24 protein-coding genes (2 of these 24 cut by a window edge) are annotated in these 57,671 nt (G+C 68.8%); 18 read left to right on the forward strand and 6 right to left on the reverse strand.

Annotation, left to right across the window (positions count from 1 at the left end; translation table 11 throughout):
- The 4 genes from ACFW3F_RS12095 to ACFW3F_RS12110 all read right to left on the reverse strand — a co-directional run.
- Nucleotides 1-1,254 carry the 5' portion of an NCS1 family nucleobase:cation symporter-1 gene (locus tag ACFW3F_RS12095; RefSeq protein WP_388057563.1) on the reverse strand. It extends 387 nt beyond the left edge of the window, so the window shows 1,254 of its 1,641 coding nt (coding positions 1-1,254); it begins with the start codon at nucleotides 1,252-1,254; its stop codon lies off the left edge, out of view.
- A gap of 161 nt (nucleotides 1,255-1,415) precedes the next feature.
- A complete protein-coding gene (locus tag ACFW3F_RS12100; protein WP_388057565.1) occupies nucleotides 1,416-3,329 on the reverse strand; it encodes an alpha/beta hydrolase family protein in 1,914 nt (637 codons plus the stop codon).
- On the reverse strand, nucleotides 3,326-5,125 hold the full coding sequence (locus tag ACFW3F_RS12105; protein ID WP_388057567.1) for an N-acetylglutaminylglutamine amidotransferase: 1,800 nt from the start codon (nucleotides 5,123-5,125) through the stop codon (nucleotides 3,326-3,328). The genes ACFW3F_RS12100 and ACFW3F_RS12105 overlap by 4 nt, the downstream gene beginning before the upstream one ends.
- Nucleotides 5,126-5,260: 135 nt before the next feature.
- The gene (locus ACFW3F_RS12110; protein ID WP_388057569.1) at nucleotides 5,261-5,737 is read right to left on the reverse strand and encodes a hotdog fold domain-containing protein; all 477 of its coding nucleotides are present in this window, start codon (nucleotides 5,735-5,737) and stop codon (nucleotides 5,261-5,263) included.
- A gap of 506 nt (nucleotides 5,738-6,243) precedes the next feature.
- Between ACFW3F_RS12110 and rpsJ the strand changes: the two genes are divergently transcribed.
- From rpsJ to ACFW3F_RS12175, 13 genes are all read left to right on the forward strand, one after another.
- Nucleotides 6,244-6,549: a 30S ribosomal protein S10 gene (gene rpsJ / locus ACFW3F_RS12115; RefSeq protein WP_003938093.1), complete on the forward strand. Its 306-nt coding sequence runs from the start codon at nucleotides 6,244-6,246 to the stop codon at nucleotides 6,547-6,549.
- Between the two features lie 19 nt (nucleotides 6,550-6,568).
- Nucleotides 6,569-7,222: a 50S ribosomal protein L3 gene (rplC, locus tag ACFW3F_RS12120; protein WP_388057570.1), complete on the forward strand. Its 654-nt coding sequence runs from the start codon at nucleotides 6,569-6,571 to the stop codon at nucleotides 7,220-7,222.
- A 14-nt stretch (nucleotides 7,223-7,236) separates the two neighbouring features.
- Nucleotides 7,237-7,926: a 50S ribosomal protein L4 gene (gene rplD / locus ACFW3F_RS12125; RefSeq protein ID WP_388057600.1), complete on the forward strand. Its 690-nt coding sequence runs from the start codon at nucleotides 7,237-7,239 to the stop codon at nucleotides 7,924-7,926.
- Between the two features lies 1 nt (nucleotide 7,927).
- Nucleotides 7,928-8,233 (forward strand): 50S ribosomal protein L23, encoded by a 306-nt coding sequence (rplW, locus tag ACFW3F_RS12130; RefSeq protein ID WP_086534383.1) that lies wholly within the window; start codon nucleotides 7,928-7,930, stop codon nucleotides 8,231-8,233.
- A gap of 30 nt (nucleotides 8,234-8,263) precedes the next feature.
- On the forward strand, nucleotides 8,264-9,100 hold the full coding sequence (gene rplB / locus ACFW3F_RS12135; protein ID WP_388057572.1) for a 50S ribosomal protein L2: 837 nt from the start codon (nucleotides 8,264-8,266) through the stop codon (nucleotides 9,098-9,100).
- A 17-nt stretch (nucleotides 9,101-9,117) separates the two neighbouring features.
- The gene (gene rpsS, locus ACFW3F_RS12140; protein ID WP_388057574.1) at nucleotides 9,118-9,399 is read left to right on the forward strand and encodes a 30S ribosomal protein S19; all 282 of its coding nucleotides are present in this window, start codon (nucleotides 9,118-9,120) and stop codon (nucleotides 9,397-9,399) included.
- Complete coding sequence (rplV, locus tag ACFW3F_RS12145; protein WP_004020550.1) at nucleotides 9,399-9,809, forward strand: 50S ribosomal protein L22; 411 nt, start codon at nucleotides 9,399-9,401, stop codon at nucleotides 9,807-9,809. Before rpsS ends, rplV begins: the two co-directional genes overlap by 1 nt.
- Before the next feature lie 3 nt (nucleotides 9,810-9,812).
- Nucleotides 9,813-10,619 (forward strand): 30S ribosomal protein S3, encoded by an 807-nt coding sequence (gene rpsC / locus ACFW3F_RS12150; RefSeq protein WP_004020549.1) that lies wholly within the window; start codon nucleotides 9,813-9,815, stop codon nucleotides 10,617-10,619.
- Nucleotides 10,620-10,622: 3 nt separating this feature from the next.
- Nucleotides 10,623-11,039: a 50S ribosomal protein L16 gene (gene rplP / locus ACFW3F_RS12155; protein ID WP_330432750.1), complete on the forward strand. Its 417-nt coding sequence runs from the start codon at nucleotides 10,623-10,625 to the stop codon at nucleotides 11,037-11,039.
- Complete coding sequence (gene rpmC, locus ACFW3F_RS12160) at nucleotides 11,039-11,272, forward strand: 50S ribosomal protein L29 (protein ID WP_004020547.1); 234 nt, start codon at nucleotides 11,039-11,041, stop codon at nucleotides 11,270-11,272. Before rplP ends, rpmC begins: the two co-directional genes overlap by 1 nt.
- Complete coding sequence (gene rpsQ / locus ACFW3F_RS12165; protein ID WP_388057576.1) at nucleotides 11,269-11,559, forward strand: 30S ribosomal protein S17; 291 nt, start codon at nucleotides 11,269-11,271, stop codon at nucleotides 11,557-11,559. Before rpmC ends, rpsQ begins: the two co-directional genes overlap by 4 nt.
- Before the next feature lie 123 nt (nucleotides 11,560-11,682).
- Complete coding sequence (locus tag ACFW3F_RS12170; protein WP_388057578.1) at nucleotides 11,683-12,915, forward strand: sensor histidine kinase; 1,233 nt, start codon at nucleotides 11,683-11,685, stop codon at nucleotides 12,913-12,915.
- A complete protein-coding gene (locus ACFW3F_RS12175) occupies nucleotides 12,912-14,015 on the forward strand; it encodes a hypothetical protein (protein WP_388057580.1) in 1,104 nt (367 codons plus the stop codon). Before ACFW3F_RS12170 ends, ACFW3F_RS12175 begins: the two co-directional genes overlap by 4 nt.
- Before the next feature lie 21 nt (nucleotides 14,016-14,036).
- Here ACFW3F_RS12175 and ACFW3F_RS12180 read toward each other — a convergent pair whose 3' ends face one another.
- Entirely contained in the window at nucleotides 14,037-14,417 is a 381-nt protein-coding gene (locus ACFW3F_RS12180) for a GNAT family N-acetyltransferase (RefSeq protein ID WP_388057582.1), read from the reverse strand.
- The gene (locus ACFW3F_RS12185) at nucleotides 14,414-14,911 is read right to left on the reverse strand and encodes a phosphoribosyltransferase (protein ID WP_388057584.1); all 498 of its coding nucleotides are present in this window, start codon (nucleotides 14,909-14,911) and stop codon (nucleotides 14,414-14,416) included. Before ACFW3F_RS12185 ends, ACFW3F_RS12180 begins: the two co-directional genes overlap by 4 nt.
- 359 nt (nucleotides 14,912-15,270) lie before the next feature.
- On the opposite strand from ACFW3F_RS12185, the gene ACFW3F_RS12190 reads away from it, so the two are divergent.
- From ACFW3F_RS12190 to ACFW3F_RS12210, 5 genes are all read left to right on the forward strand, one after another.
- A complete protein-coding gene (locus ACFW3F_RS12190; protein ID WP_388057586.1) occupies nucleotides 15,271-16,857 on the forward strand; it encodes an ATP-binding cassette domain-containing protein in 1,587 nt (528 codons plus the stop codon).
- Nucleotide 16,858: 1 nt separating this feature from the next.
- A complete protein-coding gene (locus ACFW3F_RS12195) occupies nucleotides 16,859-17,689 on the forward strand; it encodes an ABC transporter permease (protein ID WP_388057588.1) in 831 nt (276 codons plus the stop codon).
- Nucleotides 17,689-18,561, forward strand: a complete 873-nt coding sequence (locus ACFW3F_RS12200; protein WP_388057590.1) for an ABC transporter permease — start codon at nucleotides 17,689-17,691, stop codon at nucleotides 18,559-18,561. The genes ACFW3F_RS12195 and ACFW3F_RS12200 overlap by 1 nt, the downstream gene beginning before the upstream one ends.
- Before the next feature lie 372 nt (nucleotides 18,562-18,933).
- Nucleotides 18,934-27,129 carry an amino acid adenylation domain-containing protein gene (locus tag ACFW3F_RS12205; RefSeq protein ID WP_388057592.1) on the forward strand — a complete coding sequence of 2,732 codons (8,196 nt, stop codon included), beginning with the start codon at nucleotides 18,934-18,936 and terminating at the stop codon, nucleotides 27,127-27,129.
- Nucleotides 27,126-57,671 carry the 5' portion of a non-ribosomal peptide synthase/polyketide synthase gene (locus ACFW3F_RS12210; protein ID WP_388057594.1) on the forward strand. 9,783 nt of this gene lie beyond the right edge of the window, so only the first 30,546 of its 40,329 coding nucleotides appear in the window; the start codon lies at nucleotides 27,126-27,128; its stop codon lies off the right edge, out of view. The genes ACFW3F_RS12205 and ACFW3F_RS12210 overlap by 4 nt, the downstream gene beginning before the upstream one ends.

Genomic DNA, 57,671 nt, shown 5'->3' on the forward strand with positions numbered 1-57,671 from the left:
GATGCCGAACAGCGGACCGATGACGGCGCCGAGAGTATCCATCGTGTAATGGATAGCCGTGGGATTGTTGAACAGATTCCAGGGCGTGATCAGCACCGAGCCGACCGCCGCGATCATGCCGCCGGTCCGCCAGCTGATCCGGGTGGGCGCCACGTTCGAGAAGTCGAAGGCCGGTGACACGAAGTTCGCCACGATGTTGATACCGATCGTGGCGATGGCGAAGGTGAGCACGCCGAGCACGGCTGCGGTGGTGTTGTCGATGCGATCGACGATGTGGACCGGATCGGTGATGATGTTGCCCTCGTCGTCGGTGCCGATCACGGTGACCGCGGCGGACACGGTGCACACGACCAGTAGCGAGAAGAAGAGGAAATTGACCGGCAGCCCCCAGAAGTTGCCCTTCTTCACCTCGCCGAAAGTGCGGCCGTAGCGCGAGAAGTCGCCGAAGTTCAGCATCGGTCCGGAGAAGTAGGAGACCACCAGGGCGAACGCACTGATCATCGCTGTGATCGACGACCAACCGGTGAGGCCATCGCCGACCGACAGGTCCAGACTCACGTTGTCCCACCCGGCCTCGACGACCAGGTACGCGGCCAGCGCGATCATGACGACATACACTGCGGGACCGCAGAAGTCGATGAACCTACGGATCGTCTCCATGCCGTTCCAGAACACCAGGGCCTGGAGGACCCACATGAGGATGAAGCCCGCCCAGCCCAGTGCGGACAGGCCCAGGAACCCGTGTTGCTCGACATCACCCCAGGCTTCGAGGCCCGGCCAGAACTTCAGGGCCAGGAGGCCGAAAGCGACTGAGGCAAGATAGGTCTGGATGCCGTACCAGACGACCGCGATCACGCCACGGATGATCGCCGGGATGTTCGCGCCTTTCACGCCGAACGAGACCCGGGTGGTCACGGGGTAGGGGACGCCGGCCATCTGGGAGGGTCTGGCGACCAGGTTGCACAGGAGGTTGACGGCGATGATGCCCACCAGGAGCGCTACGAGCACCTGCCACGCCGCGATGCCCAGAGCGAAGAGGCTGCCCGCGAACACATAGCCGCCGACACTGTGGACGTCGGACATCCAGAAGGCGAAGATGTTGTACCACGTCCACTTCTGTTCCTTGAGTGGCGCGAGATCGGTATTGGTGAGCCGGTCGTCATACGTGGGCTTGACGACGCTCTCGCCGGCGGCGCCGGAATGGGACGGGGCCGCCGGCGACGGCCCCGGGTTCCCGTTGGGCGGTGTGGACATGGGTGCTCCTGGTCTTCCGATCAGCGATGGGGTCGGATGTCGTGCTGGCGGCGCTGATGGGAAGAATGTAGGAACGCTTTGTTACCCCGCGATGAACGGGCAGATATATTTCGCCGGAGATCTCCGGGGCTGATCACGTAACCGGTCGGTCATGCGTCGGTTCACCGCGACGCTGCGGGCCGCGACGGGTGACGTGCGATCCAGTCGGCCACCGCCTGGGTGAGCCGATGTTGGTTGTGCCGCTTGACGATCTCGTGACCCTCGTCGTCGAACATCAGCATCTCGGCCACGGCCCCGCGGGCCTGGAGCTCGGCGACGATCTGCTGCGACTCGCTCACCGGGACGTTGGTGTCGTGTGCCCCGTGGACGACGAGCAGCGGCGCGCGGACCGCGTCGATGCGGTGGATCGGGGAGAGGTCGGCGAGGAGCTCGCGGTCGGACTCGGGATGCCCGTACTTGGTGTGGGCCGCGACCGCGATCCACGGCTCGGTGTTGCGGAAGAACGACTCGAGATCGCTCATACCGCAGATGGCGATTCCGGCGGCAAACAGTTCGGGGTGGAACGTCAGGCACGCCAACGTGAGATATCCGCCGTACGAACGGCCGGAGCAGTACACCGCATCGGGGTCGGCGATCCCCTGACGGCACAGGAACTCCGCGCAGTCCGCGGCGTCGTCGATCCCGGCGTACCGCCCGTACCGGTCGTCGGCGTGCACGAACAACCGGCCGTAACCCGACGACCCGCGCACGTTCGCGGCGAAGACCGTGATCCCGGCGTCGACGAGAGGGCCGAACAGGAACTGGTAGTCCGGTCGCGACTGTCCCTCGGGGCCACCGTGGAAGTACAGCAGTGTGGGACCCGGTGCGGCCGAACCCGACTCGTCGCGGGCGCGGAACAGGAAGCCGGACAACGGCATGCCGTCACGTGCCGAGAACTCCACGAGTTCGGGCCGGAGCAGGCAGGATGGCCCCTCGCCCGCGACGACGTCGTCGCGGACGGGATACACCGCACGGTTGGGGACATCGATGAGATGGACCAGGGGTGAGTGCTGGGGACTCGACACCGTCACGGCCACCACCGATCCCGCCGCACTGATCGAGAGGTCGGAGGCCACCTCGCCGGGAAGGTCGATGGGTGGGTGCAGGGTCTGATCGGGCAGGGTCATGATCTGCAGCTCGCTGCGGCCCCGCACATTCCACAGGAGTGCGATGGTCGACTGGTCGTGACTGACCGCGAACTCGTCGAGTCCGATGTCGACCCGCTGGGCCATCACCCGGAACCGCACCCCGAATCTGCTGACCTCGACGGCGAGGAGCCGGGGGAACTTGGCGTCGAAGTCGCTGCGCACCAGGGCCTGGACACTGTCGAGGTCGCGCGTCGGTTCGTTCGGGACCGGGACGAAGACCAGCGAGGTGTGGTCGAAGCCCTGGTCGAGGAGGTAGCCCTGATCGGTGACCGCGCCCGGGTCCTGCGGCAAGAGCGGGGTCATCGAGATCTCGTCGTCGTCCGACTCGGGTTGGCGGCGCAGCAGCAACATGTCGTGGTAGCCACGCGGGCCGACCCGGACGAGCGTGGCGCCCTTCCACGAGTCGATCAGCACGCCGCCGACGCGTTGATCCAGGGTGAGTGTCGTTGCGGTGCCTGGGTGTACCCGCAGGGAGTGGGAGGTGCCGTCCTGATCTATGGCAGTGATCAGGACCCAGTCGGTGTCCCAGCCGACGAGTCCCACCGTGCCGAACGACCGGCCGTCGGGGCGAGTCGCCGCGATGCGGTGGGCGGTGTCGTCATCGGGATCGGTGGTGACGACCCACACCTGGTGGTGCTCACCGCCGCTCGGGGCGATCTCCACCGCCAGCCAGCGACCGTCGGTGGAATGCACCACCTTTCGGACCGGACCCGTCGATCTGAGCTGAACCCACCGCAGCTCGCCCACGCCGTCCCGGGAGAGTGCGCGCTGCGCGGCCCGCGGGTACCCGGTCCCGTCGTCGACGATGTAGGCGAACGCGCTCCCGTCGGGGGAGAGCGACGCGCCGTAGGTCTTCCAACCGCGGTCGTCGAATCTCAGCGCACTCACCGTCGTGCGTTCGCTTCCATGGTCTGCAACCACATCTCGAGGAGCGCAACCTGCCACAGCTCGTTGCCGTCGAGTCTCGTGCGGACTCCGTTGGGGTCGGCGAACAATCTGTCGAGCGCCTCGGGACGGTACAGCCCGCGGTCGCGGGCGGCCTTGGACCGCAGAGTGTCCGAGACCAGGTCGAGAACGCCGCCGGTCAGATGGCGGATACCCGGCACCGGAAAATAACCCTTTGTGCGGTCGATGACGGCTGAAGGCAGAAGCGCACGGCTGGCCTCCTTCAGCACGCCCTTACCTCCGTGTGCGAGCTTGAGATCGGGGGGACACGTGGCAGCGAGCTCGACGAACTCGTGATCGAGGAACGGTACGCGCGCTTCGAGACCCCACGCCATCGTCATGGTGTCGACGCGCTTGACCGGGTCGTCGACGAGCATGACGGTGGTGTCGAGGCGCAGCGCCGCGTCGACGGCGGTCGCGGCGCCCGGTGCGGACTGATGCGCCGACGCGAATTCGAAGCTGGGGTCGTAACCGGCCTCGGTGAGGTAATCGTCGGCGAGGATGCCGCGGATGTCGACGTCGTCGCGGTCGAAGAACACGTCGGCGTAGGCGCGCGTCGTCTTCTCCCGGGTCACGTCGAGCAGCGGGGGATACCAGCTGTATCCGCCGAGGATCTCGTCGGCGCCCTGGCCGGACTGGACCACCTTGATGGACTTGCTGACCTCCTGCGAGAGGAGATAGAACGCGACGCAGTCGTGGCTGACCATCGGTTCGCCCATCGCCGCGACCGTGTCCGGGATGGCGGGCAACAACCGATCGGTCCCGATGTGGATCTTGTGATGGTCGGTACCGAAGGTGTCGGCGATGAGGTCGGAGTAGGCGTATTCGTCCCCGGATTCTCCTGCTGCGGAGTCGAATCCGATGCTGAATGTGGCGAGATCGGTCTGACCCTGCTCGGCGAGCAACGCGACGACGAGTGAGGAGTCGACGCCGCCGGACAGCAGTACGCCGACCGGTACATCGGCGACCATGCGCCGACGCACCGACGTCCGCAACGAGTCGAGCAGCTCGTGCTGCCACCGCTTCTCGTCCCAGTCCCGGCGGTCGGGATGCGGTTCGAAGGCCGGCTCCCAATACTTGCGTTCGGTGCGCCGGCCGTCGGGCTGGATCGTGACGACGGTCGCCGGTGGGACCTTGCGGATGCCGTTGTAGATGGTGTGCGGTGCCGGGACGACGGCGTGGAAGCTGAAGTAGTGGTGCAGCGCAACGCGATCGATGGAGGTGTCGACGTCACCCGCGCGCAGCAGCGCCTGCACCGACGACGCGAAGCGCAGCCGCCCCGGGGTGTCGGCAAGGTAGAGCGGTTTGATGCCGAGCCGGTCGCGACCGAGGGTGACGACACCGGTGTCGGTGTCGACGATCGCGAACGCGAACATGCCCATGAAGTGGTCGACGCAGTCGGGACCCCAGGCGTGGAACGCCTTGAGGATGACCTCGCTGTCGGCGTGGGAGAAGAACGTGTACCCCTTGCCCTCGAGTTCCGCGCGCAGTTCGTGGTGGTTGTAGATGCAGCCGTTGAACACCAGGGCCAGTCCGAGCGCCGGGTCGATCATCGGCTGACTGCCCTTTTCCGTCAGGTCGATGATCTTCAGGCGCCGATGGCCCAGCGCGACAGAACCTTTCGAGAAGACGCCGGAACCGTCCGGGCCGCGGCGGGTCATCTCGCAGGTCATGGCGTCGACGGACGCGACATCTGGAGCCGTGCCGTCGAACCGGATTTCGCCGCAGATTCCGCACATGGTTCGCTGGTCCTCCTCGTTGTGATGTCACACCGCGCTGCCGTACTCCGGTGCCGCTGGTGCCCTGCGCGCCGGGTGGAGGCTTGCTCCCACCCTAGGAGCAGCGGGACGGGACGGCACCCCGGCCCTCCACGTCTACTTCGGGGTCACCCACGTGGTGATGTCGCAGTGCACGACCTCGACGCCCTCGGTGTCGAGAATGCTCACCGACACGGTCACGTCAGTACCGGTGGTGATCGCGTCGAAGTCGACGGGTTCGGCGAGCCGCGCCTCGGCGGTCAGTCGCGTCGTCGCCTTGGTCAGGTAGCTCGTCTGCATCGCCTTCGGGATCCAGCGATGGGAGGTCGGCGTGGTGGCCTCCATCAGCATGCCCATCGCGGCCTCGGCGAGATTGCACGCGGCGATGGCGTGGAAGGTGCCGATGTGGTTGTGGACGCCGAACCAGTTCGGAGCGGTGACCTTGCAATAGCCGGGTTCCATTTCCTGCACGAGAGGCAGCACGGTGCCGAAGTAGGGGACCTTCGCGACCATGCCGAGGGAGAAGAGCACGTTGCCGAGCGGGTTGGCGGGCAGTTTCTTGCGCAGGGCGAAGGTGGGATTCGTGGAACTCATGGCGGTATCTTACTCATGAGTCAGGTCCGAGCCAGGTGGGACATCACCCGCGCTCTCGAGCTCCGCTGCGCCCGATCATTCGCGGGGAGCGGTGACGGATCCGATGGGTCATGGTCGGGGCGTCGCCGGGTGGTCCGCCGCCGGCGCCGACGGCTGATTTGATCGTGCTCCCGACCTGATGCATACTGTTCGGGTTGCCTTGACCGGCGGACGCAGGTTGTGCCATGTGCCAGACCAGCGGTCGCGATCAGGTGAATATCTCCCAGGCCCGGTCTACGGGGACTGGGCGTGTAACGCGTGCGCCGGTTTCGGTTCACGGTCACGACACGCCCGACCGCGGGTGCCGGAGCAAACCGGTTCGTACCAGGTACGAGCCAACGTACAACGACAGATGAACAGCGTCGATTGCCGTATCTCACACGGTGGTCATGTGCTCAGCCGGCAGAGATCGGTCCAGATCACGCGGTGTTTGTCTGTCGAGAACAACTGACGGAAGAGGACACAGCGTGGCGGGACAAAAGATCCGCATCAGGCTCAAGGCCTACGACCACGAGGCGATCGACGCTTCGGCGCGCAAGATCGTGGAGACCGTGACCCGCACCGGGGCACGTGTCGTCGGCCCGGTGCCATTGCCCACTGAGAAGAACGTGTACTGCGTCATCCGTTCGCCGCACAAGTACAAGGACAGCCGCGAACACTTCGAGATGCGTACCCACAAGCGACTCATCGACATCCTCGACCCGACACCGAAGACGGTCGACGCGCTCATGCGCATCGATCTCCCGGCAAGCGTCGACGTCAACATCCAGTAGGACGGGGGCGAGATAAATCATGAGCAATCAGAGTTCGACCAAGGGCATCCTGGGCACCAAGCTCGGCATGACCCAGGTCTTCGACGAGAACAACCGCGTCGTCCCGGTCACTGTCATCCAGGCCGGCCCGAACGTGATCACCCAGCTCCGCACCGCGGACCGTGACGGCTACACCGCCGTCCAGCTGGCCTACGGCGCCATTGATCCCCGCAAGGTGATCAAGCCGGTCGCCGGCCAGTACAGCAAGGCCGGGGTCACCCCGCGTCGCCACCTGGCCGAGATCCGCGTCAATGACATCAGCGAGTTCGAGATCGGTCAGGAACTGACCGCCGAGATCTTCGCCGACGGCGCGCTGGTCGACGTCACCGGCACCTCCAAGGGCAAGGGCTTCGCCGGCGTCATGAAGCGTCACGGCTTCGCCGGTCTGGGCGCCAGCCACGGCGTCCACCGCGTGCACCGTGCACCGGGCTCGATCGGTGGCTGCGCCACCCCGGGTCGCGTGTTCAAGGGCATGCGCATGGCAGGCCGCATGGGTAACGACAAGGTCACCACGCAGAACCTCACCGTCCACAAGGTGGACGCCGAGGCCGGTCTCCTGCTGATCAAGGGAGCGATCCCGGGTCGCAAGGGCGGCGTCGTGATGGTTCGCGACGCAGTGAAGGGTGGTGCCTAGAAATGAGTGACACAGTGAGCACCGAGACCGCCGCGAAGTTGACGCTGGATGTCAAGACCGCCGACGGCAAGACCAACGGAACCGTTGACCTGCCCGCAGCGCTCTTCGACGCCCCGGCCAACATCGCGCTGATGCATCAGGTCGTCGTGGCCCAGCAGGCCGCGGCACGCCAGGGGACGCACTCCACCAAGACCCGCGCCGAGGTGCGCGGCGGTGGCGCCAAGCCGTACCGCCAGAAGGGCACCGGCCGTGCACGTCAGGGCTCGACGCGTGCACCGCAGTTCGCCGGCGGTGGCATCGTCCACGGCCCGAAGCCGCGCGACTACAGCCAGCGCACCCCCAAGAAGATGAAGGCCGCCGCCCTGCGCGGTGCGCTGAGCGACCGCGCTCGCAACGAGCGCATCCACGTGATCACCGAACTGGTCGCCGGGCAGAAGCCCTCGACCAAGTCGGCACGTCAGTTCCTGGAGGCACTCTCCGATCGCCGCAAGTTCCTGGTCGTTCTCGGCCGCGAGGACCTGACGGCGTGGCTGAGTGTGGCCAACCTCGACAACGTGCTGCCGATCGCGCCGGATCAGCTCAACACCTACGACGTCCTGGATTCGGACGAGGTGGTGTTCAGCGTCGAGACGCTCAATGCCTTCATCGAGCAGAACACGGCGGATGCCAAGGCTGCCGTCGAGAAGACAGCAGAGGAGGCCTGACATGGCGACCGTTGCCGACCCGCGCGACATCATCCTGGCGCCCGTGATCTCGGAGAAGTCCTACGGGCTCATGGAAGACAACGTGTACACCTTCCTGGTGCACCCGGAGTCCAACAAGACCGAGATCAAGATCGCGATCGAGAAGATCTTCGGTGTCAGTGTTGCCAGCGTCAACACCGCGAACCGACAGGGCAAGCGCAAGCGGACCCGCTCCGGCTACGGCCAGCGCAAGTCCACCAAGCGCGCCATCGTGTCGCTGACCGCAGACAGCAAGCCCATCGAGATCTTCGGGGGCTCGGTCAGCTGACCGGGGCGCCCAGAGAAGGACTAGAGACTCATGGCTATTCGTAAGTACAAGCCGACGACCCCGGGTCGTCGTGGGGCCAGCGGCTCCGACTTCGCCGAGGTCACCCGTAACCATCCGGAGAAGTCGCTGGTGCGTCCGCTGCACGGGCGTGGTGGCCGAAACGCTCACGGCCGCATCACCACCCGTCACAAGGGTGGCGGCCACAAGCGTGCCTACCGTCTGATCGACTTCCGTCGCCACGACAAGGACGGCATCAACGCCAAGGTCGCCCACATCGAGTACGACCCGAACCGCACTGCGCGGATCGCGTTGCTGCACTACGTGGACGGCGAGAAGCGCTACATCATCGCGCCGAAGAACCTGAAGCAGGGCGACATCGTCGAGAGCGGCTCGACCGCCGACATCAAGCCCGGCAACAACCTGCCCCTGCGCAACATCCCGACCGGTACCCAGATCCACGCCGTGGAGCTGCGTCCGGGCGGTGGAGCGAAGATGGCCCGCAGCGCGGGTGCTTCGATCCAGTTGCTCGGCAAGGAAGGAACCTACGCCACGCTGCGTATGCCTTCCGGCGAGATCCGTCGCGTCGACGTGCGCTGCCGCGCAACCGTCGGCGAGGTGGGCAACGCCGAGCAGAGCAACATCAACTGGGGCAAGGCCGGCCGTATGCGCTGGAAGGGCAAGCGCCCGACCGTCCGCGGTGTCGTGATGAACCCGGTCGACCACCCGCACGGTGGTGGTGAGGGCAAGACCTCCGGTGGTCGCCACCCGGTCTCGCCGTGGGGCAAGCCCGAGGGCCGCACCCGCAAGAACAAGGCCAGCGACAAGCTGATCGTCCGTCGCCGTCGTACCGGCAAGAACAAGCGATAACAGGAGGAGGTAAGAGAATGCCACGCAGCCTCAAGAAGGGCCCGTTCGTCGACGACCACCTCCTGAAGAAGGTGGACGTTCAGAACGAGAAGGGCACCAAGCAGGTCATCAAGACCTGGTCCCGTCGTTCGACCATTCTTCCCGATTTCATCGGCCACACCTTTGCTGTCCATGACGGACGCAAGCACGTGCCGGTGTTCATCTCGGACTCGATGGTCGGGCACAAGCTGGGCGAGTTCGCCCCCACCCGTACCTTCAAGGGTCACATCAAGGATGACCGGAAAGCGAAGCGCCGGTAATGACTACGCAGACCGATAATCCGACAGCAAAGGCGACCGCCAAGTTCGTGCGCGTCACGCCGATGAAGGCTCGTCGTGTCCTGGACCTGGTCCGCGGCAAGAACGTGGACGAGGCCCTCGACATCCTGCGGTTCGCACCGCAGTCGGCGTCCGAGCCCGTGTACAAGGTCCTGGCAAGTGCCGTCGCCAACGCGGAGAACAACCTGGATCTGGATCGCCGGACCCTGGTCGTCGCCACCGCGTTCGCCGACGAGGGTCCGACCCTCAAGCGCTTCCAGCCGCGCGCACAGGGCCGTGCATTCCGTATCCGCAAGCGCACCAGCCACATCACCGTGGTCGTGGAGAGCTTGCCGGAGAAGGCAGCCGGCGGCCGTGGCCGTTCGCGTCAGCCGAAGAAGAAGGGAGCCTAGACAGTGGGCCAGAAAATCAACCCGCACGGCTTCCGTCTGGGCATCACCACCGACTGGAAGTCGCGGTGGTACGCCGACAAGCAGTACGCGGACTACGTCAAAGAGGATGTTGCCATCCGCAAGCTCCTCTCCACGGGGCTCGAGCGGGCCGGCATCGCGAAGGTGGAGATCGAGCGCACCCGTGACCGGGTCCGCGTCGACATCCACACTGCGCGTCCGGGCATCGTCATCGGCCGCCGTGGCGCCGAGGCCGATCGCATCCGCGGCGACCTGGAGAAGCTGACCGGTAAGCAGGTCCAGCTCAACATCCTCGAGGTCAAGAACGCAGAGTCCGAGGCCCAGCTGGTGGCCCAGGGCGTCGCTGAGCAGCTGAGCAACCGCGTGGCGTTCCGCCGCGCGATGCGCAAGGCGATCCAGTCGGCGATGCGTCAGCCGAACGTGAAGGGCATCCGGGTCCAGTGCTCGGGTCGTCTGGGCGGCGCAGAGATGAGCCGCAGTGAGTTCTACCGCGAGGGTCGCGTGCCGCTGCACACGCTGCGTGCCGACATCGACTACGGACTCTACGAAGCCAAGACCACCTTCGGCCGGATCGGCGTGAAGGTGTGGATCTACAAGGGCGACATCGTCGGTGGACGTCGTGAGCTGGCCGCGGCCGCTCCGGCAGCCGAGGATCGCCGTCCGCGCCGGCCCAGCCGGCCCCGGCGTAGCGGTGCTTCTGGCACCACTGCGACGAGCACCGACGCCGCTCGCGCGGCCGAGGCCGCTCCTGCCGAGGCCACTGCTGGTGCGGCTGAGAAGCAGGAGGGCTAGGCCATGTTGATCCCGCGTCGGGTCAAGCACCGCAAGCAGCACCACCCCAGCCTCAAGGGGCAGGCCAAGGGCGGCACCAAGGTGACGTTCGGTGACTACGGCATCCAGGCTCTGGAGAGCGCGTACATCACCAACCGTCAGATCGAGTCCGCTCGTATCGCCATCAACCGGCACATCAAGCGTGGCGGCAAGGTCTGGATCAACATCTTCCCGGACCGCCCGCTCACCAAGAAGCCGGCCGAGACCCGCATGGGTTCGGGTAAGGGTTCGCCCGAGTGGTGGGTCGCCCCGGTCAAGCCGGGTCGCGTGCTGTTCGAGATGACCTACCCGAATGAGGAGACCGCTCGCGAGGCCCTGCGCCGCGCACAGCACAAGCTCCCCATCAAGACCAGGATCGTGACCAGAGAGGAGCAGTTCTGATGGCACTCGGAGTTGCTGCGAACGAGCTCCGCGAGCTCAACGACGCTGATCTGGTCGATCGCCTGAAAGAGTCGAAGGAAGAACTGTTCAACCTTCGGTTCCAGATGGCCACCGGCCAGCTCGACAACAACCGTCGCCTGCGGACCGTGCGTCGCGAGATCGCGCGCATCTACACCGTGATGCGCGAGCGGGAGCTGGGCCTGGCGTCCGGACCGGATGGTGATGACGCATGAGTGAGGACCAGAAGGTGACCGAAACCCAGACCGAGGTGCGCGCACGCCGCAAGGAGCGCATCGGCTACGTGGTCAGCGACAAGATGCAGAAGACCATCGTGGTCGAGCTGGAAGATCGTAAGAGCCACAAGCTCTACGGCAAGATCATCCGGACCACGAGCAAGGTCAAGGCCCACGACGAGAACGGCGATGCCGGCGTCGGTGACCGCGTGCGGATCATGGAGACCCGCCCGCTGTCGGCGACCAAGCACTGGCGTCTCGTCGAGGTGCTGGAGAAGGCCAAGTAAGCCCTCTCCCAACGAGATCTACCGCCACCGGCCCGTTCCCTGAAGGGAGCGGGCCGGTTTCGTCGTATTTAGTCCCAACAGGGGATTGACCGGTCGAGTCGAACGGTGTGAGGGTGAGACGCGATGCCCACCACCGATCTCGCGAGCGGCGAGTCCCGCCCACGACCCGCGTGGGTTCGACGCGCATTCGAATCGGACTCGGTGGAGCCGGACCTGGACCGCGTCCGCCGGGTGGGCGCCAGGTTCCTCGGTCTGGGTTTCATCGGCTACCCGGTGGTCTCCGTTGCGTCGATCCTCGCGTCGGCCCCGCTGACCGACGCCTGGTGGCCGCCGCTGAGCATCCTGTTGTCGGTCGGACCCGGAATCGTGTTGATCGCGGCGACCTTTCGGTCCGGCACGGCCTGGCTCACGCCGCTGGCCCTGATGACCTGGATCGGGTACGTCCTGGGAGTCGGGTTGTGGTTCGTGGCCTGGAACGGAACGACGCTGACGAATCCGGACGACACGGCCCAGTGGATGGTCGCCTTCAGTGGCATGCCGAGCATGGTGCTGATGCTCGTCCGCCCCCGTCTGGCGGTGATGGGGCTGGTGGTGTCCTCGACCGTCGCGCATCTCTCGCAGCAGCTCGGTCGGTTCGGCGAGGTGACGTCCGATGCACCCGTCGAGATCGTATGGTCCCTGATGTTCACCGGCGTCTTCCTCGCGGTCGTGCTGGTGGCCACCCGCACCGGGCGTGAGCTCGACGAGACACGTGAGGAGACCTACCGCACCGCGGCCAGTGTCGCCGCCGCCTCCGCCCGCGAGGTGGAGAAGGAGCGCTTCGACGCCATCGTGCACGACCGGGTCATCGCATCGCTTCTGGCCGTCCGGGCCGGGCGACCCGATGATCGGCTGGCGGCGCAGGCCGCCTCGGCTCTCGAGGAACTCGCGCGGGTCCCGGGACCGGACGATCCGGACACCGTGACGCACATCGAGGTGATCCGACGCATCCGATCGGCCGCCGCCGACGTCTCGGAACGCTTCGATGTCGAGGTGGCGGGTACCGAGTCGGCGTCGTATCCCGTCGAGATGCTCGACGCGGTCGTCGAGGCGATGTCGGAGGCCCTGCGCAACGTCGTGCGACACGCCGGCGACGAGGCCGAGTGCGCTGTGATCGTGCAGTTCGCCGCCGACTCGCTGAGCATGGCGGTCGTCGACAACGGCATCGGGTTCGATCCCGAGGCGGTGGCGGCCGGCCGCCTCGGGATCGCCGTCAGCATCCGTGGCCGCCTCGCACGATTGCCGGGGGGCCACGCGCGGGTACAGAGTCGCGTGGGCCGGGGGACAACCGTGCAGATCCTCTGGGAGCGGCCGTGAGGCGCGAATGTCCCCGGGCCGTCGACGACAGCGAACGCGGCGAGGTCGTCAACGCGTTCGGTATCGGTTCCCGGCCGCTGTGGCTCATGATGGGCGTTTTCGCGTGCGGCTACTTCGCCGTCACGCTGTATGCCGACTCGACTGTCACCGGGTGGTGGCAGTGGATCGGGCTGTTCGCCGGGTTCGTGTTGTTCGTCATCGCCGGGATCACGATCCTCGACTCCCCGGGAGATCCGCTGCCCTCGTCGACGACCCTCGTCGTCGGCGGACTGGCGGTCGCAGCGGTTGCTGCGACGCTGTTCTCGCTGCCGTTCCCGCCCTCGCATGTGATGCAGACCGGGCCGCCGGTGGGGGCATCGGTGATCATCCTGGCCTTCGTCGCGGTGCGTGGCCGTCCGCTGGCGGCCTGGCTCGCCAGCGGCTGCATCTCGGTCATCGCGACGGTGTGGGGCGCGGTCTCCACCGCGGGAGCACTCTGGGGACTGTCCATCACCCTGCCCGGGTACGCGATCATGATCATGGGCTCGCTGTTCTCCGTCATGCTGCGCCCGATGGCCCGCCAGATCTACGAACTCCGGGAGGCCAACGAACGTCAGGCGGCGCTCGATGCGGCCGCGGCGGCATCGGCCGAGGTGCGGGACCGGCGTCTCGCTGCGCTCGACGAACGAGCGCGCCCCGTCCTCACCCGCATCGCGCGTCGTGAGACCTTCGTCGCGGACGAGGTCGTCGTGGCCCGACTGCTCGAGGCGCAATTGCGCGATGGCATCCGCGCCTCGGGACTCGACCTCCCGGTGGTCCGGGATGCGGCGTGGCGCGCGCGGCAGCGAGGCGTTCACGTGGTTCTCCTCGACGACGGCGGGCTCGCCGCGTTGGATGACGCGCTCGCGGTCACGGCGCGTGAACGCTTGGCCACCGCCGTCGCGGAGCTGCTGGACGAGGCCGACGACGGTCGGGTGACGGTTCGCATCCAGCCACCGGGGCGCGACGTGCTCGCCTCGGTCGGGCTGGACGCCGGCCACCGTACGGACCTGGTCGAATTCGACCACCGGATGGTCCCCCGCACCGATTCAGGACGGGAGACGCCGGCGTCGGGTCGATAGCCGGGGAGTGGAAGGGACGCGTCAGGAGGCGCCTGAGCGCAACCACTCGAGGACAGCCGGGGTGACCGGTGCGGTGGCATCCGCGTACTCGGGATGCTTCTTGAGGAACGCGGCCACCAGGGGGCACACGCCCACGATCGTGAGGTCGCGTGCCCGGGCGTCGTCGAGGGCCTCGGCGACCAGGATCGTCGCGAGACCGCGTCCGCCGAAGGCGGGGTCGACCTCGGTGTGGAAGAACACCCGCGCGGTAGTCGGCGCGTCCTGGGTGCCGGAGACCCGGTCGCGGTATTCGGCGAAGCCGGCCAACGTCTCACCGCCGGGCGCATCGACGAGGATGTCGTACCGGCGTTCGGCGGGGTTGTCGCGGACGGTGGTCTTCGCGCCGGTCTTGTCCGAAGTCATCGCTGTACCGCCTCGATCGGGCCCTGCACGGACCAGGGGAAGTTGATCCATTTCTCGGTGGTTCGCCAGGTGTAGTCAGGAGCTGTGATGGTGTGCGGTTTCTTGTACAGCACCGCGTTGCGGACCTCGGCGACCCGGCCCTGCTCCTGGCAGAAGTCGTTGACCAATTTGAGGGTCTTGCCGGTGTCGGCCACGTCGTCGACGACGAGAACCCGCTGGTCGGTCAGGCCGCTCGACTCCAGGAGCGACGGCAGCATCACCGGCTCGGAGAGCGTCTCGCCGACCCCGGTGTAGAACTCGACGTTCAGCGAGATCATCAGCTTGCAGTCCAGGGCGTAGGCGAGCGCGCCGGCCGGGATCAGGCCGCCGCGGGCGATGCCGAGAATGATGTCCGGGACGAATGCGTCGTCGGCGACCTGCTGGGCGAGCTCGCGGCAGGCCACGCCGTTGAGCTCCCAGGTGAGGACCTCGCGCTCGGGAGATGTGGTGGTCATGGGAACACTCTTCCAGAGCGTGCGCGGCCGCGGGTGCCCGAAGTCGGTGTCGACTCGGACGCGCGGGTTCGTCGGTCGACCGACACACCGGGGACACGGATACGACAAACGGGGGCAGCGACCGGAAAGGCCATGTCATGCCCGGATTCCGGACTCGACGTAATGATTCGACCCCTGCTGCACGACATATTCGTGGAAGACAGACCGGGTCAAATTCGTCGGGAACTCCGATTCGTGCGTAAGTTTGGTGTCGTGGATGCCTAGCGTCAGATACTTGCCGCCGTCCCATCGGTGGCCGACGACCTGCGACGCTCCGGCTGTCCATGCTGCCGCCCTGTTGTCGACGCGTAGAGGAAGACATGTCCGAGGCCAGTGGTCAGCGACCGTCCGTCGCGTCCTACGCGCCGCGTCATCATCGGCAGGACCCGCCGCTTCCGCCGCTGCCAGAAGACCCGTTCGTTCTGCCCGACCCGGTCGAGGAACAGCTGCGACGCTGGCGCGCCGAACGTTCGAATGTCTCGACCGCGACAGACGAGGACGCCGGCTCGGGCGAGCCCCCGCTCAATGGTCATGGATCCGTCCCGCCTTTCGACGCAGCGCCCACCGATAGCGCGCCCACCGATAGCGCGCCGGCTGACGCCGCGTCCACCGAAACCGCGCCGGCTGACACCGCGTCCACCGAAACCGCGCCGGCTGACGCCGCGCCCGCGGTGGGTCCACGCCCCGTCGAGTCGCTCCAGGAGCCGGTGCCGACCGAGCGGGCACCCGCAACCCCGTCTGCGCCATCGGTCCCGACGACGCCACCGCCGGTCGGCGACTTCGCCGGCGCGCCGGGACCCTCACCCGTCCACCGCAACGAGCGCTTCGTCGGCCCGGGATCGAACGGTGCCGCGGCTCCCGTGGTACCCGAGTGGCAGACGACACCGGTCGACGGTTCGGAGTCGCAGACCGCCGCGATACCGATCCCGGATCGAGCGCAGCTGGCCGATACCCCGGCGACCCTCGCGATCGAGGCGAGGAACCTGCACAAGAAGTTCAAGGACATGGTCGCCGTCGAGGACGTGAGTTTCACGGTCCCGGCCGGCAGCATCGTCGCGTTGCTCGGACCCAACGGCGCGGGCAAGACAACGACGGTGAACATGCTCTGTACCCTGCTCAAACCCGACGGCGGCAGTGCCACCGTCAATGGGCACGACGTCGCGCACGACGCGGCCGCGGTGCGGAAGTCGATCATGCTCACCGGTCAGTTCGCCGCGCTCGACGAGGCGCTGACCGGCCGCGAGAACCTGGTCCTGTTCGGCAGGCTGCTCGGCCTCGACAAGGCCGCCGCGCGTGCGCGTGCCGAGGAGCTGCTCGACGCTTTCTCGCTGACAGATGTCGGCGGCAAACGCGTTCGCGAGTACTCGGGCGGAATGCGACGCCGCATCGACATCGCCTGCGGGCTGGTCACCGCACCGAAGATCGTGTTCCTCGACGAGCCCACGACGGGTCTGGATCCGCGCAGCAGGCTGGAAGTGTGGTCGCTGGTCGAGAAGCTCCGCGATTCCGGCGTCACCATCCTGCTGACCACCCAGTACCTCGAAGAGGCCGACGTCCTGTCCGACAACATCGTCGTCATCGACAAGGGCCGGGTCATCGCCGAGGGAACCTCCGACGAGCTGAAGGCGTCGACCGGTCCGGCGTACTGCGAGGTCGCACCGGCCGACCCCGCCGACCTGGTCCGCCTGCGCAGCACGCTCGCGGACCTCATCGGCGGGCACGTACAGAACGATGACGACCACTTCGTCGCGGTACCGGCGCCCGATGGTCCCGAGACCCTCGTCGAAGTCATCCGACGAACGGCAGCGGCCGACATCCCACTGTCCGACGTCGCGATGCGGCGGCCATCGCTGGACGAGGTGTTCCTGGCGCTGACCGACCCGCGGCGGGACCGGAGTTCCACCTGACATGACGACTTCTGACGTACTGCGATCGGGGGCGACGTCGTCGGGGTCGGCATCGACCGCGCTGATCGAGCCGCGTGAACGACCTGTCCAGCAGTGGTGGGCGTTGACCGGCCGCGGGGTCTCGAAGGTGTTCCGCGGCGGCGAGGTCATCTTCGCGTTCATCTCCCCGGCGTTTCTCGCCGTCTGCTTCTATCTCCCGCTGCGAAGCATCGTCGAGGTGGCGCCCGGCATCAATTACGGACAGTTCCTGATGCCGATCATCGTGTTGCAGTCGGTGAACTTCGCCGCCTCCTCGGCGGCGATGCGCGCGGCCTTCGACGGAGTGCAGGGCATCAACACCCGCTTCCGTGTGATGCCGATGTCGCCGCTGATCCCGATGCTGGCACGGACCGCGACCAACGGTGTGCTGCTGGTGATCTCGCTGACCTGCGCCGCGGTCGCATGCCTGATCATCGAATGGCGTCCGGGCGGGGGCCTGTGGGGCACCGTCGGGCTGTTCGGTCTGGCGTTCCTGGTCGGAGTCCTGTTCTCGTGGACGGCCGACGGCCTCGGGCTCGTCGCCGGCAGTCCCGAGGCCACCAGCCAGGCGCTGGCCCTGCCGACGCTGATCCTCGGCATGATGTCCACCGGATTCGTGCCGCTGACCCAGTTCCCGGAGTGGATCCAACCGTTCGTCCGGAATCAGCCCATCTCCCAATTCGCCGACTCCATGCGCGCTCTCGACGCCGGGACCGCCACCTGGGAGCAGCTGCAGCCGTCGCTGTGGTGGTGCGCGGGTCTGGCCGCAACCGCACTGGTGCTGCTGGCCATCAGTACGCGGAGGACACGCTGATGGGCGGTGTGGACGTGAACGTGGGTGCCTCCACCGGAGAACAGACGGCACACCGGCACTTCCTGGCGACCGTGGCCACCGACGTGCCGACGGAATCGTCGTTCCGGGCCTGGTGGCGTCAGAGTCGCCCGCTCGCGGTCCGGCAGATCGTGGTGTTCGTCCGCGACGTCCCGACGCTGATACAGGCCCTGCTCTTCCCAGCACTCAGCATGCTCATGTTCAAGGTCGTGCTCGGTGACGCAATCGGCTCGGCGACCGGTCAGAACAGTGCGTACGGCACTGTGCCCCTGGTGATCCTCGTCGGCGCGATGTTCGGTTCGATCGCCTCCGCGACCCGTCTCAACCGGGAGCGGGCCACCGGTTTGCTCGCCCGGTTGTATGTCCTGCCGATACACCGGGCGGCGGATCTGACCTCGCGGGTGATGTCCGAGGTGGCGCGCATCCTCGTGACCACGCTCATCCTCCTGTCCGCCGGCCACCTGATCGGTTTCCGCTTCACCCAGGGCCTGGCCTCGGCGATCGGGCTGGTGCTGGTGGCTCTCGCCTACGGCGTTGCGTTCGCCACCCTCACGCTTGCGCTCGCGGTCAGCGCCCGCCCGGGTGCGCCGATCGTGCCGTATCTCGGTCTGGCGTCGAGCCTGTTGATGTTCTTCAACTCCGGTTTCTCTCCGATCAGCGCTTATCCGAGTTGGCTGCAACCGATCGTTGCGAATCAGCCGATGACACCGGCCATCGAGACGATGCGCGCGCTGGCCGCGGGCGGTCCGTTGGCCGAGAACCTCACGAAAGTCATCGTTTGGACCGTCGTGATTCTGGTCATTTCCATATATCCGGCTCTTCGCGGTTATCAGAAAGCCGCGAGGGATCGATGACCACGAACCGATCTCATACCGTCGGGGTAACGAATGACACCCGATACGGCCGCGATGGCGCCGGCGGCGAGCGTACCGCCCGGCCGTGGCGGCACATCGGCAATGGTCAGCGGTCCGCACGCGGTACGCGACGGCCATCCGGTGCCGTCACCTCGCCGCGCGCGTGCACGCTGACCGGCGTAACAAGGAAGGTGGGTAGGTCGATGGCATTTACAGAGGCTGGCCCTGCATCCCGGTTTCCGAAGACCCCCTCGCGTGAAATAAGATGGAGATTCTGTGTCGGCGTCCGATGTGGAGGGTCTGAACGATTACCAACGGCACTGTCGTGAGGTCTAATCGACTGCAGGACTAGCGAGGGAGTGTTCAGAGGACGTGGCAATCGCCGATTACCGTGCTGATACGTCGGGTGACGTGGACGAGACCATTCAGGTCCTGCCGCTCACCGCGGCGCAACGCGGCATGTGGTTCGCCGAGTCGCTGTCGTCCGAGTACTCGGTCAACATCGCTCAGTACGTGGACATCCGCCATACGCCGGGCGGATTGGACGTCGATCTCCTCGCCCGGTGCTGCGTCGAAGTCGGCAAGCTCGTCGAATCACCGTTCGTCCGTCTGACCGAGATCGACGGAATCCCGATGCAATACGTCGACGTCGACTTCGATCAGACCGTCGACATCCTCGACTTCCGTTCCGAGTCCGACCCGGTCGCGGCCGCGATGGAGTGGATGCAGGCGGAGTACCGGCAGTCGGTCGATCTTCTCAACGACCAGTTCATCGTCATCGCGATCCTGTTGATCGGGGACGATCGTACGTTCTGGTACAACCGTGCCCACCACATCATCATCGACGGCTATGCAGCCCTGTCGATCATGCGTCGCACCGTCGACCGGTACAACGCCCTTCGGCGCGGTGAGGAACGGCGGGACAAGGCGCCGGCCACGATGGCCGACATCGTCGCCTACGAGGAGACCTACCAGGGCAGCACCCGGCGTGAGACCGACCGCGCGCACTGGCTCGAACGTGTCGCAGACCTACCGGAGCGGGTGACACTGTCGAAGGTCGGCACGACCGGTTCGCTGTCGTTCGACAACGTCGTCTCCAGCGCCGCCCTCGATCCGGAACGGCAACGCCGATACGAGGCCCTGGCCGGCGACCTGAACAGCTCCCTCGCGGTGCTGATGACCTCCGCGTTCGGTGCGTTCCTCGCGCGGATGAGCAATCACGACGACATCGTTCTCAGCCTCCCGGTCACCGGCCGGGCCACCGCCAGGATCAAGATCTCCGGTGGCATGGTGTCGAACATCCTGCCGATCCGGCTCCGCGAGGTGGCGTCGAAGTCGGTCCGCGAGCTGATCTCGACCGCGCAGCTCGAACTGACCGGCGCACTGCGTCACCAGCGCTACCGCTCCGACGACATCCGCCGCGACGCCGGCCTCGACCAGAGCTCGGTCTCGTTCGGGCCCACCATCAACATGGTGTTCTTCGACGAACAGGTCGCCATCGACGGCACCGACATGGAGTACCGGATCCTGACGTCGGGCATCCTCGAGGACCTGCTGATCAACCTGTATCAGTCGAGTCCCGGCGCTCCGCTCGTCGTCGACCTGCACGGTAATCCGCAGCTCTACTCGCCCGGGGAACTCGACGCACTGCATGAGCGGTTCCTGACCTTCCTGGACCGGTTCCTGTCGGTCCAGGCGCTCGACACCCCTGTCGCCGATGTCGACCTGCTCGTCGATCGCGATCGGCGGCTGCTCGATTCCCTTCCGCAGCCGGTACCGCGGGCGACCACGCCGACCCTCGTCGAGATGTTCGACGACGTCGCGACCGCCCATCGTCACCGGGGAGCGGTGTCCGACGCCGACGGCGTGACCCTGAGTTATGCCGAACTCGCCAGCCGTTCGGACGCGGTGGCGCGCTCGCTGCGCGCACGCGGCATCGGGACCGGCGATCTGGTGGGGGTCGCGACGGCGCGCGACACGAGCCTTGCGGTCGTGATGCTCGCCGTGCTGAAGGCAGGCGCGGGGTACCTCCCGCTGGACACCGGCAATCCGGAGGAACGCCTGCGCCACATCGTCGACGACGCGGCTCCGGCATGCCTGGTCGTCTCCGATGGCGACCGGCCCGGCTGGGCGGGGGAGTGCGAGGTCGTCGAGACCGGGCAGCTCGTCGCCGAGGCCCAGGCCCCCGAGGTGGCCGCGCTCCCGGCGCCGCGCGGACCGGGAACACCCGAGGCCACGGCTTACGTCATCTACACTTCCGGGTCGACCGGGGCGCCCAAGGGCGTCGAGATCGTGCACCGCAACGTCGCCACACTGCTCGCCGCGGCCTCGGCCGACTTCGACTTCACGCCCGAGGACGTGTGGTCGGTCTTCCACTCCTACGCCTTCGACTTCTCCGTGTGGGAGATCTTCGGTCCGCTGCTCACCGGTGGGCGCGCCGTGATCGTGGACCGGATGGTCGCTCGCGCGCCCGCCGAATTCCTGCAGTTGCTCGCCGACGAGGAGATCACGGTGGCCTCCCTGACGCCGTCGGCGTTCAGCATCGTGGCCGATGTCCGGCGGCGGACCGGGACGCCATTGGCGTTGCGGTACATCGTCTTCGGGGGCGAGGAGTTGCGCTTCGACGAGGTACACAACTGGTACGAGTCCTTCGGGGACCAGATCGAACTCGTCAACATGTACGGCATCACCGAGACGACGGTCCACGTCACCTACCGTCCGCTCGACCCCGATCTGGTCCGCGGCGAGAGCGCAAGCCTCATCGGTCGTCCTCTGAACTCGTTGGGCCTTCGCGTCCTCGACAACCGCCTGCGCCCGGTGCCCGAGGGTGCCGTGGGCGAGATCTACGTCGTCGGTGGACAACTCGCGCGCGGGTATCGCAACCGCCGCGGTCTCACGGCCACCCGGTTCGTCGCCGACCTGCATGGGACCGGCGAGCGGATGTATCGCTCCGGCGATCTCGGGCGACGCATCGGTTCCGACATCCAGTATCTGGGGCGCGCCGACACGCAGGTGCAGTTGCGCGGATTCCGGGTGGAACTCGGCGAGGTCGAATCGGCTTTGCGTGCGGTGGACGGGGTCGCTGCGGCCGCTGCGGTGGTCACCGATGCGGCTTCGGTCGGCGGGGCGAAGCTGATCGGTTACGCGGTCACCGAATCCGATTGCGGGCTCGATGAATCCGCGATCCGAGAGCAGGTTCGCGCCCACGTGCCCGGCTACATGGTGCCCGACGTCGTCATGCTGATCGACGAGCTGCCCCTCACCGCGAACGGCAAGCTGAACCGGCAGGCGCTGCCCGCGCCCGTCTTCGCCCGTGACGAGCGGGTCGCCTACGTCGCGCCGTCGACCCCCCGCGAGCGCGAAGTGGTCGCGATCGTCGAAGAGCTGCTCGACATCGAGCCGATCGGTCTGCAGGACAACATCTTCGCGCTCGGCGCGGATTCGCTGACCGCGGCCCGGCTGGCCTCACGACTGCGTACCGTCGCCGGCCTGGACATCAAACTGGCCAATGTCTTCGAGAGTCAGAGCCTCGGCGACATCATCCGGGTCGCGACGCCGGTGACCGACGACGCCGCGACGCGTCGACCGGAGCTCGCGCCGCAGCCGCGTCCGGACCGGATTCCGCTGGCGTTCAGTCAACGTCGTCTCTGGTTCATCAACCGCCTGGACCCGACGTCGGCGGCGTACAACATCCCCGGTGCGGTCCGTCTCGGCGCCGATGTCGATCCTTCCGCGCTGGCCGCGGCCATCGACGACGTCATCGCGCGACACGAGCCGTTGCGGACGACGTTCCCGGACGAGGACGGGGAAACCTTCCAGTTCATCCATTCGGCCGAGGCGGCCGCCGCGGCCCGGCTGTTCGACGTGGTCGACGTGGCTCCGGTGGACACCGAGCGCAGGCTCGCCGACTTCGCCGTCACCGGCTTCGACCTGAACTACGAATACCCGGTCCGCGCGCGCCTTTTCCGCGCTGCGGCGGCCGACGGAACGCTCGACCACGTCCTGATCGTGGTCATGCACCACATCGTCGGCGACGGCGCGTCGCTGGGCCCGCTGATCACCGACGTACTGACGGCATACGCCGCTCGGCTCGCGCACTCGCAGCCCACCTGGCGTCCGCTGCCGGTGCAGTACGCCGACTACGCACTGTGGCAGCGCGAAGTCCTCGGGGAGCCGTCCGACGAGACCTCGCTGATGTCGGCGCAGCTCGACTTCTGGCGCACCGAACTCGCGGGGATGCCTGAGCTCATCTCGTTGCCCACAGATCGGGCCCGACCCGTCCGGCCCTCCGGCACAGGCGGTTACGTCGACACCGTCCTCGACGCCGACACGGTGGCGCGGTTGCACGCGGTCGCCGCCCAGCACGGAGTGACCGTGTTCGCGATCTTCCACGCTGCGCTGGCCGTGATGCTGTCGCGACTCAGCGGCGGCGACGACGTGGCGATCGGCACCGCGATCGCAGGCCGGGACGAGCCGGAGCTCGCAGACCTGATCGGTATGTTCGTCAACACACTCGTGCTCCGCACACGCGTGCATCCCGACACCGATCTCACCAGTCTGCTCAACGAGGCCAATCACACTCGCGCGCAGGCGCTCAGCAATGCCGACGTGCCGTTCGAGCAGGTCGTCGACGCGGTGGGTGCACGCCGTTCCACGGCGCATTCGCCGCTGTTCCAGGTCGAACTGGTCATGCAGCACGATCAGGTCGAGCGGCTCTTCGAGGACGAGGCGGGCATCAGTCTCATCGACGCGCGCGCCCCGTTCGCCAAGTACGACCTGTCGCTCAGCGTCGTCGAGTACTCCGACGCCGGCGACCACGCCGGTCAGATCTCGGTCGCCTTCGGATACGCGCGCGACCTGTTCGACGAATCCACCATCGAACGATTCGCGCGTCACCTCCACCACGTACTGGGTGCGATGGCGGATTCGCTCGAGACCGAGGACGCGGGGCGGTCGCTGCGCGTCGACGACCTGTTCGCCTTCCCCGAGGCGGAGGTGGAGACGGTCCGGGGCTGGTCGCGGGGTGCCCCGCGCGAGCTGAGCGAACCCGACCTGGCGGGCGCACTGCTGGCCGGGTATCGACGAGATCCCGATGCGGTCGCGCTGGTGTTCGCCGACCGCACCGTCACCTATGCCGAATTCGCCGCGCGCGCAACCGCGCTGGCACGCAAGCTCATCGACGACGGTGTCGGCCCGGACGTCGCGGTTGCCGTGTGTATCCCGCGATCGGTGGAACTGCTCGTCGCGGTACACGCGATCGTGCTCGCGGGTGGTCAGTACGTACCGCTCGACACCGAGGCGCCGGTCGATCGCGCCGACTACATGCTCGAGACCGCCGGTACCACGCGAGTGCTCGTCGGGCCGGGGCCGCGCCCGGCCGTGGTCGACGACCTCGCCGATCGTGTGACGGTCACCGAGGTCGACGCCGCCGCAGAGCCGGACCCGGGGACCGAACCGTTCGTACCGGCCGAGCGTCGTGGGTCGCTGAGTCCGGAGAACGCCGCGTACACGATCTTCACCTCCGGCTCCACCGGACGGCCCAAGGGCGTCGTGGTGTCGCATCGCGCGATCGTCAACCGACTCGACTGGATGCAGGAGTACTACACCCTCACCCAGCGGGACGTGGTCTTGCAGAAGACTCCGGTGACGTTCGACGTGTCGGTGTGGGAACTGTTCTGGCCCTTCATCTCCGGTTCCCGGCTGGTGGTCGCGGCGCCCGGCGGTCACGGGGATCCGTCCTACCTCGTCGACATCATCCAGAGCGAGGACGTGACGACTCTGCACTTCGTGCCGTCGATGCTGTCCACTTTCCTCGACGTGGTCGGTGCGGACCGGCTCGCCGAGCTGAGTTCGCTGCGTCAGGTCTTCACCTCGGGCGAGGCCCTGACCGCCTCGACCGCGAGTGGTCTGCGCACCACGTTGCCCGCAGTCGGGTTGCACAACCTGTACGGACCGACCGAGGCGGCCGTCGACGTCACCGAACACAATGTCCGCGGTTCGGAGACCGTCGTACCGATCGGGCGACCGGTGCCGAACACCACGATCCACGTCCTCGACCACCGGCTACGACCGCTCCCGGTCGGGGTTCCCGGCGAGATCTACCTCGGCGGCGTCCAGTTGGCGCGCGGATACGTGTCGCAGGGCCGTCTCAGTGCCGAACGCTTCGTGGCCGACCCGTACGGTCCGCCCGGATCGCGTCTGTACCGCACCGGCGATCTCGGCAAGTGGAGCGCGGCGGGCGAGATCGAGTACTTGGGCCGCAACGACTTCCAGGTGAAGTTGCGCGGTCAGCGGCTCGAGCTCGGTGAGATCGAATCGGCGCTGATGTCGGTGCCCGGCATCGTCCACACAGCGGTGACGGTCGCCGATCTCGCCACCGGACAGAGCCTCGTGGCCTACTATTCGCCCGACTCGATCACCCCGGCCGACGCCCAGTCCCATCTGGCCGGGACGGTGCCGGAGTTCATGGTGCCGACGATCTGGATGCCACTGGCGACCATGCCGCTGAACTCGGCGGGCAAGGTCGATCGAAAGGCGTTGCCCGCGCCGGTGATCGAGACCGCCGCGTTCGTCCCGGCGAGTACCGAGACCGAGCGGGTCATCGCCCGGGTGTTCGCCGATGTGCTCGGCGTGGATCGGATCAGCGTGGCCGAGTCGTTCTTCGATCTCGGCGGCAACTCGCTGAGCGCGACCAAGGTCGCGGCCCGGCTGTCGGCGGACCTCGAGGTCGACATCCCCGTCGCCGCGGTGTTCGACGCGCCGTCGGTGCGGGCCATGGCGACGTTCGCCAGCGACCACGGAACTCCGTCGCGCCGTCCGCGTCTGGCGGCACGCACGCACGGCGACCGCGCGCCGCTGTCCGCCGTGCAGCGCGGGATGTGGCTGATCAACCGGGCCGACCCGGCGTCGCCTGCCTACAACGTCGCGATGGCGCTGCGGCTGTCGGGACAACTGGACACCGACGCCATCGGTGGTGCCATCGAGGACCTGGTCGATCGCCACGAGTCGATGCGCACACGTTATCCGCTGGTCGAGGGCGAGCCGATCCAACTCGTGCTCGGCCGGGACGCCGCGCTGGAGCTCCTCGAGCGCAGCGTCGTCGACGTCGACGGTGATCCGGTCCCGGTGATCGCCGAGTTCACCGGACGCGGCTTCGACGTCACCGTCGCGCCGCCGCTGCGGATGATGTTGCTGCGGCTCACCGAGACCGAGCACATCCTGGTGTTCGTCGTGCATCACATCACGGCCGACGGCGCGTCGATGCTCCCGCTGGCCACCGACGTGATGACCGCCTACTCCGCGCGGGTGGCCGGCCGGCGGCCGGACTGGCAGCCACTCGCGGTCCAGTACCTGGACTACACGCTGTGGCAGCAGGAGGCCCTCGCCGTTGCCGGACCCGACGGGACGACCGAGGCGGACCGGCAGCTCGCGTACTGGGTGGACCGTCTGCGTACCGCGCCCGCCCGGCTCGAATTGCCGACCGACCGTCCGAGGCCTCGGACACCGTCGTTCATCGGCGACGAGGTGCGGTTCGACATCGACGGCTGCCTGGTGCGCAAACTCGACGCGGTGGCCCGCCAGCACAACGCGACGCTGTTCATGGTGATGCAGACCGCACTGGTGGTCTTGCTGAGCCGATTGACCACTCAGCGCGACATCGTGATCGGCACGCCGTTCGCCGGGCGGGGTCAGCCCGAGCTCGACGGCGTGGTCGGCATGTTCGTCAACACGCTGGCCCTGCGCTCGCGGCTGCAGGACGAGGAGAAGTTCGCCGAGCTGCTCCAGCGCGTCCGCGACGAGGATCTGGCCGACATGGCGAACGCCGAAATCGCGTTCGATACGATCGTGTCATCTGTTATCTCCTCGCCGCCCACCAGTTACAACCCGATCTATCAGGTGATGTTCGCCTATCAGAACTTCACCATCCCCTCGCTCGACATGGACTCGATGACGATCGCACCGGTATCCGAGCAGTTGACCCCAGCCAAGGTGGATCTCCAGCTCACGTTGTTCCCGGACGACTTCGATGCACGGGCAGCAAAGGACGCTGATTCAATGACGGGCCAGTTGATCTACGCCGCCGACATCTTCACCAGGGGCACTGTCGAGACGTACGCACAGCGCTATCTGCGCGTTCTCGAGGAGGTGTCGGAGAACCCGCAGGTGCTGGTGGGCGACATCGACATCGCCACCGCAGCCGAGCTGGCGGTGGCCGTCGAGGACGCCGGTGCCGAACTCGCCGTCGCCCTTCCCGATCTCGTCGCTCGTGCCGTGGCCGTACAGCCCGATGCCGTCGCCGCCGCACACGCCGGCGCGGAGGTAACGTTCGCGGTGCTGTCGTCGATCAGTGATGCGATGGCTGCCGCACTACCCGACCCGGACTCGGCCCTCACCACCGCGCTGATGAGCCTGCTGCCGGGCCTTGCGGTGTCGGGGCCCGACGCGCTCGGTGATGTGCTGGGCGAGCTCCGCACCAACGCCCTCCGAACTCTGGACGGGGCCGTGTCCGGAGGCGGGCCCCGCGGGAACGAAGCAGTGCAGTCGACCAAAGGAATGACTCAGACGTGACCGATGTCGATTCAACGGCCTCCAACATCTCTCTCACCTGGGGCTCGCGGCCTTCGACACTGCACCTGATCGCCTTCTCGGCCGGCGTGGCACCTTCCGAGACCGCCTATGAGGCGGCGTCCGGGCCGGTCACCTTCGGTGAGCTGTACGCGCGCGTGTCGGCGACGGCCAACGTCTTCATCGCCCAGGGCCTCGACACCGAGGCGGCCGTCGGCGCCGGCGTCACCCAGACCGAGGCCGCGCCCGGGCGTGCACCCGCGGAGATCGCCGATGCGACCCGTCGCGCGCTCGCGCTGATCCGATCGCGTGCGCTGGAACTCATCGGCAGCACCGATCTCGGTTCTCTGCCCGGGTTGTTCCGGTCCGCCGTAGCGCGGTACGGCGATCGGCCCGCGGTCAGTGACGCGAGTGGGACCCCGGTGTCCTACCGCGAGCTCGACGAGCGGTCCGATGCGCTGGCCGGGGGACTCCGTGCGGCCGGAGCCGGCCCCGGCAGCCTGGTCGGTGTGGCGCTCCCGCGCCGGACCGAACTGATCGTCGCCCTGCTCGCCGTGCTCAAGACCGGCGCGGCCTACCTGCCTCTCGACCGGACCCAACCGGTCGCCCGCGCACAGTCGATCATCGACGATGCCGCGCCGCTGCTGGTCCTCGCCGACACCGATCTCGCCGCGACGTGGGACGCGATCGACACGCGTTTCGTCACGCCCGACGACGTGGTCCGAGATGCCGACCCTTCGAGACGCCCCTCCGCAGGCTCCGGGGCTCCTCAGGGAGCGGAGAGAGAGCGACCGTCTGCGGGCTCCGGGGCTCCTCAGGGAGCGGAGGGAGAGCGACCGTCTGCGGGCTCCGGGGCTCCTCAGGGAGCGGAGGGAGAGCGACCGTCTGCAGGCTCCGGGGCTCCTCAGGGAGCAGGGCGGCCGGTCACTCTCGACGACCGGTTGCCGGCCTACCTGATCTACACCTCCGGTTCGACGGGCAGACCCAAGGGCGTCGTCGTCTCGCATCGTGAGGTCGTCGCCTTGATGAAGGCCGCGGCGGAAAAGTTCTCGTTCGGCCCGGATGACGTCTGGACGCTATTCCACTCGTACGCCTTCGACTTCTCGGTCTGGGAGATCTGGGGCCCCCTGGTCACCGGTGGACGCGTCGTCGTGGTCGACCAGGACACGACACGAGACCCGGACGGTTTCGTCGAACTCCTCGAGACCGAGCGCGTCACGGTGCTGAGCCAGACGCCGTCGGCCTTCTATCAACTGATTACCGCGCAGCGACACAAGCAAGCATCATTCACGTTGCGCTACATCGTGTTCGGTGGCGAGGCGCTGAGTTTCGAGCAGGTCCGTCGCTGGTTCGACGACAACCCGGCCGACCCGGCGCAGCTGGTGAACATGTACGGCATCACCGAGACCACGGTGCACGTCAGCTACCGCGCGCTCGACCGCGACGCGGTGTCGGCGGGTGACGCCTCGTTCATCGGGGCACCGCTGTCGTCGCTGGACATCCACATCCTCGACTCGCGTCTGCGTCCGGTTCCCGAGGGCGTCATCGGTGAAATGTACGTCACCGGAACGCAACTCGCTCAGGGCTATCTCCGGCGCGCCGGGCTCACTGCGACGCGATTCGTCGCGAATCCGTTCGCTCTCAACGGCTCCGGTGATCGGATGTACCGGACCGGCGACCTGGCACGTCGGGTCGGCGAGGACATCGAGTACCTCGGTCGCGGCGACGCGCAGGTCCAGCTCCGCGGGTTCCGCATCGAGTACGGCGAGATCGAGGCGGCGCTCGTCGGTCTCGACGGGGTCTCGGCGGGTGCGGCCACCGTCGTCGACCTGCCCGACCGGGGCGAGATCCTCGCCGCCTACGTGGTTCCCGAGTCGGGCGTCGAAGTCGACGAACAGCTCGTCCGCCGCCGCGTGGCGCAAGCCGTACCGGAGTACATGGTCCCCGACGTCGTGATGGCGGTCGAACGGCTGCCGCTGACCCAGAACGGCAAACTCGATCGCGGCGCGTTGCCGCGCCCGGTGCTGGCGTCGACGACCGAGTTCGTCGCACCCGGGAACGACACCGAGGCAGCGCTGCGGGACATCTTCGCCGAAGTGCTCGGTCTCGAGGACATCAGCGTCGTCGAATCGGTGTTCGACGTCGGCGGCAACTCGTTGCTGGCCGCCCGGATCGTCGGTCGCGCCGCCGAGACGCTGGGCGTCGACCTCACCGTCCGTGACCTCTTCGATGCCCCGTCGGTTCGCGACCTGGCGCTCGCTGCGGCCTCGAAACAGCCGGGCCTCCCACCGATCGAGCCGGTCACCTCCCGCCCGGACCGCATCCCGTTGTCGCTCGCGCAGCAGCGCATGTGGTTCATCAACCGATTCGATCCGGCCTCGCCCGCCTACAACATCCCGATGGTCCTGAGGCTGTCCGGGAATGCCGACGCCGACGCTCTGCGCGCGGCGCTGCTCGACGTCATGACCCGCCACGAGGTCCTGCGGACCACCTATCCCGAGGCCGACGGCGACGCCTACCAGCTCGTCCACGAGCCGTCGGCGGCGGCCGCGATGCTCGACTGGCGCGAGGTGTCCGCGGCGGACCTGCCCGAGGTGATGCTCGGTGGGTTCGATCTCGTCACGGAACTTCCTGTGCGCGTGGGCTTTTCCCGCATCTCGGAGACCGAGGCGGTCCTCGGGATGGTCGTGCATCACATCTCGTGCGATGGCGAGTCCTTGGCGCCACTGGTGACCGATCTGATCACCGCGCACACCGCGCGGGTCGCCGGGCAGGCACCCGGCTTCCAGCCGCTGCCGGTCCAGATGGCCGACGTCGCCCTCTGGCAGCGGCGGGTGTTCGGCGCCGCCACCGACGACTCGTCGCTCATCGGTGCGCAGCTGCAGTACTGGGCGCGGCAACTCGACGGCGCGCCCGACGTGCTCGATCTTCCCACCGACCGACCTCGTCCTGCGGTCGCCTCCCAGCGCGGCGCGCGCATCGAATTCAGTGTGCCGCAAGAAGTGTCGGAGCGTGTCGCACGCCTGGCCCGGGATCGTGGGCTGACGCCGTTCATGGTGGCGCACGGTGCGCTCGCGGTGCTGCTGTCGCGCCTGTCGGCGACCGAGGACATCACCGTCGGCACGCCGATCGCCGGTCGCGGGCAATCCATCCTCGACCCGATGGTCGGCATGTTCGTCAACACGCTGGTCCTCCGCACCGGTGTCGACCTGTCGGCCGGCTTCGGCCGGTTGCTCGACGACGTCCGCCGCACCGATCTCGAGGCGTTCGCCAACGCCGACATCCCGTTCGAGGCCGTCGTCGAACGGGTCAACCCGCTGCGCACGGAGGCCTACGCGCCGCTCGCGCAGGTGTGGCTCGCCTTCGACCAGTCGGCGATCGCCGATCTCGCCTCGCAGACGCTCACGATCGGCGAGGCCGGCGGCCTGGCCGTCACGCCCGCCGAACCGCAGGACCTGTCCGCGCGGGTGGATCTCACCGTCGGAATCGCCGACAACGGGGACAACTGGCAGGGTTCGGTGCTCTATGCGACCGATCTCTACGACGCCGAGTCGGTGCAACTCTTCGCCGACCGGTTCGTCCGCCTCCTCGACGCCCTGACCGCCGACCCCGCTGCGCCCGTCGGCGATGCCGAGCTCATCACCGCTGCCGAACACGACGTCCTCGAGCGGTGGGGCGGTGGCGCCGACGCCGCTCTCCCGGAGCCTTCCGTCACGGTCGCCGACGCCCTGGCGGAGTCCTTTGCCCGCAACGCTTCTCGTCCGGCGATTCGTGCCGGCGGCCGCACCCTGGACTACGCCGAGTACGGCGCGCTGGTCCACGCCTTCGCGCAGCGCCTCCTCGGATACGGAGTCGGGCCCGACGTGCCGGTTGCGGTGTGCGTGCCGCGATCGGTCGAGATGCTGGTCGCGATCCACGGGATCGTTCTCGCCGGCGGAACCTATGTGCCGCTCGATCCCGAGGCGCCGGCGGACGTCGTCCGCCGGCAACTCGCGCTGTCCGGCGCGTCGACGGTGGTCATCGCCGGCGCGATCCCGGAGTGGACCGAGTCCTTCACCGGGTCGGGAACCCTCGTGACCGTTGGTCTCGACGACCTGGCGACCGCCGCGTCCGACGTCGTGACCCCGGCGGATCGGCATGTCTCGCTGCGCGCCGGGCATCCGGTGTACACGCTGTTCACCTCCGGTTCGACCGGACAGCCCAAGGGCGTGACGGTCACCCACCGCGGCCTGCACGACATGCTGTCCTGGTTCGGTGCCTACACCGGCGACCCGGCGGACGAACGGGTGCTGGTGAAGACGCCGTACACGTTCGATGCCTCCGTGTGGGAGCTGTTCTGGCCCTTCGTCGCCGGCGCCACCGCCGTCGTCGCGGCACCCGACGGCCACCGGGATCCGGCTCATCTCGCCCGCGTCATCGCCGACGAGCGGGTCACCTCGGTACAGTTCGTCCCGTCCCTGCTCGCGGTGTTCCTCGACGAGACCTTCGACCCCGCAACCGGTCTGTCCTCCGTCCGTCAGATCTTCACCGGCGGTGAGGCTCTCACTCCCGCGGTGACGCAGCAGACCCTGGCGGCCGCGCCGCACGCGGTGATCGTGAACCAGTACGGCCCCACCGAGATGACCGTCGACGCGACGATCGCCACGCTGACCGAACCCGTGGACGTCGTGCCCGTCGGGCGCCCTGCCCCCGGTCTGACCGCACGAATCCTCGACGCACGTCTGCGTCCGGTCGCGCCCGGCGTGGCCGGCGAGCTGTATCTCGGTGGCGCGCAGATGGCGCGCGGCTACGCGGCCGCGCCGGCACTGACCTCTCAATCATTCGTCGCTGATCCCGCCGGACCAGCCGGTGCCCGGTTGTACCGGACCGGCGACCTCGCCCGCTGGCGCGCCGACGGCGACATCGAATACCTCGGTCGTACCGACTTCCAGGTGAAGATCCACGGTCAGCGCATCGAACTCGGCGAGACCGAGGCCGTACTGGCAGCGGCGCCGGGCGTGGTCTCGGTGGCGGCGGCGGTCACCACGACCGTCGCCGGTGACGCACTCGTGGCCTACCTGACGGGTCATCCGGGTGACACCGTGGACGTGGATGCCGTGCGGGCCTTCGCCGCCGAGCGACTACTCGCGCATCTGCGCCCGACATTGTGGGTCGTCCTCGACGAGATGCCACGCAACGCCTCGGGCAAGGTGGACCGCCGGGCGCTGCCCGCACCCACCGTTTCCGAGTCCGAGATGGTCGAGCCCGCCACACCCGCCGAGCGCACTCTCGCGGGGGTCGTCGCGGACGTTCTCGGTGTCGACCGGGTCTCGGTCGCCGAATCCTTCTTCGACCTCGGCGGCAACTCGCTGGCCGCGATGCGCGTGGCTGCCCGTGCCGGCGCCGCGCTCGGCGTCGAGGTCACCGTCCGCGACCTGTTCGACGCGCCCAGCGTGCGCGAGCTCGCGCAGCGCGTCGCCGACCGCGTTCCCGGCCTCCCGCCGGTGACCGCGGTCTCCCCGCGCCCGGACGAGATCCCGCTGTCCTATGCGCAGCAACGGATCTGGTTCATCAACCAGTTCGACACCGCATCGGCGGCCTACAACATCCCTATCGCCCTGCGTCTGCGCGGCAAGCTCGACCTCCCGGCGCTGCGAGCCGCGATGGTCGACGTCGTCGAGCGTCAGGAAGTTCTCCGGACGGTGTTCCCGTCGATCGACGGTGCACCGCGGCAGGTCATCGGAGACGCCGCCGGAGTCGGAGCCGAACTCGACTGGGACGTCGTCGACGACGAGTCGGAGCTGTTCGCGGCTGCCGCCGCCGGTTTCGACGTCTCGGTGCAACGGCCGATCCGGATCCGGGTCCTCCGCGTCGATGATCTCGAACACGTCGTTCTCATCGTGATCCACCACATCGCCGGCGACGGCGAATCGATGCGTCCGTTGGTCACCGACGTCGTCACCGCGTATGTCGCACGTTCCCAGGGGCGTTCGCCGAACTTCACCGACCTCGAGGTGCAGTTCGCGGACGTCGCACTCTGGCAGCGTCGTGAGCTCGGCTCGATCGACGACCCCCAATCGCGGGTGGCGGCCCAGGTCGACTACTGGCGTTCCACGCTGGCCGGACTCCCCGAAGTGCTCGACCTGCCCGCCGATCGTCCGCGTCCCAAGGTCGCGTCGATGGCAGGCGCCGAGGTCGGGTTCGAGATCGACTCGGCAACAGCAGGTCTCGTGCGCGAGCTGGCCGCCGAGCGCGGCGTGACCGAGTTCATGGTCATCCATGCGGCACTGGCGGTGCTGCTGTCCCGTCTCTCGGCCACCGACGACATCGCCGTCGGGACCCCGATCGCGGGACGCGGTGACGCGGCCCTCGATCCGCTCGTCGGCATGTTCGTCAACACCCTGGTGCTGCGGACCGTGATCGACCCGGGCCAGCGTTTCACCGACCTGCTGGATGCGGTGCGCGTCACCGATCTCGACGCCTTCGCGCACGCCGACGCGCCCTTCGAGGCGGTCGTGGATGCGCTCTCGCCGTCGCGCTCCGAGGCTTTCGCGCCGCTCACCCAGATCCTGCTGACCGTGGATCCCACTCCCGCGGACCCGTCGACGCTCGTCGCCGACATCGACGATCTGGCAGTCGAAGTGGTGGAGACGGAAGAGAACTCGGCGAAGGTCGACCTGACGGTCGGTCTGCGCGCCGGCCGCTCCGGATCCTGGGTCGGTCGCGTCAACTACGCCACCGATCTGTTCGACGAGGCGACCGTCGCGCGGATGATGGAGCGCTTCGCACGGTTGCTGCACGACCTGGTCACCGACGCCACCGTCACCGTCGGTGACGCCGAGATCCTGGAACCGACCGAGCGCGATGTGCTCACCCCCGTCGGCCGGCGGCCGGCGACTCCCGCTGCACCGCTGGCGGACCTGTTCGCCGAGGCGGTCGCGCGCGCCGGTGTCGATCGCCCGGCAGTCGTCGATCCCGAGCGGTCGCTGACCTACGGCGAACTCGACGCCGAGTCCTCGCGCCTGGCCCGCCACCTGCTGGCACAGGGCATCGGCCGCGGCACCCTGGTGGCGCTGCTCATCCCGCGCTCGGTGGACCTCATGGTGGCGATCTGGGCGGTTGCCAAGACCGGGGCCGGATATGTGCCGATCGACCCGGACTATCCGGCCGACCGTGTGGCGCACATGATCTCCGATTCGGGTGCGACCGCAGGGCTCACCCTCACCGGTGTCGCCGACGTGGCCGCATTCGGCGGCCGGTGGCTGCACCTCGATGCACCAGAGGTGTCCGAATCCGTTGCCGGACAGCCCGATGGTCCTGTCGGCGAGTCCGATGGTCACGCACCCGTGCGGATCGACGACACCGCGTATGTGATCTACACCTCGGGATCGACCGGTCTGCCCAAGGGCGTCGCCGTGACGCACGGCGGCCTGCGGAACTTCGGCGTGGAAGCCGTCAAGCGATCCGGGATCTCCGCGGAGTCGCGCGTACTCGGTTTCGCGTCACCGAGTTTCGACGCCTTCGTGCTCGAGTACCTGCTCGCCTTCACCGCCGGCGCGGCCGTCGTCTACCGGCACCGTGACGCGGTCGCCGGCGCGCCGCTCGCGGAGTTCATGCGCGACCAGCGGGTCACCCACACGTTCCTGACCCCCACGGTGCTGGCCTCGCTCGATCCGGCCGAACTGCCGCATCTGGCGACCGTCTGGGCCGGCGGCGAGGCCGTGCCCGAGGGGCTGCGCGACCGGTGGAGCCGGTTCGTCGCCTTCCGCAACGTCTACGGTCCGACCGAGACGACCATCGTCATCACCGTCGCCCCGCCGACCCAGCCGGGCGAGCCGCTCCACATCGGACCGCCGATCGACGGTGTCGATCTGCTGGTGCTCGACCGTCGACTGCGCCCGGTGCCAGTTGGGGTCGCCGGCGAACTGTACGTCAGCGGTCCTGCTCTCGCCCGCGGCTACCTCGATCGCCACGGCCTGACCGCCGAGCGCTTCGTCGCGAACCCGTTCGGCGAACCCGGGGAGCGGATCTATCGCACCGGAGACATCGTGCGCTGGGCGTACGACCCCGACGGCTCGCTGTCGGTCGACTACGTCGGACGCAGCGACGACCAGATCAAGCTCCGCGGCCTGCGTATCGAACTCGGCGAGATCGAGAACGCCCTCACCGATCACCCGGCCGTCGCCTCCGCGGTCGTCGTCGGCGTCGATGCAGATGGCGGACTCGCGGCCAGCGGGCAGTCGGTGGTGTCGGCGCTCGCCGCGTACGTGGTACTGCGCGAGGACGCCGAGATCGCTACTCTGCGCGACCATCTCGCGGATCGACTGCCGCTGTTCATGGTGCCCGCGAGCATCGCCGTTCTCGACACACTTCCGCTGACCCCGGTCGGCAAGCTGGACCGCCGCGCGTTGCCGACGCCGACGATCGAGATCGAATCCGACCACGTCGCACCGGAGAACGCACTCGAGCAGCAGCTCGCATCGATCATCGCCGGACTACTCGGACTCGAGCGCGTCAGCGTCACCGACTCCTTCTTCGCGCTCGGTGGCGATTCCATCATGTCCATCCAGGTGGCGTCGGCCGCGCGTGCGGCCGGGATCGACGTGTCGCCCCGGGACATCTTCGAACACAAGTCGGTTCGCGCGATCGTCCGCGCCGTCGGCGCGCGCGGCGAGCGGGTGCCGGCCCTCGAGGAGCTGCCCGGCGGGGGGATCGGCCCGATGGCCGTGCCGCCCGTGGTCGCGTGGATCCTCGACCAGACCGATGAGGTCACCGACTTCGAGGACTTCTCCCAGTCGATGGTGCTCACCGCTCCGACCGGTCTCACTGTCGAGATCGCCCAGGAACTGCTCACCCAGGTCGTCGCAGTACACCCGATGCTCGCTGCGGCCGTCGAATCCGGGCCGTCCGACGGTGAGTGGCGGATGCGCACCGGTGTCGCACCGCTGCATCCCGACGCCGTGAGCGCCCGCACGAGCCCGGTGCGGACCGGCGAACCAGGTTTCCATGACACTGTCGTCGAGGCGTTCGAGGACGCCTCCCGTCGCCTCGACCCGACCGCCGGGCGGCTCGTCGCGGCCGTGCTGGTCGTCGACCCCGACGGCGACGCGCGTCTCGTGGTCGTCATCCACCACCTCGGCGTCGACGCCGTCTCGTGGCGCGTGATCATCGAGGATCTGCTCACCGCGTGGGCGCAGCACCAGGCGGGTCAGCCGTTGTCGCTGCGCCCGGAGGGCACCTCAGCGCGCGCGTTCGTCGCCGCGCTCGACGCCCAGCGGGCCGATCGCACTGCCGAACTGGACTACTGGCTCGACCGCTCCCCGGCGCGGGTCACCGATCTCGGGGGCGAGGTGGATCGCGAACGCGACCGCATGTCGACCACCGAGACCGTCGTGCACACCGTTGATTCCACAGTCACCGAGGCGCTGCTCACCACCGTTCCCACCGCTTTCCGTGGCAACGTCAACGATGCGCTCGTCGCCGCGCTCGCCCGTGCGGTCCGCTCGTGGCAACAGGCCCGCGGCATTGCCGACGACACACCCGTCACCCTCATGCTCGAGGGCCACGGGCGGTACGAAGAGGCGCTCCTACACGGAGTCGACCCGCGCACCGTGGACCTGTCACGGACCGTGGGTTGGTTCACGACGATCGCCCCGGTGGCCGTCGACGTGCACGGCGATTCACTGCGTACCGTCAAGGCGGCCAAGGAAGAACGAGTCGGCCAGCCGGACAACGGCATCGGCTACGGGTTGCTCCGGTACTCGGACACCGAACTGGCGCATCGCCCGGTTCCGAACATCGGCTTCAACTACCTCGGCAACGTGGCCGGCGCCGGTGCGGCCGGTGCCGCGGGCGACCCGGGCGGTGTCGTCGCATTCCTGCCCGATCCGTCTGCGCCGCGCCTGCCCGGCACCGTCACCGGCGCCATGGCGGTGCCGAACCTGCTGAGCATCAACGCCGGCACGTCGATCGGGGACGAGGGCCGAGAGTTCGTTGCCGGCTTCACCTTCCCGCGCGGTGTCCTGTCTGTTGCCGAGGTCGAGGAGCTCGCGCAGCGCTGGGGCTCCGAGCTCGCGACAATCGTCGAACAGGTCGCCCGGGTCGGCGATCCGGGGCTGTCGCCGTCGGATGTGCAGGGGGCGCGGGTCACCCAGGACGATCTCGACCACGTCGCGCGCACCCATCCCGGTGCGGACGTCTGGCCGCTGTCACCGCTTCAGCGCGGCCTGCAGTTCCAGGCCGAACTCGCCACCGCCGGCCGTGAGGCCGGGGCGGTCGACGTGTACACCGCGCAGGCGGTGGTGACGCTCAACGGTGAGGTCGACGCAGACCGTCTCGCCGAGGCCGTGCGCGAGGTCTTCGCCCGCCATCGTGTGCTGCGGTCCAGCTTCATCCGTGTACCCAGCGGCGAGGTCGTCGCGGTGGTGCCGCAAGCGATCGACATCCCCTGGCGGACAGTCGACCTCGACTCCGCACCGGGTGCTGCTGCCGGCCGAGACGGCGACGGCGGGGTCGCCGCGGTCGCCCGGGCCGAGCGCGGCACGCCGTTCGACCTCGAGTCCGGCCCGCTCATGCGGTTCGTACTCGTCCGGAGCGGCACACGATCGACGCTGGTCGTCACCAGCCACCACATCCTGATCGACGGCTGGTCGAGCCCGCTGATCATGGCCGACCTGTTCGCGCTCTACGCCACCGGTCAGACCTACACCGGCACAGTTGCTGCGGAATCCGGTGCGCGCGGAGACTATCTCGACTATCTGCGATACATCGCCGCGTCCGACACCGAAGCGGGCCTGGCGGCGTGGCGCTCGGTACTGGCCGCCGTCGACGAGCCGTCCCTCGTCGGCTCCGGCCGCGAGGCGACCTCCGATCAGCTTCCGCGCGATCACAGCGTGCTGCTCCCGGCCGAGATAACCTCCGCCGTCGACGACCTCACGCGCGCACGGGGAGTCACCGTCTCGACGGTGATGCAGTTCGCCTGGGCGGTGCTGCTGTCGCGCATCACCGGTCAGCGCACGGTCGTCTTCGGCGAGACCGTCTCCGGGCGTCCGGCCGATCTGGACGGCGTCGAGACGATGGTCGGCCTCTTCATCAACACGCTGCCCGCCGTCGCCGACGTCGATCCGGACGCCCGTGCCGCCGACGTCCTGGACGCGCTGCAGGCGTCGAAGGTGGCAGTGCTCGACCACCAGCACCTCGGGTTGCCCGAGTTGACGGCGCTCGTCGGCCGCGGACAGCTGTTCGACACACTCGCTGTGCACGAGTCGTACCCGGTCGACGCCCAGTCTCTGAAGCAGGGGGCCGACGCCGGCGGTATCGGGATCGAGGATCTCGAGGCGACCGACTCGACCCACTACCCGCTCAACCTGGTGACCGGCGTCGTCGGCGACCGCATCGAGCTGAAGCTCAAGTACCTGCCCGCCGCGTTCGACGAGCATCAGGTGCAGGTGTACTCCGACTCCCTGGTCCGCATCCTCGCCGCCGTGGTGGACGATCCCTCGGTCGAGGTCGGCGCGATCTCACTCGTCGACGATGCCGATTACCGTCGAGCTCTCACCCCGCCCGTCGCGCGGACGCGCAACACCGAGTCGTCGCTGGTGGAGCTGTTCGGCCGATCGGCGATGGCGCACGCAGACCGCCCGGCGGTCAGCGACACCGAGACCACCCTCGGCTACCGCGAACTGGACGAGCGTTCGGCCGCGATCGCCGCGGCCCTGGTCGCCCGCGGTGTCCGTCCCGGTGACCTGGTCGCCGTGGCCCCCTCGCGTAGCACAGATCTCGTCGCCGCCGTCCTGGGCGTATTGCGATGTGGTGCAGGTTATCTGCCACTGGACACGACCAATCCCGCCGACCGCCTCGCCTTCATCGTCGGCGACGCCGGGCCGAGCGCGGTGATCATCGACGAGACGACCGCCGACTTCGACCTGTGGGCACAGCTGGACTCTGTGCCGGTACTCCAGGTCGCGGCTCTGGCGGCGGAGGGCGCCGGGGTCGACCAGACTCCGACCGCGATCCATCCGGATTCCCGCGCATACGTGATCTACACCTCGGGTTCGACCGGCCGCCCCAAGGGCGTCGAGGTGACCCATCGTGACGTGATCACTCTCATGGACACCGCCGCAGGTGATTTCGAGTTCCGCGAGACCGATGTGTGGACGATGTTCCACTCCTACGCCTTCGACTTCTCCGTGTGGGAACTGTGGGGGCCGTTGCTCACCGGCGCGCGCCTCGTCCTGGTGGACCGCGAGATGGCACGCGCCCCGGAGGAGTTCCTCGAACTCCTCGCACGCGAGCGGGTCACCATCCTCAGCCAGACGCCGTCGGCGTTCTATCAGCTCGCCGAGGCGCGTAGGCGTCACCAGGCCGGACTTGCGCTGCGCTACATCGTCTTCGGCGGTGAGGCACTCAGCTTCGAGCAGGTCCGCCGCTGGTTCGACGACAACCCGACCGACACCGCGACGCTGGTCAACATGTACGGCATCACCGAGACCACCGTGCACGTCAGCTTCCGGCCGCTGGATCCGGCGGGCGTGGCGGCCGACGACGCGAGCTTCATCGGACGCCCGCTGTCCTCGCTGGCGATCCATGTGCTCGACGACCGACTCCGTCCGGTCCCGGACGGCATGGTCGGCGAGATGTACGTCACCGGTGGGCAATTGGCGCAGAGCTATCTGCGACGGGCCGGACTGTCGGCATCGCGTTTCGTAGCGTCGCCGTACGGTGAGCCCGGCACCCGGATGTACCGGACCGGCGACCTGGCACGGCGCGTGGCCGGTGACATCGAATACCTCGGCCGCGGCGACGCGCAGGTGCAGTTGCGCGGTTACCGCATCGAGTTCGGCGAGATCGAGGCGGCACTGCTCGCGGTGCCCGGGGTGGGCGCCGCCGCCGCGCGGGTCGTCGAGATCCCCGGTCGTGGCGAGCAGCTGATCGGCTATGTGGTGGCCGACGCCACCTCCGCCACCGATCCGGTGGACTTCGACGTCGCGGGCGTACGACGGACCGTCGGTCGCGCGGTGCCGTCCTACATGGTGCCCGACCAGGTCCTCGTCGTCGACGGGCTCCCGCTCACGGCGAACGGCAAGCTCGACCGGGACGCGTTGCCGCTACCCGAGTCCGGAGCGGTCGCCGAAGCCGCGGTCGCACCGGCGACCGCCGCGGAGACCACGGTCGCCGCCGTCTTCGCCGACGTCCTCGGACTGGACGGTCCCGACGAGATCGGCGTCACGACAAGCTTCTTCGATCTCGGCGGCAACTCGCTGTCCGCGACGCGTCTGGCCTCGCGGGTGGCGGACGCCCTCGGTGTCGACGTCTCGGTGCGCGACGTGTTCGACGCCTCGTCGGTGCGTGATCTGGTGGCCACGGTGTCCGGACGGGGCGCGAGCCTGCCACCGGTGGTGGCGGTCTCGTCGCGACCGGAGCGGATCCCGCTGTCGTTCGCCCAGCAACGCCTGTGGTTCATCAACAGGTTCGAACCCGCATCGTCGACCTACAACATCCCGATCGGATTGCGCCTGCGCGGGCACCTCGACGCCGACGCCCTCCATGCTGCGGTCGAGGACCTCGTCGCGCGGCAGGCCGTGCTGCGCACCACGTTCCCCGACCTCGACGGTGTGCCGTATCAGCAGATCGACCCGGCCGATGACCTCGGCCGTCTCGATTGGTCGATCGTGGGCTCGCAGGAAGAACTCGAAACCGCTGTCACCGCGGGCTTCGACGTCACCGTCGAGTGGCCGATCCGTGCGCGGCTGTGGCCGGTGGCCGACGACGAATTCGTCTTCGTCGTCGTCGTGCACCACATCGCCGCCGACGGCGAGTCGATGAAACCGATGCTCGCAGACCTGATCACCGCGTACGGGGCACGGGCCTCGGGCGCCGAGCCGGTCCACGCCGGTCTCGAGGTCGACTTCGCCGACTACGCCCTCTGGCAGCACGACGTCTTCGGTTCGGCCGGCGATCCGGACTCGCTCATCGCCGCTCAGCTGGCTTACTGGACGCGCCAGCTCGCCGGGGCACCCGACGTCCTGGAACTGCCGACCGATCGTCCGCGTCCGCCGGTGGCCTCTCAGCGCGGCGCCCGCTTCGACTTCGACATCCCGGTCGCGGTCGGCGAGGCGATCGAACGGGTCGCCGCCGAGCGTGGCGTGACCCCTTTCATGGTCGTCCATACGGCCCTCGCGGTTCTCCTCGCGCGACTGTCGGCCGGCGACGACATCGTTGTCGGGACCCCGATCGCCGGACGCGGACAGGCCGCGCTCGACGCACTCGTGGGCATGTTCGTCAACACCCTGGTGCTCCGCGTACACGTCGACGGCGGCGAGTCGTTCGAGACACTTCTCGACCGGGTGCGATCCACCGACCTGGACGCGTTCGCCAACTCCGACGTCCCGTTCGAGACGCTCGTGGAAACCCTGAACCCGGTCCGCACAGAGTCTTTCGCGCCCTTGGCCCAGGTCAACCTGACCTTCGACCAGTCCGCCTCGGCCGACTTCGCGATCGACGCCGAACAGAGCGGCTCCATCGGGGACCTGTCCTTCGAGCCCCTGCCGCCGGCGGCGCCCGGGGCCAAGGTCGACCTGAACTTCGCCATCGACAGGGGTGACGACGGCCGGCGCTGGGCCGGCTCGGTCATCTACGCGACAGATCTGTTCGACGAGTCGACGATCGACGCCCTCACGCGGCGACTCGTCGCCGTCCTGGAGTCGGTGCTCTCGGCGCCCGCACGCCCGGTGGGCGATGCGCACCTCGTACTCGACGACGAGTCGACCCGGCTGCAGGGTTTCGCGGCGGGTCCGCGCATCGAGGTCGGCGCGCCGGACACGGTCGTCGACCTGGTCGCCGCGGCCGCCGCCACCGCACCCGACGCGCCCGCGGTCATCTACGACGACCGGATCGTCGACGCCACCGAGTTCGCCGCGCGGGTGTCACTGCTCGCGCGGGAACTCATCGACGCGGGCGTGGGTCCGGATGTCGCCGTGGGAGTCTGCCTCGACCGGTCGGTCGAGATCATGCTGGCGGTGCACGCCATCGTCGCCGCCGGCGGCCAGTACGTGCCCGTCGACCCGGAGAGCCCGGTGGACCGGGGGCAGTACATCCTCGACACCTCTCGGGTCTCGGCCGTCGTGATCGGACCCGGTGAGACCCCGGCGGTACTCGCCGACTTCGAGGGCCGGATCGTGCGTGCCGACAGCTCGGTCCCGCTCCCGGACGAGCCGGTCGCCGCGGTGACCGATGCCGACCGACTCGGCGTCGTGCATCCCGGCAACGCGGTCTACACGATCTTCACCTCCGGTTCCACGGGGCGCCCCAAGGGTGTCACCGTCACCCACGGTGCGCTGCGGAACACCCTCGCCTGGTTCAGCGACTCCAACGGCGAAGGCGCACATCGCTTCCTGATGAAGACGCCCTATACCTTCGATGCGTCGGTGTGGGAGTTCTTCGGGCCGGTGTTCAGCGCGAGTCCCGTCGTCGTGGCCGAGCCGGGCGGACATCGCGATCCCCGGTACCTGGCGGGACTCATCGAGCGTCACGGCGTGACGTCGGTCAAGTTCGTCCCCTCGATGCTGGCCGCCTTCCTGGACGGCGCGACCGGGGCGGGCATCGAGAAGCTCGCGACCCTGCGCCGTATCTTCTCCGGCGGCGAGGCCCTGCTGCCAGGTCTGGCCACCGGCCTGGCCGCCGAACTGCCCGACGCGCTCCTGGTGAACCAGTACGGCCCCACCGAGGCCGTCGTCGACATCACCTACGGCGCGGTCACCTCGCCTCCGCCGCCGAACATCCCGATCGGCACCCCGGTCTGGAACTCGACGGTGCACGTGCTAGACGCCCGGCTGCGCCCGGTTCCCGTCGGGGTCGCGGGAGAGCTGTATCTGGGCGGCGTGCAGTTGGCCCGCGGTTACGCCTCGCGTTCCGGGCTGACGGCCCAGACCTTCGTCGCGGATCCGTTCGGACCATCCGGAGCCCGGCTCTACCGTACCGGTGACCGTGGCCGGTGGAATGCCGCCGGCGAGCTGGAATACCTGGGCCGCAGCGACTTCCAGGTGAAGCTCCGTGGTCAGCGCATCGAACTCGGGGAGATCGAGTCCGTGCTGGGTTCGGCGCCCGGCGTCGTACACACGGCCGTCGTCGTCACCGCCCCCGCAGGTGGGGGCGAGCAGCTGGTCGCCTACCTGGCCGGCGGTCCGGGTGCACCCGTCGACCTCGACGCCGTCAAGGACGCCGCACGCCGCGGCCTGCCGCAGTTCATGGTGCCGACGACCTGGATGGTCCTCGAGCGGATGCCGCTGACCACCTCGGGCAAGGTGGACCGCCGCGCGCTCCCGGCTCCGGACTTCGGCACGCGTGAGGTCGTCGCACCCGCCGATGACACCGAAGCCGCCGTGGTCGAAGCGTTCTCGGGTCTGCTCGGGGTCGACGACATCGGTGTCACCGACAGCTTCTTCGACATCGGCGGTACGTCGCTCTCGGCGATGCGGCTCGCCTCGCGTGTCTCCGACGTCCTCGGGGTCGAGGTCTCGGTCCGCGACATCTTCGACGCCCCGACGGCCCGTGAACTCGTGGCCCGCACGACCGAGCGCGGCCGAGCGCTGCCGCCGGTGGTCGCGGTGTCGCCGCGACCGGATCGCATCCCGCTGTCCTTCGCACAGCAGCGGATGTGGTTCATCAACCAGTTCGACCCGACGCTGCCGACCTACAACATCCCGACCGTCGTCCGGATGACCGGCGACCTCGACACCGCAGCGCTGCAGGCGGCCATCACCGACGTCATCGCCCGCCACGAGGTCCTGCGCACGACCTTCCCGCAGGACGACCACGGTCCGCACCAGGTGATCTCGGACGCATCGCAGGTGCAGACCCGTCTGGACTTCTCGACGGTCACCTCGGCCGAGGACTTCGAACGGACGGTGACCCGCGGCTTCGACGTATCGGTGGAGTGGCCCGTCCGCGCGTGCCTGTGGCAGGTCGACGCCGACACCCACGTGCTCGGTCTCATCGCCCACCACATCGCCTTCGACGGTGAGTCGAGGAAGCCGCTCGTCGCCGACATGGTCTCGGCCTATGTTGCCCGGAGTGCCGGTGAGACACCGGTCTTCGTGCCGCTGGACGTCCAGTTCGCCGACTTCGCGATCTGGCAGCACGACGTCCTCGGGTCCGCGGACGACCCCGAGTCGGTGCTGGGCCGGCAGCTCGCGCACTGGACCGAGCGTCTGGCCGGTCTGCCCGACGTCCTGGAACTGCCGACCGATCACGATCGGCCCGCCGTCGCCTCCGCACGGGGCGGCCGTCTCGGTTTCGAGATCCCCGCCGACGTCGCCGAGGCGGTGACCGAGACCGCGCGCACGCACGGCGTGACCCCGTTCATGGTCGTGCATGCCGCCCTCGCGGTGCTGCTGGCCAGGTTGTCGGCCACCGACGACATCGCGATCGCGACCCCGGTCGCCGGTCGCGGATCACGACTCCTCGATCCGCTCGTGGGCATGTTCGTCAACACCCTGGTGCTGCGCTCCCGGATCACCCCGGACCTGACCGTCGACGAGTTGCTGGCCCAGGTGCGGGGCACCGATCTCGACGCGTTCACCAACGCCGACATCCCGTTCGAGACACTCGTCGAGCATCTCGACCCCATCCGCTCGGAAGCCTTCGCGCCCCTCGCGCAGGTCCTGCTGACCCTGGGCGAGGCGCTACCAGCCGGACCCGGTGTGCCGGGCGACGACTCGGTCGCCGCAGGCGCCGCACTGCCCGGACTCGCGATCACCCCGGTCGAACCCCCGGAGGTGTCCGCCCAGCTCGACCTGGCCGTCGCCGTCTCGGTCGGCGGCCCCGGACAGGCCTGGGCGGCCAGTGTCATCTTCGCGCTCGATCTGTTCGAGTCCGACACGGTCGGGGAGTTCGCGAACCGGCTGGTCTCGGTGCTCCGCGACCTGACCGGCGCCGGCCGGACCTCTGCTGCGGTGGGCGATCTCGCACTCGTCTCGGCCGCGGATCGTACCCGCGTGTCGGAGTGGTCGGTGGGTGAGGCCAGCGAGTTCGGGCAGCCGGTGATCGCCGAGGCGGTCGCCGCCAGGATCGCCGCGAACCCGGCTCCGGTCGCGCTCGTCTTCGAGGGCCGGCAGCTCACCTACGGTGAATTCGGCTCGCGCGTGGCAGATCTCGCCCGCACGCTGATCGCGGCAGGTGTCGGGCCGGAAGTGGCCGTCGGCGTCTGCATCGACCGGTCGGTGGAGATGGTCGTCGCCGTGCACGCCGTGCTCGCCGCGGGCGGCCAGTACGTCCCGATCGACACCGCCGCCCCGGCCGACCGTGTGCAGTACATGATCGAGACGGCACAGGTGGGCATCGTCCTGTCCGCGGCGGGTACCCTCCCGGAGCCGATCGACGCACTCGACGACCGGATCACCGTGGTGCAGGTGGACGCCTCGCGCGCGGTTCCCGACGCGGCGCCCGTGACCGATGGCGAACGCCGTGCGCCGCTGCGCGGCGACCATCCCGCCTACACGCTGTTCACGTCCGGCTCCACCGGGCGCCCCAAGGGGGTGACCGTGTCGCACGAGGCGGTGATGAACCGCCTCTGGTGGGGACTCGGCGAGTTCCCGTGGGCGGTCGGCGACCGGATCGTGCAGAAGACGCCGTACACCTTCGACGTCTCCGTGCCCGAGTTGTTCGGGCCGTTGCTCACCGGCGCGACCATGGTGATCGCCCGTCCCGGCGGACACACCGACCCGGACTATCTCGTCGACCTCATCGCCTCGTCCCGGGCGACCTCGGTGCACTTCGTGCCGTCGATGATGTCGATCTTCCTCGATCTCGTCCCGTCCGGACGATTCGCCGAACTGTCTTCGCTGCGTTGGGTGTTCGCCTCTGGTGAGGCATTGCCGCCGGCCGTGGTGGCGAAGCTGCACGCACTACTGCCGCAGGTCTCGATCGTCAACCTCTTCGGTCCGACCGAGGCTGCGGTCGAGGTGGCCGTCGCCGACGTGTCCGCCGCGCCCGCGCTGATCCCGATCGGCGTGCCCGTCGCCAACACGTCCACCTGGGTGCTCGACGCCCGGCTGCGGCCGGTGCCGGTCGGTGTGCCGGGTGAGCTGTACCTGGGCGGAATCCAGCTGGCGCGCGGGTACGCGGCCCGGCCCGACCTGTCGGCCGAGCGCTTCGTCGCCGACCCCTACGGCGCGCCCGGGTCGCGGCTCTACCGCACCGGCGACCTCGTGCGCTGGCGCGCCGACGGCACCCTGGAGTACTTGGGCCGCACCGACTTCCAGGTGAAGCTGCGCGGACAGCGGATCGAACTCGGTGAGATCGAGTCGGTGATCGCGACCGTCGACGGTGTCGTGCACACCGCGGTGACGGTGGCCAAGGCGCCGACCGGTGCCGATCACCTCGTCGGTTACGTCGCACCGGAGAACGTCGACCTCGAGCTGGTCAAGACGACGGTGGCCGCCGAGCTGCCGGAATACATGCGTCCCACCGTCTGGATGGCGCTGCCGTTCATCGCGCTCAACACCGCAGGCAAGATCGACCGCAAGGCGCTGCCCGAACCGGACTTCGGGGTGCAGGCCGATGTGTACGTGGGACCGGCCACCGCGACCGAGGAAGTGCTGGCCGCGATCGTGGCGCACCTCATCGGCCTCTCCCGGGTGTCGGTCACCGAGTCGTTCTTCGCACTCGGTGGTGACTCGATCATGTCGATCCAGCTCGCCTCCGCGGCCCGCGCCGCCGGCGTAGACCTGTCGCCGCGAGAGATCTTCGAGCACCGCACGATTCGTGCCATGGCGGCGGCAGCCGACGACGACGCCGCCCGCTTGCCGATGCTCGAGGAATCCACTCCCGCCGGTATCGGGCCGATCCCGGTGTCGCCGGTGGTGCACTGGATGATCGAACATGCCCGGGACGAGGCGGATTTCGCCGATTTCGTGCAGGCCGCCGTGCTCCGGGCCCCGGACGGACTCGACGTCGAGCGTCTGGTCGGGCTCCTCGCCGCGGTCGTCGACAGCCATCCGATGCTCAGCGCGACCCTCGAGCGGACCGACGACGGATGGCAGTCGGGCACCGGTCACGGGTTCGGCAGCACGGCCGCGGTCGTCGAGGTGTCCAGCGCCGCGGCAGTCGGCACCGACGAGTTCGACGCCGACGTCCGCGCGGCATTCCGGTCGGTGTCGGCGACACTGGATCCGCGAACCGGTCAGCTGGTGCGGGCAGCGCTGATCCACGACCGCGACGGTGTCGACCGGGTGCTCCTGGTCATCCATCACCTCGGCGTGGACGCCGTGTCCTGGCCGATCCTCATCGAGGACCTGATCACCGGATGGGCCCAGCTCGCCGACGGGCGGGACATCGAGTTGCGCGACGAACAGACCAGCGCCCAGGCATGGACGAACGCCCTCGCGGCGCGGGTCGACACGTGGGAAGCGCAGCTGCCGTACTGGCTCGAGCAGCTGCCCGCACGACAGACCCCGCTCGGCGTGACGCTCGACCCGACCCAGGACGTCATGTCCACCGAACGTCACGTCTCCCACGAGATCGGTTCGGCGGTCACCCGGTCGGTACTGACCGCGGTGCCCGAGGCATTCGGCGGCAACGTCAACGACGTCCTGCTCGGGGCGTTCGCCCGCGCGGTCCGCTCGTGGCAGTCCCGGCGCGAGATCACCGACGGGGCACCCATCACAGTCCTCACCGAGGGCCACGGCCGGTACGAGGAGGTCCTCGCGTCCGGTACGGCACCGCGACGCGCGGACCTGTCCCGATCGGTGGGCTGGTTCACGACCATCGTCCCGGTGCGCCTGGACCCCGGCACCGATGCGGTGCACGCGGTCAAGGCCGCGAAGGAAGCGCGACTCGCGCAGCCGGACAACGGAATCGGGTTCGGGTGGTTGCGCTACGGCAGCGGGGACGAGGGTGCCGGTGGCGGCTCCGAGGTCCTGGCCGCCCGGCCGCTGCCCAGCATCTCGTTCAACTACTTCGGTGCCGGCGGCGGAGCGGCAACGGAAGCCGAACCGCTGCCGTTCACCCACGCCCCGGACGCACCGATCCTCGGATCGTCGGCATCCGGGCGGATGGTGGCGCTGAGCACCCTGGGTGTCAGCGTGACCACGGCGCACGACGAGCAGGGAAACCGGAGACTCGTCGCCGGTGCGAGCTTCCCGGGTGCGCTCTTCGCTCCTGACGAGGTCGCAGACCTGCTCGAGTTGTGGGCGGCCGAGCTCTCGGCGCTCGTCGATGTGGTCGGCGCGGGAACCCGCGTCGGGCTGTCCCCGTCAGACGTGCCGGGTACCGGCGTCACGCAGCGTGACCTGGACGATCTCGCCCGTGTCCATCCGGGTGCCGCGGTGTGGCCTCTCACGCCGCTACAGCAGGGCCTGTACTTCCAGGCGCAGCTCGCCGCATCCGGCGAGGACTCCGGAGCCGTCGACGTCTACGTGACGCAGGTGGTCCTCACGCTCGGCGGCCGCGTCGACGGCGACCGGCTACGCCGATCCGCCGAGCAGTTGTTCGCCCGGCACCGGGTGATGCGGTCGGCATACCTGCGCACCGCGAGCGGCGCGGTCGTCGCGGTGATCCCCGAACATGTCGAGATCCCCTGGCGGGTCGTCGAACTCGCCGAGGATGCGACCGTCGAGGCAGCGGAGGCGGAGATCCGCCGCATCGTCGAGGAGGAACGGCTCACGCGGTTCGACCTCGGGCGCCCGCCCCTCGTGCGCTTCGTGCTCGTGTGGCACGGCGGCCAGGCGCACCTGGTCGTGACCAACCACCACATCCTGATGGACGGTTGGTCGGGCCCGCTGGTGCTGGCCGACCTGCTCGCCCTCTACGCGACCGGTGAGACCTATACGGGTCAGACCTCTTCCACCGCACTCGATTTCGCCGATCACGTCCGGCGGCTGGCGTCGTCCGATCACGAGGCGGGGATGGCCGCGTGGCGTGCGGTGCTCGCGCCCGTCGAGGGTCCGACCCTCGTCGCGCCCGGTCTGGAGGCCACCGACGAGGAACTGCCGCGGCAGCACCGGGTCATGCTCGACGAGGAGACCACCGCCGGTCTCGAGGAACTCACCCGGACCGAGGGCGTCACCGTCGCCACGGTCATGCAGTTCGCCTGGGCGGTTCTCCTGTCCCGGATGACCGGCAACCGGGTCGTCGTCTTCGGCGAGACCGTCTCGGGCAGGCCCGCCGATCTGCCCGGCGTGGAGACGATGGTCGGCCTGTTCATCAACACGCTGCCCAGCGTCGTCGACGTCGACCCGTCGGCGACCATCGTCGAGGTACTTCGCAGCCTCCAGGCTGCCAAGGTGGCCGTCATGGACCACCAGCACCTCGGTCTGTCCGAGCTCACCCCGCTCACCGGCACGCCCCAGCTGTTCGACACACTGACCGTCCACGAGTCGTTCCCCATCGACACCGACGCGCTGTCGTCGCAGGACACCGAGGGGATGGCCGACGGTCTCGTCGTCGCCGACGTCGACTCGCGGAGCACCACCCACTATCCGATCAACCTGATCACCGCGGCCGCGGGCAGGCAGGTGTCGCTGCAGCTGAAGTACCTGCCGGCGGCGTTCGGCGACGACCAGATCCGCGTCTTCGGCGAGATCCTGGTGCACATCCTGGAGACGGTGTCCCGCCGTCCTCACGACCGCACCGCCGACATCGCCCTGGTGTCCACCGGCGACCGACTCGATGTCGCGGCATGGTCGAGCGGACTCGACGTCGAGATCGGCGGCGAGCTCACCGTGGTCGATCTCGTCGCCGATGCGCGAGCACGTGCGGCCGATCGCCCCGCCGTTCTCTTCGACGACCGCGTCGTGAACTACGACGAGTTCGCGGCCCGGGTGAGCAGCCTTGCGCGAGAGCTGATCTCGCTGGGTGTGGGACCTGATGTCGCCGTGGGCGTCTGCATCGACCGTTCGGTCGAGGTGATGGTCGCCGTGCACGCCATCGTGGCGGCGGGCGGTCAGTACGTGCCGATCGACACCGAATCACCGGTCGAGCGCACGCAATACATGATCGACACCGCGAACGTCGCCATGGTGCTCACCGGTGCCGAGCGCCCGGAAGCGCTTGCGGGTGTGGATCTCCCGGTGGTCGTCGTCGACGCCTCCGCGCCGGTCGATACCGCGGTAGCCCCGGTCTCCGACGCCGACCGACCCGTCCGCGTGCTGCCGGATCATGCCGTCTACACGATCTTCACCTCCGGATCGACGGGACGTCCCAAGGGCGTCACCGTCACCCACGGCGCGCTGCGCAACACCCTCGAATGGTTCACCGAGTCGAACGGCCCGGGTGAGCACGTCTTCTTCTTGAAGACGCCCTACACATTCGACGCCTCCGTGTGGGACTACTTCGGCGGCATCTTCGCCGCCTCGCCGGTCGTCGTCGCGGAACCGGGTGGCCACCGTGACCCGGTCTACCTCGCACGCCTCATCGAGCGTCACCGGGTGACGACCGCCAAGTTCGTCCCCTCGATGCTCGCGGCGTTCCTCGACGGTGCCACCGGTGCCGGAGACGCCGACCTCGGGTCGATGCGCCGGATCTTCTCCGGCGGCGAGGCGCTGAGCCCTGCGCTGGCCGGAGGACTTCTGCGGCTCCTGCCGGACCTCGGTCTCTACAACCAGTACGGTCCCACCGAGGCGACCGTGGACATCACCTACGGACGCGTGGACCGGCCGACGCCGAACATCCCCATCGGGGCACCGGTGTGGAACTCGACGGTCCGCGTCCTCGACGACCGGCTGCGCCCGGTCCCGCCGGGCGTCCCGGGCGAGATGTACCTGGGCGGACCCCAGCTGGCACGGGGCTACGCCTCGCGTCCGGGGCTCACCGCCGAGACCTTCGTCGCCGATCCCTTCGATCCCCGCGGCGGGCGCCTGTACCGCACGGGTGACCGCGCCCGGTGGAACACCGACGGCGTGCTCGAATACCTCGGCCGCGCCGATTTCCAGGTGAAGCTGCGCGGCCAGCGCATCGAACTCGGTGAGATCGAGTCGGTCCTGGCCTCGGCCCCGGGTGTCGTGCACGTGGCCGTGGTCGTCGCCACCGCCCCGAGCGGCGGCGAACAGCTGGTCGCCTACGTCGCCGGACGCCCCGGCGAGGACGTCGACCTCGATGCCGTACGCGGTGCCGCAGCCCGCGGGCTGCCCGACTTCATGCGTCCGACCGTCTGGATGGCGCTGCCGGAGATGCCCCGCACGACGTCGGGCAAGGTGGACAGACGGGCGCTGCCGCGGCCCGAGTTCGCCACGGGCGACTACGTGGCCCCCGAGACGCCGGAGGAGACCGCGGTCGCCGAGGTGTTCGCCGAACTCCTCGGGGTCGAGCGGGTCGGTGCCACCGACAGCTTCTTCGAGCTCGGCGGCAACTCGCTCTCGGCGATGCGCGTGAGTGCCCGCGTGGGCGACGCGCTGGGGGTCGAGGTCTCGGTGCGCGACGTGTTCGAGGCCCCGTCGGTGCGAGAGCTGGTGTCGGCGTTGACCGGCCGTGGATCCCGGATCGCTCCGGTGGTCGCGGTGTCGCCGCGACCCGATCGGGTGCCGCTGTCGTTCGCGCAGCAGCGCATGTGGTTCCTCAACCGCCTGCATCCGAGTGCGCCCACGCACAACATGACCATCGTGCTGCGGTTGTCCGGCGACCTCGACGTCGACGCACTGCACACAGCACTGGCCGACGTCGTACGCCGGCACGAGGTGCTGCGCACGACCTTCCCCGACGTCGAAGGCGTGCCCTTCCAGCTGGTGCATCCCGAGGACTCGGTCGCCGAGGGGCTCGACTGGCAGGTCGTCGACTCCGAGGCCGACGTCTTCGCCGCGGTGACCCGGGGATTCGACGTCACCGAGGAATGGCCGTTCCGGACCCGCCTCTGGCCGGTCGAACCGGGCGAGTTCGTGCTCGCGGTGGTGTTCCACCACATCGGTGCCGACGGCGAGTCCATGGCACCGCTGGTCGCCGACCTCGTCACCGCCTACAGCGCACGCGTGGCCGGTCACGCACCCCAGTTCGCCCCGTTCGCCGTCCAATTCGCGGACTACGCGATCTGGCAGCACACCGTCCTCGGCTCCGTCGACGATCCGGAGTCCGTTGTCGGACGCCAGTTGGCTTACTGGGCCGAGCAACTCGCCGGTGTCCCGGATGTGCTCGAACTGCCGTCGGATCGACCCCGTCCGCCCGTCGCGTCCGGCCGAGGGGCCCGTGCGCAGGTCGAGATCCCCGCGGAGATCGGCGAGCGCATCACCGAGCTGGCGCGCGGCGCCGACGTCACACCGTTCATGGTGCTGCACGCCGCGGTGGCGGTCCTGCTCGCCCGGTTGTCGGCGACCGACGACATCGCGGTCACCACGCCGATCGCGGGTCGCGGTCAGGCCGAACTCGATCCGCTGGTCGGCATGTTCGTCAACACACTCGTGTTGCGTACGCGCATCGACGGTGCCCAGCCCTTCGAGCAACTCCTGTCGGCAGTCCGCGACGTCGACCTCAACGCCTTCGCCCACGCCGACGTGCCGTTCGAGACGGTGGTCGATCGGCTCAGTCCCGTGCGGTCCGAGGCCTTCGCGCCGCTGGCGCAGGTCATGTTCTCCTTCAGCCCGTCGGCGACCGCCGCCGAGGCTCTCGGCGACGCCGCCGGGATCACGGTCACCCCGTATGCGGACGTGATGGTCTCGTCCCAGATCGACCTGTGGATCACGGTGTCCTCGCGGCCGGCGGGTCAGGACTGGCCGGTGAACCTCGACTACGCCACCGATCTGTTCGACGAGTCGTCGGTCGTCGAGTTCGGCGATCGGTTCATCCGCCTGCTCGACGCCCTCACGACGTCTCCCGGGCACGCGGTGGGCGATGCGTCGTTCGTCGCGCCTGCGACGACGGTCGCCATCGAGTCCGCCGAGTGGGGCGAGCGGGTCGCGCTGCCACCGGTCCAGACCGTCAGCGACGCCGTGTCCGCACAGGCGCAGCGCACCCCGGAGGCCACCGCGCTCGTCTTCGGCGATCGCGAGGTCTCCTACGCCGAGTTCGCGGCGCGGGTCAACACGCTGGCCCGTGACCTCATCGACGCGGGTGTCGGGCCGGATGTGGCTGTCGCGCTGTGTATCCCACGGTCCGTGGAGATGATGGTCGCGATCCATGCCGTGGTCGCCGCTGGTGGCCAGTATGTGCCGGTCGACGTGGCCGCGCCGGCGGATCGCGTCCGCTACATGTACGAGACCGCGGGTGTGCGGGTCCTGCTCGTCGCCGACGCCGACGGGGTCCGCGACGCCGTGGCCGCTGCCGGTGACACCGGGGTGCGGGTCATCCCGGTCGACGCCTCGGCGCTGGTCGATGTGGACGCAGTGGCCGCTGCACCGGTGTCCGACGCCGACCGTCGCACGCCGTTGCGGGGCGACGACGCCGCGTACACCCTGTTCACCTCGGGCTCCACCGGCCGACCCAAGGGTGTGACCCTGTCGCACGCCGCCGTCCTGAACCGGTTGTGGTGGGGGCTCGACGCTCTGCCGATCGGCCCCGACGACGTCGTCATGCAGAAGACGCCGTACACCTTCGACTGTTCGGTTCCCGAGCTGTTCGCTCCGCTGGCCATCGGTGCCCGCGTGGTGGTGCTCGCCGACGGCGGCCACCTGAACCCGCGCCAGGTCGCCGACGAGATCGCCCGCACGGGAACGACGATGGTTCATTTCGTGCCGTCGATGCTGTCGGTGTTCCTGGAGGTCGTCGACCGCGAGCAACTCGCGGCACTCGACACCATCCGCATCGTCTCGACCACCGGTGAGGCGCTGCCGCCCGCCGTCGCGGCACCGGTCCGCGAGATCTGGCCCGACGCATGGTTCTTCAACCTGTACGGCCCGACCGAGGCGGCGGTGGAGATCACCTTCGAACGCATCCACTCCGTCGCGGCCGACGACCCGACGGTGCCCATCGGTATCCCGGTGTGGAATTCGTCGGCGGTCGTGCTCGATTCCCGATTGCGCCGCGTACCGGCCGGTGTCCCCGGCGAGCTCTACCTCGGCGGGATCCAACTGGCGCGCGGTTACGCCGCCCGCCCCGACCTCACTTCGGAACGCTTCGTCGCCGACCCCTACGGCGAGCCCGGTTCGCGCCTGTACCGCACCGGTGACCTGGTGCGCCGCCGTCCCGACGGGGTGCTGGAGTACCTGGGCCGCACCGACTTCCAGGTCAAGCTCCGCGGCCAGCGCATCGAACTCGGCGAGATCGAGGCGGTCATCGCCTCGGCTCCCGGCGTCGTCCACGCCGCGGCGACGGTCGCCACCGTGCCCGGCGGCGGGGAACACCTCGTCGGCTACCTCGCGGGTGCGCCAGGTGAGAGCGTCGACCTCGACAGGGTGAAGGCCGTGGTCGCCGAAGCTCTTCCGGGCTACATGCGGCCCACGGTGTGGATGCCGGTCGAGGACATCGCGCTCAACACCGCAGGCAAGATCGACCGTCGCGCGCTGCCCGAGCCGGTGTTCACCGCCGGTGAGTACGTCGCCCCCGCCGGCGAGGCGGAGGCCGCGGTCGCCGAGGTCTTCGCCGACATCCTCGGCGTGGACCGCGTCAGCGTCACCGACTCGTTCTTCGACCTCGGCGGCAACTCGCTCGCAGCGATGAGGCTCGTGGCGCGGGTGGGTGAGGTCACCGAGGCCGAGATCTCGATCCGGGAGCTGTTCAACGCCCCGAGCGTCCGAGAACTGACGCGTGCCACCACCGATCTCGGTGCGGCTCTCGCCCCGATCGTCGCCGTCGACCCACGCCCGGAACGGATTCCGCTGGCGTTCGCGCAGCAGCGGATGTGGTTCGTCAACCAGGCCGACACCACCTCGTCGGCCTACAACCTCCCGGTGGTCCTGCGGCTGTCCGGCGCACTCGACACCGACGCCCTGCACGCCGCGCTGATCGACGTGGTGTCGCGCCACGAGTCGCTGCGGACCACGTTCCCCTCGTCCGAGGGGATGCCCTACCAGAAGATCAACCGCGCGACGTCGGTCGCGGCCAAGCTGGACTGGCAGGAAGTGTCCTCGCAGGCCGAGATCGAGGCGGCGGTCTCCGCCGGCTTCGACGTCTCGCGGGAGTGGCCCATCCGCGCCCGGATCTGGGAGGTGGCGCCCGACGAACACGTGTTCGCGGTGATCACCCATCACATCGCCTCGGACGGGCAGTCGATGACGCCGCTCGTACGTGACGTCGTGACCGCCTACCTCGCCGAGTCCGCCGACACCGACCCGGAATTCGCCGATCTCGACGTCCAGTTCGCCGACTTCGCGATCTGGCAGCACGAGGTGCTCGGTTCGCCCGAGGACCCCGAGTCCGTCGTGGGCCGTCAGCTCACCTACTGGACCGACCGCCTCGCCGGCCTGCCGGACGTGATCGAGCTGCCCACCGACCGTCCCCGGCCCGCGCGGGCCAGCCAGCGCGGCGGCCGCGTCCTGTTCGGCGTCCCCGTGTCGGTCGGCGATCGCATCGCCGGGTTCGCCCAGGAGACCGGAACCACCCCGTTCATGGTGGTCCACGCGGCACTGGCCGCCCTCCTGTCGCGGCTGTCGGCCAGCGACGACATCGCCGTCGGCACACCGATCGCCGGTCGGGGGCAGCGCGTGCTCGATCCGCTCGTCGGGATGTTCGTCAACACCCTGGTGTTGCGGACGACCGTCGACCGCGACCGCGGCTTCGCCGACCTGCTCGCCGAGGCCAAGGACGCCGATCTGGCGGCCTTCGCCAACGCCGACGTCCCCTTCGACATCGTCGCCGATGCGGCCGGCGCCCAGCGATCGGCGGCCTTCGCGCCGTTCACGCAGGTCTGGCTCACCTTCGACCAGTCGACCCTGCCGGAACTGGCCGGGCCGGATCTCTCGATCGGTGAGGTCGCCGGCCTACAGGTGAGTTCGGTGACCACCGAACGCATCCCGGCACGCGTCGACCTGCTGGTCGCGATCTCGCAACCCGGCGGGTCGGAGGACTGGTCGGGTGCGATCACCTACGCGACCGACCTCTTCGACGATGCGTCCGTCGTGCGACTGGCCGAGCAGCTCGTCACGCTGCTGACCGAGTCGCTGGCACAGCCCGAGCTCCCGCTGCGCCAGATCTCGCTCGGCGAGACCGTGTCCGTGGCCGAACTCGCCCGCGCCGCAGCAGAACCGGAGCCCCGCGCGACGGTGTCCATCGCCGACTCCGACGCGGTCGTCACCGGCGGACCCGGTACCGAACCGGTGATCCTGGCCGACATCTTCGCGCAGGCGGCTTCGAAGTGGGGACCCCGGCAGGCGGTCGTCGACGCCGACAACGTCATGCTGTCCTACGCGGACCTCGACGCGCGGTCGAACCGACTGGCGCGCTGGCTCATCGGGCAGGGTATCGGCCCGGAGAAGCTGGTCGCACTCGCGATCGGCCGGTCCGCGCAGCTGCTGACCGCCATCTGGGCGGTGGCCAAGACCGGCGGTGGTTACGTACCGATCGACCCGGACTACCCGGCCGACCGGGTGGCGAACATGGTCGAGGACTCCGGCGCGGTCCTGGGACTGGCCGTGGAGGCCTCCGGATCGCTTCCGGGCGAACGCTTCTCATGGGTGCGGATGGACGACACCGAGCTCTCCGCCGCGATCGAGGCGCAGAGCGACGCACCGATCGCCGAGTCCGAGCGGCTCGCACCGGTGCGGGTGGGCAACGTCGCCTACGTCATCTACACGTCCGGTTCCACCGGACGGCCCAAGGGCGTCGCGGTGACCCACTCGGGTCTGGCGAACTTCGCCGCGGAGGAAATCCGCCGGTCGGGTGCCGACGAGTACTCACGGGTCCTCGGATTCGCCTCGCCGAGCTTCGATGCCTCGGTGCTGGAGTATCTGCTCGCGGTCGTCTCGGGTGGTGTTCTCGTCTACCGGTCCGCCGAGGCCGTGGGCGGCACACCGCTGCAGGACCTCATGATGCGTCAGGCCATCACGCACACATTCCTGACGCCGACGGTGCTCGCGTCGATCGAACCGCAGGCGGTTCCGGCGCTGCGCGTCGTATATGCGGGCGGCGAGGCGGTGCCGCAGGCCCTGAAGGACGCGTGGGCTCCCTTCCGCCGCATCCAGAACCTGTACGGACCCACCGAGACGACGATCGGCGTCACGATCAGCGCCCCGATGGCCGTTGGGGAACCCGTCGCCCTCGGCGGGCCGCTCGCCGGCGTCGGCCTGATGGTGCTCGACGCCCAGTTGCGCCCCGTTCCCCTCGGGATCGCGGGTGAGCTGTATGTGAGCGGGGGAGCGTTGTCGCGCGGCTACCTCGACCGTCCGGGCCTCACCGCCGATCGGTTCGTCGCGAATCCGCACGGACACGCCGGCGATCGCATGTACCGGACCGGCGACATCGTCCGGTGGAAGCAGGACTCCACCGGTGCCCCGGTCATCGAATACTCGGGCCGCAGCGACGACCAGGTCAAGCTCCGCGGCCTCCGCATCGAACTCGGCGAGATCGAATCGGTGCTGGCCGAGCACCCGTCCGTCCGCTCCGCGGTCGTGATCGGTGTCGGTGGTTCGGTGGCGACCGCACTGGCCGCCTACGTGGTGGCCGGAGACGGCGCCACGATCGATACATCGGAGCTGAGAGCCTTTGTCGGCGAA

It is taken from the genome of Gordonia sp. NPDC058843, assembly GCF_042743165.1.
Taxonomy (GTDB): domain Bacteria; phylum Actinomycetota; class Actinomycetes; order Mycobacteriales; family Mycobacteriaceae; genus Gordonia.

Bases quoted from the DNA above. Each gene is read 5' to 3' on its own strand.
- ACFW3F_RS12105 (WP_388057567.1), bottom strand. From the start codon at position 5,125: ATGTGCGGAATCTGCGGCGAAATCCGGTTCGACGGCACGGCTCCAGAT.
- ACFW3F_RS12110 (WP_388057569.1), bottom strand. From the start codon at position 5,737: ATGAGTTCCACGAATCCCACCTTCGCCCTGCGCAAGAAACTGCCCGCC.
- rplC (WP_388057570.1), top strand. From the start codon at position 6,569: ATGAGCAATCAGAGTTCGACCAAGGGCATCCTGGGCACCAAGCTCGGC.
- rplW (WP_086534383.1), top strand. From the start codon at position 7,928: ATGGCGACCGTTGCCGACCCGCGCGACATCATCCTGGCGCCCGTGATC.
- rplB (WP_388057572.1), top strand. From the start codon at position 8,264: ATGGCTATTCGTAAGTACAAGCCGACGACCCCGGGTCGTCGTGGGGCC.
- rpsS (WP_388057574.1), top strand. From the start codon at position 9,118: ATGCCACGCAGCCTCAAGAAGGGCCCGTTCGTCGACGACCACCTCCTG.
- rplV (WP_004020550.1), top strand. From the start codon at position 9,399: ATGACTACGCAGACCGATAATCCGACAGCAAAGGCGACCGCCAAGTTC.
- rplP (WP_330432750.1), top strand. From the start codon at position 10,623: ATGTTGATCCCGCGTCGGGTCAAGCACCGCAAGCAGCACCACCCCAGC.
- rpmC (WP_004020547.1), top strand. From the start codon at position 11,039: ATGGCACTCGGAGTTGCTGCGAACGAGCTCCGCGAGCTCAACGACGCT.
- rpsQ (WP_388057576.1), top strand. From the start codon at position 11,269: ATGAGTGAGGACCAGAAGGTGACCGAAACCCAGACCGAGGTGCGCGCA.
- ACFW3F_RS12170 (WP_388057578.1), top strand. From the start codon at position 11,683: ATGCCCACCACCGATCTCGCGAGCGGCGAGTCCCGCCCACGACCCGCG.
- ACFW3F_RS12180 (WP_388057582.1), bottom strand. From the start codon at position 14,417: ATGACTTCGGACAAGACCGGCGCGAAGACCACCGTCCGCGACAACCCC.
- ACFW3F_RS12185 (WP_388057584.1), bottom strand. From the start codon at position 14,911: ATGACCACCACATCTCCCGAGCGCGAGGTCCTCACCTGGGAGCTCAAC.
- ACFW3F_RS12190 (WP_388057586.1), top strand. From the start codon at position 15,271: ATGTCCGAGGCCAGTGGTCAGCGACCGTCCGTCGCGTCCTACGCGCCG.
- ACFW3F_RS12195 (WP_388057588.1), top strand. From the start codon at position 16,859: ATGACGACTTCTGACGTACTGCGATCGGGGGCGACGTCGTCGGGGTCG.
- ACFW3F_RS12200 (WP_388057590.1), top strand. From the start codon at position 17,689: ATGGGCGGTGTGGACGTGAACGTGGGTGCCTCCACCGGAGAACAGACG.